This window comes from Streptomyces sp. bgisy130, assembly GCF_057708345.1.
Genome location: NZ_JBYISA010000003.1, coordinates 56014 through 112188, shown reverse-complemented (window position 1 = coordinate 112188; position 56175 = coordinate 56014). Strand labels below are relative to the sequence as shown.

The following is a 56175-nucleotide window of genomic DNA, read 5'->3' as shown; positions in this document are numbered from 1 at the left end:
CCTTGCCCCACCGATCCGTGGGCCTCGCCGACCCGGTCCTTCTTTGTCACTCTCACTGGGAGAGTGCTAACGCCAATGATTAGCACTCGAGGGTGGAGAGTGCAAGCCGCTTGAAGGGGCGTCGGTGAGGTGTGGCGGTCGGGCGCGGAACGACTTCGAGGGCGCCTTCCGTTGGAGTGACGGCCGGGCGACAAGTTGGAGCGCGTACACCCCGCACCCGCGCAGCCTGCCCATCCGGCAGCATGCCGAAGGCCCGTACCCCCCTCAGGGGTACGGGCCTTCCTCACGCAGCAGTCGGTCGGCGCCTCAGCCGGCCACCCGGACCATGTCCGCCTGCGGCCCCTTCTGGCCCTGCGAGATCTCGAACTCGACCCGCTGACCCTCCTCAAGGGTGCGGTAGCCGTCCATCTGGATCGCGCTGTAGTGGACGAAAACATCCGCACCACCGTCGACCGCGATGAAGCCGTACCCCTTCTCCGCGTTGAACCACTTGACGGTGCCCTGAGCCATGCCTAACTCCCCTATTACTGGCCCTTGCGCAGGACCGCACTCCGCGGACCCGGGTCAGACCTCACCCCGCGAATGGCCCGTGGGGTGTGCGCCGGAACGCGTCGACCGCCGCTGAATGTATCTGCACAGATGCCCAGAGCAACAGGTCAATCGGACGAGAATTCCGGCGCCGAAGAAACGGCAATATGCGGCGAAATCCCAGTTCTCCAGGGCAAGTCGGGCCGGGCATAGGGCACCTAGGCGACAAATACCGCCCACACTTTGGCCACAACTGATCGCGAACACATATGCGTTCGGCATGCTCGCGGTGATATCCGGAGGGGGATCACCCCAATGGTATCTCCTTTCACAACATGGAATTGCCCCGTCCGCTTTCCGGCGGACGGGGCAATTCCGGTCATGAAGGAGAAGAGTTGGCGCAAATCAGCAGCCGCCGGCCACCGCCGGGATGATCGAGATACCCGCACCGTCCGGGGTGGGCGTCTCCAGGCCCTGCTCGAAGCGCACATCGTCGTCGTTGACGTACACATTCACGAAACGGCGCAGCTTGCCGGCGTCGTCCAGCACACGGGCCGCGATGCCCTGGTGGTTCTGCTCCAGGTCGGCGATCACCTCGGAGAGGGTCGCGCCCTCGGCGGGGACCTCGGCCTGGCCACCGGTGTACGTGCGGAGGATGGTGGGGATGCGGACCTTGACGCTCATGGTTCTGCCTTCCAGGGGTACGGAGTACGGGTTCGGGGGCCGGTCGCGGCCTCGTCCGCCGGATGCCGGACGGGCCGGCGGCCTCAGCGGGCCAGGCCGGCCGCGCGGAACGCGTCCAGATTCGGACGGATCGTGGCCGTGGGCCCGGAGGTGGGGGCGACCGCGTCGAGTGTCTTGAGACCGTCACCCGTGTTGAGGACGACGGTGGTCAGCGACGGGTCGAGCACGCCGTCCTCGATCAGCTTCTTGGTCACGCCGACGGTCACGCCGCCCGCGGTCTCCGCGAAGATGCCTTCCGTCCTGGCCAGCAGCTTGATCGCGTCCACGACCTGCTCGTCGTTGACATCCTCCACGGCACCGCCCGTACGGCGCGCGATGTCCAGTACGTACGGCCCGTCGGCCGGGTTGCCGATCGCCAGCGACTTGGCGATGGTGTTCGGTTTCTGGGGACGGACCACGTCGTGCCCGGCCTTGAAGGCCGCGGACACCGGCGAGCAGCCCTCCGCCTGGGCGCCGAAGATCTTGTACGGCTTGTCCTCGACCAGGCCGAGGGCGATCAGCTCCTTGAGCCCCTTGTCGATCTTGGTGAGCTGCGAGCCGGACGCGATCGGGATGACGATCTGGTCCGGGAGCTGCCAGCCCAGCTGCTCGCAGATCTCGTACGCGAGCGTCTTGGAGCCCTCGCCGTAGTACGGCCGCAGATTGACGTTGACGAAGCCCCAGCCCTCGCCCAGCGGGTCGCCGATGAGCTCGGAGCAGAAGCGGTTGACGTCGTCGTAGTTGCCCTCGATGCCGACCAGGTCGCCGCCGTAGACCGCGGCCATGACGACCTTGCCGGCCTCCAGGTCGTGCGGGATGAATACGCAGGACTCGAATCCGGCGCGGCGGGCCGCGGCGCCGACCGCACCGGCGAGGTTGCCGGTGGAGGAGCAGGAGAGGGTGGTGAAGCCGAAGGCGCGGGCGGCCTCGACGGCGATCGCCACGACGCGGTCCTTGAAGGAGTGCGTCGGGTTGCCGGAGTCGTCCTTGACGTACAGACCGCCGGTGACGCCCAGCTCACGGGCGAGGTTGTCGGCCTTGACGAGCTTGGTGAAGCCCGGGTTGAGATTGGGCTTGTCGGCCACGTCGGTGGGGACGGGCAGCAGCGGGGCGTAGCGCCAGATGTTGTCCGGGCCGGCCTCGATCTGCTTCCGCAGGCCCTCGGGGTCGCCGCTCGGCAGGTCGTAGGCGACTTCGAGCGGCCCGAAACATTCCTGGCACGCGAAGATCGGGCCGAGCGGGAAGCGCTGTCCGCACTCGCGGCAGGACAGGGCTGCGGCGGGGCCCAGAGCGACGGCGGGGGTGTTTTCGGTGACTTGCACAGCCATGGAGGCGAGGCCCTTTCTCCTCATCTTCCTCGCGGCGAATCTCGCCACGAGACGGATTTGGCACCTTCCCTAGCCGGGAGCCTCACGCGCGCGGGACGTCAGCGTCCTGGCGGCAAGACCGGCTGGAGGGTTGCCGGGGCTTCAACGGGCCGTATCCCTCTGCCCCTCTGGATGAGCGGTATGGCGCTGGGACTGAACCCAGGCGTTTGTGGCGCGGGGACCCCGACATGCGACGGTCATCCGCGTTGTTCAAGACTGTAACCGAAGGCACTGACAGTTGAGATAGTCGTCCGAACCGCGAGATGGATCACACAGGCCGCCGATCGGGCGGTGACCGAGGAGTCGTAGACGTGCTGGAAGAGGTCGAGAGCTGGCTGACCAGCCACTCCTGGTCCGCCGCTGACCGCCCGCTGGGGCAGCTGCTGGAGGCGAAGCGCCAGACGGGTCGTACGGTCAGTGTCGTACTGCCCGCGCTCGACGAGGAGGCCACGGTCGGGGCGATCGTGGCGGTGATCCGTGCCGAGCTGATGGCCGAGGCCGTGCCCCTCGTCGACGAGCTGGTGGTGCTGGACTCCGGCTCCACCGACCGCACCGCCGAGGTCGCGGCGGCGGCCGGCGCGCGGGTCGTGCCCCGCGACAGCATCCTGCCCCGGCTGCCCGCGCTGCCCGGCAAGGGCGAGGTGCTCTGGCGCTCCCTCCTGGCCACCACCGGCGACATCATCTGCTTCATCGACGCCGACCTGCGCGAATTCTCCGCCACCTTCGTCTCCGGGATCGTCGGCCCGCTGCTGACGGACCCGGACATCCAGTTCGTGAAGGCGATGTACGACCGTCCGCTGGAGACCGGCGCCGAGGGTGCCGGGGCCGGCCAGGGCGGCCGGGTCACCGAGCTGGTCGCCCGCCCGCTCCTCAACCTCCACTGGCCACAGCTGGCCGGCTTCGTCCAGCCCCTGGGCGGCGAGTACGCGGCCCGCCGCTGCCTCCTGGAGCGGCTGCCGTTCCCGGTCGGCTACGGCGTGGAGCTCGGCCTGCTCGTCGACTCCCTGCACACCGTCGGCCTCGACGCCCTCGCCCAGGTGGACGTCGGCGTACGCAAACACCGCCACCAGGACGGCCAGGCCCTCGGCCGGATGGCCGCCGCGATCTACCGCACCGCCCAACTACGCCTGACCCGCGGCCACATGGTCCGCCCCCGCCTCACCCAGTTCGACCGCGGCGACGCGGGCTTCGTCCCCCGCACCACGGACGTGGACACCGAGGAACGCCCCCCGATGGCCGAAATCCCGGAGTACGCGGAGCGCCGGGCGGCGTGAGCGCTCCCGCCCGGCCGGACGTTCAGGCGTCGAAGCCGTACTCCAGCACGTAGGCGGACGAGTCGAGGATCATCTCGTTGACCTCGACGGTGCGGCCGTCCGCGGTCACGGCCGTGCGGCTGATGAGGATGACGGGCGTGCCCGCCGGGAGGCGCAGCCGCTCGGTCTCCTCCGGCGCCGGCATACGGGAGCGCACCTCTTCCCGGAAACGCGCGGGAGCCGCGCCCAGCTCGGCGAGCCGGGCGTACGTGCCGCCCGCCCCGGTGTCCGGCCGCGTGATCGCCGAGCCCGCGACCAGCGCGGCGGGGAGGTAGGAGGCGGACAGCAGCACCGGCTTGCCGTCGAGCACGAAGCGGCGGCGCCGCACGATCACGGCGTCTCCAGGAGCTATATCCAGTCGCGCCGCGACGGTTTCAGCGGCCGACTCCTCGTCCACCGTGACCTCGTCCACCACCAGGTCACGGTCCGGGACATCGGCCGACCAGACCGACCGCCCTTCACCCCACTGTTCCCGCGCCAGTCGCGGCACACCCCGGCGCCGGATCGGCTGGAAGTCCCGCACGAAAACTCCGGCGCCCTTGCGGGCCTCGGCGAGCCCCTCGGAGGTGAGCACGCCAAGAGCCTGACGTGCCGTCATCCGGGCCACTCCATGCCGGTCCATCAGGTCGTTCTCTCCGGGCAGCCGGTCACCGGGCCGGAACTCCCCCGCTGCGATCGCCCGCTTCAGCCCGTCGGCGATCCGGCGGTACGTGGGCGACGAGCTCTCCTGTGCGGCCATGCGACGCATCCCTCCTGGCGATCTCCGGACATCCTCTGGCACCCGCTCTCGTCGGGCGAAATCCCGGCCATCCAGCAGGCGGCCGACGCTGCGCGCACCCGGCTCGCCGTCGGCGGGACACTGGACGACTCCCCTCCCCCGCCCCTTGACCGCTTCCGTACGTTTGCGCGGATCTGTGGCGGGTTACTTTCGCGACATGGTCTCCGAGCGCAGTGCGGTGCAAGCAGGTGCTGAGGTTCTTGTCGCGTCCAATCGTGGGCCGGTGTCCTATGGCCTGGGGGAGGACGGGACGCTGAGCGCCAAGCGGGGTGGTGGCGGGCTGGTGTCCGGGCTTTCCGCTATTGGGCCCGAGACCGATGCGGTGTGGGTGTGTGCCGCGCTCGGGGACGGGGACCGGGAGGCCGTGCGGCGGACGGGTGGTGTGCTGGAGTCGGGGGACACGGGTGGACAGCGTGTCCGGATGCTGGACATTCCGGCCGGGGTGTACGCCGCCGCCTACAACGGCGTCGCGAACTCCGTGCTGTGGTTCGTGCACCACATGCTCTACCAGACGCCGCTGGAACCGGTCTTCGGCGCGGAGTTCCGGGCGCAATGGGCGGCCTACGAGTCGTACAACGCGGCCTTCGCCGACGCGCTGGCCGAGGGCGCGGCGCCCGGCGCGGCCGTTCTCGTGCAGGACTACCACCTGGCGCTGGTGCCCGGCATGCTCCGCGAGCGCCGCCCCGACCTGCGGATCGCGCACTTCTCCCACACCCCGTGGGCCCCGGCCGAGTACTTCGCGATGCTGCCCGACGACATCCAGCGGAAGCTGGCGCTGGGCATTCTCGGTGCCGACCGGGCGAACTTCCTCACCCGGAGGTGGGCCGAGAACTTCGTGGCCTGCGCGGAGACCGGGCTCGGCGGGCAGTGCGAGCGGGTCCGGCCGGAGGACGGGGCGCCCGGCATCGTCGCGCTCGTCCCGGAGCGCAAGGCGCGCACGACCTGGATCGGTGTGCACGGCCTCGGTGCCGACGCCGCTTTCCTGCGCGAGCGCGCGCACCGTCCCGACGTCGAGGAGCGGATGGCGGCGCTGCGCACCGAGATCGGCGGGCCGGGGCGGCGGACCATCGTCCGGGTGGACCGCACCGAGCTCTCCAAGAACATCGTGCGGGGCCTGCTCGCCTACCGGCAGCTGCTCGCCGACCGCCCCGAGTGGCGCGAGCGGGTGGTGCACCTCGCCTTCGCCTACCCCTCGCGCCAGGACCTCGCCGTCTACCGCGACTACACCGCGGAGGTCCAGCGGGTGGCCGAGGCCATCAACGCCGAATACGGGACGGCGGGTTGGCAGCCGGTCCTGCTGCACGTCAAGGACGACTTCGCCCGCTCGCTGGCCGCCTACCGGCTCGCGGACGTGGCACTCGTCAACCCGATCAGGGACGGGATGAACCTGGTCGCCAAGGAGATCCCGGTGGTGTCGGACGCCGGCTGCGCGCTGGTGCTCTCGCGCGAGGCGGGCGCGCACGAGGAACTCGGCGCGCATGCCCTCACCGTCAATCCGTACGACATCGTCGGCACCGCCGAGGCGCTGCACGAGGCGCTGTCGATGGACGACGGCGAGCGCGCGGCACGCACCGAGCGGCTGGCCACGGCGGCCACCGCGCTGCCGCCCGCCCGCTGGTTCCTGGACCAGCTGCGGGAACTGCGCGGGGAGGACACCCAGGAGGTTTCGCGGCCCGCCTGAGCCACCTCCCCGGCTACGCCCCGTGCGCCCCGTTCTCGTCCAGCCGGGCCGCCAGGGCGCCGAGCAGGCCGACGACGCCGGACGGGCCGTCGACGACCAGGTCGGCGCGGTCGGCCAGTTCGGCGACCTCGGCGCTGCCGCTGCACACCAGGAGGCCGGTCAGGCCGTCGGAGCGGAGTTTTTCGACGGCGGCGAAGGCGGCCAGGTCGCCGAGGTCGTCGCCGGCGTAGAGGACGGTGGCGGCGCCGGTCTCGCGGACCCATTCGGCGAGGGCGACGCCCTTGTCCATGCCGGGCGGGCGGAGTTCCAGGACGAGGCGGCCCGGTTCGACGATCAGGCCGTGGCGTTCGGCGAGTGCGGTGAGCGGGCCGCGCAGCTGGTCGAAGGCGTCCTGGGGGTCGGTGGCGCGGCGGGTGTGCACGGCGATGGCGCGGCCGCCCTTGCGCTCGATGGCGGTCTCGACCCAGGTGCCGTGCCACACCCCGGAGGCGTCCAGGACGCCGGGGAGTTCGGCCTGTATGGCGGCGACACCGGGGTGCGGGGCGGGCGCGTGGACGGTGCCGGTGGCGGCCTCCCAGCGTTCGGCGCCGTAGTGGCCGAGGACGGTGAGGTGGTCCAGGCCGGGTACGTCCGCGAAGCCGCCGAGGCGGACCGCGACGGTGGCCGGGCGGCCGGTGATCACCGCGGCGGCGCGCAGCCGGGGCACCAGGCGACCGAGGGCGGCGACGGCGCCCTCATGGGCGCGGGCCTTCTCCGGGTCGGGGACGATCTCGGCGAGGGTGCCGTCGAAGTCGAGGGCGACGACGGTGCGTTCGGGGTGTGCCAGCAGTGCGGCGAGGCCGTCGCGGCCGGCGGGGGTGTGCGGGGTCGGCACGGATCCGGGGGCCGGCTGGGACGGCGACGCGGCGTTCGGGGGGCTGCCCATGGCGCCGACCCTACCGGCGCGGGGCGGGCGCCGGGGGAAGCTCCGGCGACAACCACGGGCGCACGGGGGCGGCGGCCCGGGCGCCCGGGTCAGCGGCGGGCGCGGCGGGCGTCCCGTATGCGGCGCAGGCGGTTGACGGTGACGGGGTCGTGGGCGAGCGCGCGGGGGTCGTCCAGCAGGGCGTTGAGGAGTTGGTAGTAGCGGGTCGGGGAGATACCGAGCTGTTCGCGGATGGCGCGCTCCTTGGGGCCGGGGCCCGGCCAGGAGCGGCGCTCGACGGCGAGCACCGCCTCGTCCCGGGCGGAGAGCTCCGCGGCGCGCCCGACGGCCCCGGGCTCGCCGCCCGGACCGCCCGCATCCGCCGTCCCGTCCGTCATCACGCTTCCACGATAAGCGCACGGTCGGACAACGCCCGGCCCGTCACCCCGGCGGCCGCCCCGCGCCGGGGCGCCCGCCCGTACTCCCGCCCGCTCCGCGTCATTCGGCGGCGCTGTCCGTCGCGTCCGCGATGTTCTGGATGTCGGTGAGCACTCCGGACGGGTTGCCCCGCGGGCCGACCGCGGCGCCCACCTTGGCCTTGACGGTCTTGGAGATCAGCGGCCAGGAGGTCTTGTTCGCCGGGTAGAACTCGGCGGCGGCGAGCTGCTTGAGGAAGCCGTGGAACTTGGCGTACTTGTCGTCGGCCAGCATCGCCTGGGAGGCGGCGGTGGTGACCGGCAGCAGGCCGTACTCACCGGAGAACTTCTCGACGTTCTTCTTGCTGTAGACGAAGTCGAGGAACTTGCCGACCTGGGCGCGGTGGCCCCCCTGCTTGAAGGCCATCATCCAGTCGGCGACGCCCATGGTGGCCTTGGCCTTGCCATGGGTACCGGGCAGCTCGACGGTGCCGTAGTCGATGCCCTTGGCCGCCGCCTGCTTCATCAGGGCGGGGTGGCCGTTGAGCATGCCGACCTCGCCGTCGGCGAAGCCTTCGAAGGCGTCCTCGCGGTTGAGCTTGGCGGGATCGACCCCGGTCAGGCCCTTGCCGACGAGGTCCTCCTTCAGCCACTGGAAGGTCTTGACGTTCTCCGGCGAATCGATCGTGTACTTGCCGATGCCGTCGGTGTAGCCGCCGCCACCGCTGAGCATCCACTGCATCGTCTCGGCCTGGGTCTCCTCCGGGCCGAGCGGCAGCGCGAACGGCATCTTGACGCCCCGTGCCTTCAGCAGCTGGGCATCGTGGGCGATGTCGTCCCAGCTCTCCGGCGGGCTGGTGATGCCGGCCTGGCTGAACAGCTTCTTGTTGTAGAAGAGCCGCCGGGTGCTGGCGCCGAACGGCATGCCGTACTGGACCCGCTTGTATTCGCCGGCCTCCGCGAGGGAGGTAGTGAAGTCGGCCTGGGTGGGGATGGAGAGCAGCTGGTCGGCGCTGTAGAGCTGCCCCTTGGCCGCGTAGTCGGCATAGGCGCCGATCTGGGCGAGGTCCGGGGCGTGGCCGTCCTTGACCAGGTCCGCGACCTTCTTGTCGACGTCGGTCCAGCTGTAGACCTCGACATCGACCTTGATGCCGGGGTTCTTCTCCTCGAAGGCGCGGGCGAGCTCGTCCCAGTAGTGCTGGGAGCCGTTGGCACGGCTGTCGCCGTAGTCCGCCGCGATGAGTTTGAGGGTGACGTCGTCGCTACCGGAGCCGCTGCCGCAGCCGGTAAGAGTCAGTGTCATGGTGGTGGCGATTGCCGCCGCCAGGCTCAAGTACCGCCGCTGCACTGCTGTTCCCGCCCTTTGTTCTGAAATCCGTGCTTGTCGGGCCTCGGCCCGGCCGCCTCAGGGATCGCCCTCGAACGGCATGAACAGCAAGTCTCCCCCGCGTTCTTTACAAGGTCTACACCACCCCCCTCTCGCTGAGCTGCGGGCCTTCCGGTTTCGGCCCCACCCGATCACCTCGGTGAGTGGACTAGACCTTTCCGGCCGGATCGCGCGAAACTGTTCCTGTGAGACACGTCATCGCCCTGGATGTGGGCGGCACCGGGATGAAAGCCGCCCTCGTGGGGGTGGACACCGCGTCCTCCGGGGGCACGCCCCCCGCGCTGCTGTACGAGGCACGGCGCCCCACCGGCCGTGAGCGCGGCCCCGAGGCGGTGGTCGAGGCCGTCCTCGACTTCGCCGCGGAGCTCCGGGAGCTCGGCGCGGCCCGTTACGGCGCTCCCGCCGCGGCGGCCGGTGTCGCGGTCCCCGGCATCGTCGACGAGCGGTCCGGCACCGCCGTCTACGCCGCGAACCTCGGCTGGCGGGACGTACCGATGCGGGCGCTGCTGTCCGAGCGGCTGGGCGGGGTGCCGGTCGCCCTCGGCCACGACGTCCGCACCGGCGGCCTGGCCGAGGGCCGGATCGGCGCGGGCCGGGACGCCGACCGGTTCCTGTTCGTCCCCCTGGGCACCGGGATCGCGGGCGCCATCGGCATCGGCGGCCGGATCGAGTCCGGTGCGCACGGCAGCGCGGGCGAGATCGGCCACATCGTCGTACGGCCCGGCGGGCGGGAGTGCGGCTGCGGGCAGCGGGGCTGTCTGGAGACGGTGGCCTCGGCGGCGGCGGTCGGCCGTGACTGGGCGGCGGCCTGCGGCGATCCGCGGGCCGGTGCGGCGGACGCGGCCAGGGCCGTGGCGTCCGGCGATACGCGGGCGCACACCGTGTGGCAGCGCGCCGTGGACGCCCTCGCCGACGGTCTGGTCACCGGCCTCACCCTGCTCGATCCGCAGACGCTGATCATCGGCGGCGGACTCGCAGAGGCGGGCGACACGCTCTTCACACCTCTGCGGGAAGCGGTCCGCCGGCGCGTTACGTTCCAGCGGCTCCCCTCGATCGTTCCGGCGGCCCTCGGGGACGCCGCCGGGTGCCTGGGCGCAGGACTGCTCGCCCGGGATCTTCTCTCCACGGAGGTAACCGCCTGATGGCACAGCAACAGTCCGCGCAGCGGCCCTCGGACCCTCCGCGCACCATCCTGGCCGGCGCCCGGATCGCCCGGCCGTCCGGCGTGGTCGAGCGCGGCCGGATCACCGTCGAGGGCGGCCTGATCGGCGATGTCCACAGCCGGGATCCCGATCTGGCCGAAGGGGTGGCCGGCAGCGTCGTGGACCTCTCGGGGCACCTCATCGTCCCCGGCTTCGTCGATATGCATGTCCATGGCGGAGGCGGTGGCTCGTTCTCGTCCGCCGACCCCGAGGAGTGCATGACGGTGGTCGACACCCACCGCCGGCACGGCACCACCTCGATGGTCGCCTCCACCGTCACCGGCGAGCTGGCCGATCTCGCCCGGCAGGCCGCGGTGCTCGCCGAGTTGGTGCAGCAGGGCGAGCTGGCCGGCATCCACTTCGAGGGCCCGTTCATCTCCCCGCACCGCTGCGGCGCCCACCAGCCGGAGCTGCTGCGCGACCCGGACCCGGCCGATGTCCGCAAGCTCCTCGACGCCGCGCACGGCACCGCGTCGATGATGACCGTCGCGCCCGAACTGCCCGGCGGCCTGGCGTCCGTACGGCTGCTCGCCGACGCCGGGGTGGTCGCCGCCATCGGCCACACCGACTCCTCCTACGACGCCACCCGCGAGGCCATCGACGCGGGCGCCACCGTCGCCACCCATCTCTTCAACGCGATGCCCGCACTGGGCCACCGGGCGCCCGGTCCGGTCGCCGCGCTCCTGGAGGACGAGCGGATCATCGTCGAGCTCATCAACGACGGCACCCATCTGCACCCCGCGGTCCTCCAACTGGCGGTCCGCGAGGCCGGGGACGGGCGGGTCGCGTTCATCACCGACGCGATGGGCGCGGCCGGTATGAACGACGGGAGGTATCCGCTCGGCCCGATGCAGGTCGAGGTCAGGGACGGGGTCGCGCGCATCAGCGAAGGCCCCACGGCCGGTTCAATCGCCGGCTCCACCCTCACCCTGGACCGCGCCTTCCAACGCGCCGTCACCGTCGACGGCCTGACGGTCGACCAGGCCGTACAGGCACTTTCGGCCACTCCGGCCCGCCTCCTGGGCATCGACGACCGGGCCGGCGCCCTGAAGACCGGCAACGACGCCGACCTGGTGGTGCTGGACGCGGCCTACGCCGTGGTGGGGGTCATGCGCCGGGGCGAGTGGCTGGTGCGCCCGCCGGGCGCCTGAGGCGCCGCCCGCGCACCGGGCACCGGGCCGTGGCCCCCCCACGGCGGCCGGACCGGGTCTGGGCCAACCACCACCGACGATGGCATGATCGCTCGCGCACTTGTCCGCATGCCACCGCCGTACACGGTTGCCCGACGCCCGGCCGCCCGGCCCTGACTGCCCGGAGGGGCGCCCATGATCCTTACGGTCACGCTGAACGCCGCCCTGGACATCACCTACCGCGTCCCGCGGCTCCAGCCGCACACCACGAACCGGATCACCGAGGTGTCCGAACGCCCCGGCGGCAAGGGCCTGAACGTCGCCCGGGTGCTGGCCGCGCTCGGCCACCGTACGGTCGCCACCGGCTTCGCGGGCGGCGGCACCGGCGAGGCCCTGCGCGCGCTGCTCGCGGACACCGCGGTCACCGACGCGCTGGTCCCGGTCGGCGGCGCCACCCGCCGCACCGTCGCCGTCGCCGACGCGGCCACCGGAGACACCACCCAGCTCAACGAGCCGGGCCCGGTCGTCTCCCCCGCCGAGTGGGACACCTTCCTCGGCACCTACCGCGAACTCCTCGGCGAGGCACGGGCGGTGGCGCTCTGCGGCAGCCTCCCGCCGGGCGTCCCGGTCGATGTCTACGCCCGCCTGACCCGCGCCGCGCGCAGCGCCGGCGTCCCGGTCCTCCTCGACACCAGCGGCGAACCGCTGCGCCGCGGGCTGGCCGCCCGCCCCGACCTCGCCAAGCCCAACGCCGATGAACTGGCCGCCCTCACCGGCAGCACCGAACCGCTGCGCGCCGCCCGCGAGGCCCGCCGCCGCGGCGCCCACGCGGTGGCCGCTTCCCTGGGCCCGGACGGCATGCTGGCGGTCACCGCCGACGGCATCTGGCAGGCCGCCCCGCCCCGCCGGATCGCCGGCAACCCGACCGGCGCGGGCGATTCGGCGGTGGCCGGCCTGCTGTCCGGCCTGGTCGAGGAGTTGCCCTGGCCGGACCGCCTGACCCGCGCGGTGGCCCTCTCCGCGGCGACCGTACGGGCCCCGGCGGCGGGCGAGTTCGATGCGGCGACGTATGAGGAACTGCTGCGGACGGTGCGGGTGGTGGCGCCTTCGCCGGAGGCACGCAGTCTGTAAGGCGACGCCCTCAGCTGGTCAGCTCCTGGCCAGCCAGACCTTGTCGAGGTTCACGTCGCACTGATTCCCGCTCTCGCAGGACAGCTTGATGGTGTTGGTGCCCTTGTTGAGCTGCACATACTGCCAGCTCCTGGTCCAGCCCTTGTCCCAGGCGCCCTCCGGGGCGTGGGCGAAGTTCTTCAGCCGGATCGGCCGGCCGTCCGCCGTGCCGTTCACATTCAGGGTGAGGTTGGCGTCCTTGCCGGGCACGCCGTAACCGACCCAGAGCTTGTACTTGCCGGAAGCCTCGACATCGAGCGACCAAGTGGCCGCCGCACCCTGGGTGTTCATGCCTGCCACATAGGCGCCGCCGGGCGAGCGCGCGCCCGGCACGTCCTTGGCCGTGGTCGCCCCGCCCTCCAGTCGCAGGCTGCCCGCGTCCTGCTTGGGCAGTTCGCCGGGGGCGGGCTTGGAGGTGGGCTTGTCGCTGGGCTCGACCTTGCTCCCGGCCGTCGGCCCCGACTTGCCCGCGGCGTCGCCCTTGGAGTCGTTGCCGTTGGTGAGCATCGCGACGCCGATGCCTATGCAGACCACCGCGACCACGGCGACGGCGCCGATCAGCAGGCCGTTGCGGCCGCGGCGCGGCTCCTGGCCACCGTTGGCCGGGACGGAGCGGGTGCGGTCGCCGCCGGGCAGGGTCTCGGGGGCGGCGTAGTGGGCGTTCTGCTGCCCGTACGTCACCTGCTGCGGGGCCTGCTGGCCGTACTGGCGCTGGCCGACCGCGCGGACCTGGTTGTAGGACGTCCGCGGAACCCCCGGCTGCCGCGCCGCCGCGCCGTCGCCCGCCGAGCCCTGGGCGCCGCCCTCGCCGCCTTCCGAGCGGTAGAGGTAAGCGAACGGGTCGTCGTTCTCCGGCGTGTCCGCGCCGTTGTTGCCGGCCGTCATTCCGTGTCACTCCCAAGCGATCTGTGCGCGTCTGTACGCGTCTCTACGCGTCCGCAGGCTTCATTGCGCGAACTGTCTTTCGGGCCCCCGGCGGCGCCGCGCCGCATCGGCGCAGCCTACCCCGTCGCGGCCTGCGCACACCGTGCCCGGAGGGCCACAAGATCGCTACGGATCGGTGAACTGCTGGTGTGCGGGCCGATGCGGGGCCGGTGTGAGATACGCGGCATCGCGCCCGGCCGTCGCGGCGGGCCCGCCGCCCGCTCAGCCCGCCGCCCGCCGGTTCGCCTTCGAGCGGGAGCGCTTCTCGACGTACATCCGCTGATCGGCCGACTCCAGCACCTCCTCGGCGGACATGCCGCAGCTCGCCCAGCCGATGCCGAAGCTGGCACCCACCCGGACCGCGCGGCCCTCCACCCGGATCGGCGGGATGATCGCGTTCCGCAGCCGGACGGCCAGGTCCTGGGCGTCGGCGGTGCCGAGGCCGTCGGCGAGCACCACGAACTCGTCACCGCCGAGCCGGGCGACCGTGTCGCCGTCCCGGACGCCGCTGGTCAGCCGGCGGGCGACCTCTATCAGCACGGCGTCGCCGGTGTTGTGCCCGAAGCGGTCGTTGATCGACTTGAAGCCGTCGAGGTCGCAGAAGAGGACCGCGAGCCCCTTGGAGCCGTCGTCGGCCGGCCCGTCCGCGGGGGCGACGAGATGCACATGGTGGTCGAACGGGGGCGGGGGTCCGCCCTCGAAGCCGTCGAGCCCGTCGAAGGGCTCCTTCGCGTCCGCCCGGAAGCCGTGCGGTCCGCGGGGGTCGGTGCTGATCGTGGCCGAGGAGGCGTAGGCGTCGGCCATCGAGCCGGGCCGGCGGGAGCACAGCCGGGCGCCGAGCCGGGCCCGCAGCTCGGCGCTGTTGGGCAGCCCGGTCAGCGAGTCGTGGCTGGCGCGGTGGGCGAGCTGGAGCTCGTGCCGCTTGCGCTCCTCGATGTCCTCGACGTGGGTGAGCAGGAAGCGGGGGCCGTCGGCGGTGTCGGCGACGACGGAGTTGCGCAGCGAGACCCACACGTAGGTGCCGTCCCGGCGGGCCAGCCGCAGCTCGGCACGGCCACCTTCGGCGGAGGTGCGCAGCAGCGTGCCGATGTCCTCGGGGTGGACGAGGTCGGAGAAGGAGTAGCGGCGCATCCCGGAGGCCGGGCGGCCCAGCAGCCGGCACAGCGCATCGTTGGTGCGGAGCAGCCGTCCGTGCTGGTCACCGCCCATTTCGGCGACGGCCATCCCGCTCGGCGCGTACTCGAACGCCTGCCGGAAGCTCTCCTCGCTGGCGCGCAGCGCCTGCTGCTCACGCTCCAGCCGGACCAGGGCGCGCTGCATGTTGGCCCGCAGCCGGGCGTTGCTGATCGCGATGGCGGACTGGAAGGCGTACATCTGGAGCGCTTCCTGGCCCCAGGGGCCGGGCCGCCGGCCGTTGCGCGGCCGGTCGACGGAGATCACTCCGAGCAGCTCGCCGCCCCCGTTGGCCGCGGTGTACATGGGCGCGAAGAGGCGGTCCATGGGGTGCCACTCGTCGGGGAACCGGGGCGTGGGTCCGGCCGTGTGCCACTGCGGTACGTCGTCGTCATCGAGCACCCAGCCCTCGGTGTGCGAGATGAAGTGCAGATCGCCCCAGCGCTCGCCCATGGACAGCCGGCGCTCCCAGGAGGCGCGGGAGCCGACCCGTCCGGCCATGAGCGCCTCGGCGCCCGCGCTGCCCGCCACCGCGGCGACGACGAGATCGCCGTCGGGCCGCACGAGATTGACCGCGGACAGCTCATAGCCGAGCCCGGTGATCACGCCGTCGGCGACGGTCTGCAAGGTGTCCGCAAGGCTACGTGCGGTATTCAGCTCGGCGACCACTTGGTGCAGCTGCCGCAGGGTCGCAAGACGGACGTATGGCTCCGACTCGGTCTCCATCGCTCGCTCTCCCTGAGACCTCGACAGCAAACTCCACGATTTCTTGTCGTCCGATTCCCCGCTCACTGAATCACAGTGAGCTGTTCACTCGGTACACAGGGTCAACAATTAGCGCCTGCTGTGACTCAAGTCACAAACAGTGAAGGACGGTTGGCGATCTTCCATAAAACCGCCACGGGAGCGCGCCTTCACTCTTTCTACACTTACTGAACGCAAATTCCGAGCGATTCGGGAACTCCGCCGTCAGACCTAGGACGCGAGTGGTCCGGAGGCCCGATGCGCACCGCGGCCGGCCGAAGTTAGCGTTTATGGCGTGTTCACGAAGACTCCTGCCGACGCGGCGGCCGCCGGACCCGTCGACCGCCCCGCACCCGCCGTCGCCCTCGCCTCCGTGCCGGGTGGCACGCCGATCCCGCATTCTGTTGGGGTGAGTGACGACGAGTTCCGTGCCGCCCTGTCCCGCCTAGCCGCCGGCGTGGTGCTGATCACCGCCCACGACCCGGACGGCGGGCCGCACGGCGAGGACGTCGGCATGACCGCCACGGCGTTCCTCTCCGTGTCCCTCGACCCGCCGCTCGTGATGGTGAGCGTTCGCAACGACTCCCGTATGGACGACCTGCTGGAGGTACAGCCCTACTGGGCCGTCTCGGTGCTGTCGGGACATCAGCGGCAGATCGCCGGACGATTCGCCATGAAGGGCCGCATCAGCGACCGGCTGCTCTTCGAGGACATTGCGCATGTACGGGGCGAAGCGTCCGGTGCACCGCTCATCGGGGGCGCCCTGGCGACGCTGGAGTGCCGTACCGAGCAGCGGGTGGTGGCCGGCGATCACACGCTGGTCATCGCGCGTGTCCTGGCCACGACACTCCCGAACCAGGAGGACGGGCCGCTGACGTACTTCCGGGGGAAGTACCGGCAGTTGGGGTGAGCCCGGGGACGGGCGGGGCAGGCGGGACGGCTGGGGCGGCCGGAGGGCTGGGGCGGCCGGAGGGCTGGAGCGGTCGGAGGGCTGGGTGGTCAGCCCCAGTCGCGGCCCGAGCGGCCGCGCTTGGTCTCGCCACGCTGCTTCTTCTCGCGCAGCCGCCGCTCATTGATGCCCCGTGGGATCCGCGATTTACGGCGCGGCTTGGGCGGCGGGGCGGTGGCCTCGGCGAGCAGCGAGGCCAGCCGGACGGCCGCGGTCTCGCGGTTGCGCCACTGCGAGCGGTGCTCGGAGGCCCGTACGGACAGCACGCCGTCGACCAGCCGGCCCGCCAGCCGCTCCAGGGCGCGCGCTTTCCACACCGGCGGCAGTGCCTGCGTTTTGTCGAGGTCGAAACGCAGCTCGACCTGACTGTCGCTGGTGTTGACGTGCTGGCCGCCCGGACCTGAGGAACGCGAGAAACGCCAGACGAGCTCGGCCTCTGGAAGGACGACCGCACCGCGGATGACATAGGGCCCGGACATGAGTCCTATGATCCCGCGCCGAGCACGGGCCCGTCACCCGCTTTTCGGGGTCCGCGCAGAGCGTTCACATCGGAATTCGGCAAAGAGAGTAAAGACTCCTGGAACCTGGCGGTCCCCTCATGGCGTTGTGGTGGGTAACGGTAGCTTCGTGCGCAGTGCGGAGCCCGACGCTTCGACGAGTCGACAAGGAAAGGGACTTCCCATGGCTGTAAGCCTGTCCAAGGGCGGCAACGTCTCCCTCACCAAGGAGGCACCGGGCCTGACCGCCGTCACGGTGGGCCTCGGCTGGGACGTCCGCACCACCACCGGCACAGACTTCGACCTCGACGCCAGCGCGATCGCGGTCAACCCGAGCGGCAAGGTCTTCTCCGACCAGCACTTCGTCTTCTTCAACAACAAGGCGACGCCCGACCAGTCGATCGTGCACACCGGTGACAACGTGACCGGCCAGGGCGAGGGCGACGACGAGCAGATCAACGTCAACCTCGCGGCGCTGCCGGCCGACATCGAGAAGATCGTCTTCCCGGTCTCGATCTACGACGCCGAGAACCGCAGCCAGAACTTCGGCCAGGTGCGGAACGCCTTCATCCGCATCATCAACCAGGCCGGCGGCACCGAGATCGCCCGCTACGACCTCAGCGAGGACGCCGCCACCGAGACCGCCATGGTCTTCGGCGAGCTGTACCGCAACGGCGCCGAGTGGAAGTTCCGCGCGGTCGGCCAGGGCTACGCCTCGGGCCTCGTCGGCATCGCGCAGGACTTCGGCGTCAACGTCTGACGTCTGATGCAGGTCTGAGCCTGGCGCAGGTGTGAGCCTGGCGCGGGCAGCGTTATGGAGGGCCGGTTCCCCAGTGGGGGAGCCGGCCCTTGGCGTGTTTTGGGGGGCGGGTGGGGGCGGTCAGGCGACCGCGTCCGTGACCGTTTCGGGGGGTGTGGACAGCTGCGCCACCTCGTCCAGCGAGAGGCCGAGGGCGCCGGAGAGCGCGGCGATCGTGAAGAACGCCGGGGTCGGCGCCCGGCCGGTCTCGATCTTCCGCAGCGTCTCGGCGGACAGCCCGGCCGCCGCCGCGACCTCGACCATGCTCCGCTCGCCGCGCGCCGCCCGCAGCAGCGCACCGAGCCGCTCGCCGCGTGCACGTTCCTGAGGGGTCAGAGGAGTTCGCACCATGCCCGTGATACTAATACCGGTAAACAAATACCGGTAAATAAATACCGCCCGCGCCCGTTGTTGTGGAGCGGCACGGGCGGCGGTGAGCAGGAGGTCGGGCAGATGGTGGAGATCAAGACGGACGCGGCCATGGACGCGATGCGGGTGGCCGGCCGGGTCGTCGGCCAGGCGCTGGAGGCGGTGCGGGCGGCGGCCGCCCCGGGCATGCGGCTGCGGGAGCTGGACGAGGTCGCCCGTACGGTGCTGCGCGAGGCCGGTGCCGACTCGCCGTTCCTCGGCTACCGCCCGAGCTTCGCCCCCACCCCGTTCCCCGCCGTCCTCTGCGTCTCGGTCAATGACGCGATCGTGCACGGCGTCCCGGACGGGTCCCGGCTGCGCGACGGCGACCTGGTGAGCATCGACTGCGGCGCCCTGGTGGACGGCTGGGCCGGCGACGCGGCCCTCAGCTTCACGGTCGGCACCGCCCGCCCCGAGGACCAGCGGCTCATGGACACCACCCGGCGGGCCCTGGAGGCGGGCATCGCGGCGGCCGTGGTGGGCGCCCGGATCGGCGATATCTCCCATGCGATCGGCAGCATCGGGCGCGCCGCCGGCTACGGCATCCCCGAGGACTTCGGCGGACACGGCATCGGCCGGCAGATGCACGAGGACCCGGCGGTCCCCAACGACGGCCGCCCGCGCCGCGGCATGATCCTCCGCCACGGCCTGGTCCTCGCCATCGAGCCGATGTTCCTGGCCGGCGGCAGGAACGACTACTACGCGGCCGCCGACGGCTGGACCCTGCGCACCACGGACGCCTCCCGCGCCGCCCACTTCGAGCACACGGTGGCGGTGACGGACGAGGGACCGCGGGTGCTGACCACGGCGTAGGCGTGGGCGTAGGCGTAGGCGTAGGGAGCATGGGGGGCCAGGCTCGGTGGCCGTAGGGGCGCCGGTCTGCGGGAATGGCTGGGTGAGGGCACCATGGAAGCGGCGCCGGGCGAGGGCACCGTCCCGTCCGTCGCTGTCCTCCTGGAGCGCAGCCCATGAGCCGATCCGCCGCCGAATCCGCGCAGCCGCCCGTGAGCGTGCTGCTCTGCGACGACCATGACGTCGTACGCGCCGGGCTGCTCGCGCTGCTCAGCAGTGCCCCGGGCATCGAGGTCATCGGTGAGGCCGGGAACGGTGTGGAGGCCGTGGCCCTGGCCGCCGCGCTGCGCCCCGATGTCGTGCTGATGGACCTCCGGCTCGGCTCCGGTATCGACGGTGTCGAGGCCACCCGGCGTATCGCCCGCGCCGATGCCCCCGGCTCTCCCCGGGTCCTCGTGCTGACCGACTACGACACCGACGCCGACATCGCCCGGGCCTTCGCGGCCGGGGCCGCCGGACATCTGCTCAAGGCCGAGCCGCCGGAGGAGCTGTTCGCCGCGATCCGGGCCGCGGCCGCGGGCCGGAGCACGCTCGCCGCGCCGGTCGCCCATCACGTACTGGCCCAGATGCGCAGCCCGCGCCCCGCACTCACCGACCGGGAGCTCAGCATCCTCGGCCGGCTGGCCCGTGGGCTGAGCATCCGCGAGATCGCCCGTGCGCTGTCGACCAGCGAGGTCACCATCAAGACGGACCTGGCCCGGATCTACGACAAGCTCGGGGTGTCCGGCCGGACCGCCGCGGTCTCCGTGGCCAGGGACCAGCGGCTGCTGCCCTGAACGGACGGCACCGGAGGGCGGCCGCGCACCGCGTGACACCATCAGGCTGTGATCGACCTCGGCTACTCCCTCTCCCGCCGCTTCCCGGATCCGCCGCAGACGGACTACCGGACCGCGGACGTGCGCACGCTGCGCCATGACCTCTTCTGCGGTGACGTCTACCTCGCCGACACGAAGACGGACCGCGAGCTGTCCACGGCCTGGGGCTGGGTGCCGGTCCTCGACTTCGCCTGGGCGCTGTGCGACATCGTCGAGCAGCTCGACACCGACCCCCGGGGCAACCGCTCCGCCCGCCCGGTGCACGCCGAGCTGGACTTCACCGAGTCCGCCGACCGGATCTTCTTCGAGCGCCGCTTCGGGTGGGTGGACGTCGACGCGGACTGGATGGCGGCCGACGAGGCCCCGCTCACCTTCAACCACTCCGCGCTGCGCCGCGAGGCCCGCGACTTTCTGCACGATCTGATCGCCGACCTCACCGATATGCACGACGGCCTCGGCGACAACCCCGCCATCTGGGACCTCCAGGCCCGTTTCCCCCGCGTCTGAACCTCGGGGCCTCAGGGCCGACGCCCGCGCCGCGCGCCGGCGGTGCGCCGTCCGGCCCCGGCGCCCCCTCACTCCACCCGCACGCCTATCTGCGCCGCGAACACCGGGGCCAGATCCAGCAGTTGGGCCGGACTGATCACGGCGCCCGACAGGCGGTCGATGCCGCGGGCGATGTCGAGCGCGGCGGCGCCCCGCAGATCGACGTCCGTCATCCGTGCCTCGGAGAAATCCACCCGGGTCAGGGTGCAGTCGTCGAAGGTCACCCGCTCCAGGACCGCGCCCGCGAAGTCCGCCTCCACCAGCACGCACCCCTCGAAGGCGACATCCTTCAGCTTCGCCTGCCGCAGATTCGGGAAGTCGATCTTTCCGCCGCGCACCACGACCCGCTCCAGCACGGCCCCGTGCAGCTGCGTCCCACCGAGCCGGGCGTCGGTCACCTCCACATCGCGCAGCGACGCCCGGGACAGATCCGTGCCGACCCCGCGGACCCCGCTCAGCACGCTGTCGATGATCCGGGCCCGGCCGAGCACGGTCTCGTCCAGCGCGCAGCCTCGTACGGCGCAGTCCATGAAACGGGCGCCGCGCGCCGACTGACCGGCAAAGCCGGCGTCCGCGAACTCCAGCCTGTCGTAGTCCCCTTCGGGCTCCAGCTCGCCGCCGTCGTACGCCGTCAGCTCCGGAAGCCGCACCTGCGGCCGCCGCACCGCCCGCACCGACTCCTTGCCGCGCCCTGCCACGCGATCACCGCCTCCCTGCCGTCCGCATCCGCTCGCACCTGCCCAACCATCGTGAACCACACCACTGACAATGGGCTCTGACCTGCGGAAACACCGGGATGTCGGTCGTCGTGCGGCGGCTCCCGCCCCGCCGTCGCAGGACGCCCCGCCATCGCGCTCGTCCCCGCGGCCGCCGGCGGCATCGGCTCGCTGCTCGTCCAGCACGCCAGGAACACCGGCGCCGCGGTCATCGGCCTGGCCGGCGGCGCCGCCAAGGTGGCCCGCGTCCGCGAACTGGGGGCCGATCTCGCCGTCGACTACACCCGTGACGGCTGGCCGTCCCTGGTACGGGCCTTCCTCGACGGCCGGGGCGCGGCCGGTGCCACCGTCGTCTTCGACTCGGTCGGCGGGGCCCCCGGGCGCGCGGCCGTGGATCTGCTCGCCAAGGGGGGCCGTCATCTGGTCTTCGGCTGGTCCTCCGGCGGCCTCCTCACCGGCGGGCCGCTGGAGTTCACGGCGGGCGAGACGGCGGCCCGCGGGATCACGTCGGAGCAGGTCCTCGGCCCGCCGATGCTGGCCAGGGCCGGTGGCGACGACCCGCTCCGCACCCTGGAGACCGCGGCCCTGGCGGAGGCCGCGGCCGGCCGGCTGGTGCCGGCGGTCCAGCGCTTCCCGCTGGCGGAGGCGGCGGCCGCCCACCGGGCGCTGGAGTCCCGCGCCACGATGGGCAAGGTCGTCCTGGTGCCGTAGGGCTCAACCCCTCCGGGGCGGGGCGGGGTTGGCCGGGACCCGGCTCGCCCCGTCCCCGTTCGCCCGGCCGCCCCACTCACCCAAACTCCCCCGCCATCCCGCCTACCGCACCACCGCCATCTCCCGCGCCGTCTGGTTCAGCCGGCGCCCGCCGGACTCCGTGCACGTCACGATGTCCTCGATCCGCACCCCGAAGCGGCCCGGCAGATAGATTCCCGGCTCGATCGAGAAGCACATCCCGGGGACCAGCGGCAGATGCTCGCCCTCGACCATGTACGGCGGCTCATGGGTGGTCACCCCGATGCCGTGCCCGGTCCGGTGGATGAAGTACTCGCCGTAGCCCGCGGCCTTGATCACCTTCCTGGCCACCCGGTCGACGTCCTGGCACGCGATGCCGGGGCGCACCGCCTCGAAGGCCGCCTGCTGCGCCTCCCGCACGATGTCGTGCACCTTGCGCTCCTCGGCACCCGGCTCCCCGACGTGCACGGTCCGCGTGGTGTCCGACCCGTAGCCGTCCTTGAGGCCGCCGAAGTCGAGCACGACCATGTCGCCGTCCTCGATGACCCGCTCCCCGGCCTCATGGTGCGGATTGGCGCCGTTGGGGCCCGACCCCACGATCGTGAAGTCGACCTGGCTGTGCCCGTGCTCGGTCAGCAGCCGCGCCAGGTCCGCCGCCACCTCGGACTCCCGCCGCCCGCCGAAGCGGACGGTCAGGATCTCCTCGTAGGTCGCATCGGCGGCGGCCCCGGCCGCGGCCAGCAGCTCCACCTCGTGGGCGTCCTTGACGGCGCGCAGCATCGGCAGCACTTCGGTCAGCGCGGCGTACGCACTCCCCGGCACCGAGCGCTGGAGTCCCAGCAGATGCATCGCCCAGGTCGAGTCGGACATCCCGTAACGCCCCTGTGGGGCCATCCACTTGGCGACCTCGGCATACGGGTCCGAACCATCGGTCCAGCCCGACACGTCCATCGCCCAGGCCCCCGGGGAGTACTCCGCATCCGGGTACTCCAATACGGGCACCAGCAGCCGCGGGCGCCGCTCCGGCTCGATCACCAGGGCGGTCAGCCGTTCGGTGACCGCGGTCGGCCGGTAGCCGCACAGCCACGTCAGATCCGGTCCCGGCGTCACGATCAGCCCGGCCAGCCCGGCATCGGCGGCGGCCCGGCCCGCCCGCGCCATCCGGCGCCCGTAGTCCACCTGTGTCATCGAAGTCACCATGGCGGCGAACTTACGCCGGTCCGGCCTCTTCGGCCCGCCGAATTCGCGCCCTCATAGGGCTCTTCACTCCTCCAGTTCACGTCTGTCCCGGTGCACGCCTCCCGTTCTTGTCGCGGGGACGCGGCGCCGAGTGCGCGCTCCGGGACTCCCTCTCGTCCCCGCGGGGGCCGGCTCGGCCGACAGTCACCCCCGCGGGCCCGTATACGAGTCAGGCCGGGCCGACGCCCTGACCGGCCGTCACCGCACCCGTCGTGCCGATGTGGGCGCGGTATTGGCGCAGGGCGCGGGCGCTGTTCCAGCCGAGCGCGCCCACCACCCGGCCGCCGAGGTGGTAGAGCGCGACGAAGCGGCGGTCCCGTGGGTCGCCGTCGACACACTCCACCCGGGCGTCGGCGGGGCACCGGCCATGGAACTGGATCTTGGCGTCGTACTGATCGGTCCAGCCGAACGGGACCGGCGTGTAGGGCGCGGAGCCTCCGGGGCCGGCGAGGAGGTTCCGGACGGCGGCGCGGGACTGCTCGGTGGCGTTCATGCGCTGTTCGAGCCGGATCCGGCCGCCGGTGTCAGGGTCCGGCCAGTTGGCGACGTCTCCGGCCGCGTACACCCCGGGCGCGGCCCGGCAGTGGCTGTCGCAGCGCACCCCGTCGCCCAGGGGGAGGCCGGAGCCGGCCAGCCAGTCGACGGCCGGCACCGAACCGATCGCGACCACCACCACCTCGGCGGGGAGCCGGGTGCCGTCGTCGAGGTCCACGGCGGTGACCCGGCCGTGCGCACCGGTGACGCCGGTGACACCGCGCCCCAGGTACAGCCGGACCCCGTGGTCCCGGTGCAGGTCCGCCACCAGCCCGCCCACCCAGGTGCCGACCTGCCGGGCCAGCGGAGTGGGCTCGGGGTCGACGAGGGCGACGTCCAGGCCGAGGCCCCGCGCGGTGGCGGCGATCTCGCTGCCGAGGAAGCCCGCGCCGATCACCACGACCCGGGGGCCGGCGCACAGTTGTGTCCGCAGCGTCAGGGCGTCGTCGAGCGTGCGCAGCACATGCACCCCGGCCAGGTCATGGCCGAAGGGCAGCCGGCGGGGCCGCAGCCCGGTGGCGAGGAGCAGGCCGTCGTAGCGCAGCCGGTCGCCGTCGGCCAGGGTGACGGTGCGCGCCGCCGGGTCCAGCCCGGTGGCCCGGCAGCCCAGCCGGAGGTCCAGGTTCAGCCGCCGGATGTCGGCCTCCTGGCGCAGCACGGCCCGTTCCGGTTCCCAGGCCCCGGCCAGCACCTGTTTGGACAGCGGGGGCCGGTCATACGGGGCCCACAGTTCCTCCCCGACCAGCGTCAGCGATCCGTTGAAGCCCTCGCGCCGGAGGGCGTCGGCCGCGGTGAGCCCCGCGGCCGACGCGCCCACCAGGACGATCCGGTCCATGGTGGGCACTACGGCAGCACCTCGATGGCCAGCGCGGGGCAGCGGGCGGCGGCTTCCTCGACGGGGGCGCGCCGGGCGTCCGGCGGGGTGGCGTCGAGCAGGACGACGATGCCGTCCTCGTCGCGCTGGTCGAAGACCTCGGCGGCGGACAGGACGCACTGCCCCGCGCCGACGCACTTGTCCTCGTCGATGATGACCTTCATCGGAATTCCCTTTCTCCGGTGGCTTGGTGGACGTACGGCAGCCGGGCCGGCTACCAAGTCACGGGCAGCTTGTGGACGCCGTAGATGAGCATGTCGTCGCGCATCGGCACCTGGTCCGCCGGTACCGCCAGCCGCAGGGTGGGGAACCGCCCGATCAGGGCGGACAGCGCCGCCTTCATCTCCACCCGGGCCAGCTGCTGCCCGATGCACTGGTGGACGCCGTGCCCGAAGGCGAGGTGCGGGCTGTAGGGCCGGCGGACGTCCAGCGCGTCGGGGTCGCCGGAGAACTGCGTCGCGTCCCGGTTCCCCGAGGTCAGGGAGGCGACCACGGTCGCGCCGGCCTCAATACGGTGGCCGCCCAGCTCCACGTCTTCCAGGGCGACCCGGCGCAGCCCGTACTGAACGATCGTCAGGTAGCGCAGCAGCTCCTCGATGGCACCGTCCATGAGGGCGGGCTCGGCGCGCAGTGCCGCCAGCTGGCCGGGGTTGCCCAGCAGGCACATGGTCCCCAGCGCGATCATGTTCGCGGTGGTCTCGTGCCCGGCGAGCAGCAGCAACGCGCCGACGCCGGCCACCTCTTCGTCGGTGAGCTGTTCGGACTGCACCAGGCCGCTGAGGATGTCGTCGGTGGGGTGGGCGCGCTTGGCGACGGCCAGTTGGTGGATGTGCTCGTTCATCGCCGTTTGGGCCTGGAGGGCTTCCTCCCGGCTCGCGTCGATCCGGAGCATCCGGCCGGAGTTCTCCTGGAATTGCTCGCGGTCCGCGTACGGCACCCCGAGGAGCTCACAGATCACCAGCGAGGGAATGGGCAGCGCGAAGGCCTGGAGGAGGTCGACGGGCCCCTCGGCGCCCGCCATCGCGTCGAGATGCTCGGCGACGATCCGCTCCACCGCCGGAGCCAGCTTCTGCATCCGGCGCACCGTGAACTGGCCGGTGAGCAGCCGCCGGAACCGGGTGTGCTCCGGGGGGTCCATCATGATGAACATGCCCGGACGGGGCGGCGGCAGCGGCGCGTCGTCCTGCGCGGGGTCGCCGGTCCGGAGCGGTCGGCGGTTGGCGCCGAACCGCGGGTCGGTGAGCACCGCCCGTACATCCGCGTACCGGCTGACCAGCCAGCCCTTCCCACCGTCCGGGAAGGTCACGGGCGCGACCGGGGCCTCCTCCCGCAGCGTCTTGAACTCCTCCGGGGCGCTGAAGGGACAGGCCCGTTTCATGGGCATGGGCCGGGCGGCGGGCTGCGTACCGGCGAGGGGCTCGGTGCTGGTAGCGGGCTCGGTGCCGGTGGTGGGCTGCGTACGGGTCATCGAACGGTCCTTTCCAAAGGGGGCGACAGATCAGGGCTCGGGTCAACGGGGGCGTCGCAGCGGTGCGTACCGATGGAGCGCTGAGATACGCGCCACCCCAGGAGTGCGCAGACCGCGAGGACGAGCGGGCCGAAGACATCGACCGTGCCGAGGGCGACGGCCTGGCCGGACAGGAACAACGGGAGCTGGACCGACAGCGTCAGGAGGGAGCCGGCGTAGACCACCAGATGGCCTTTGACGAAGGCCCGGCGGCGCACCGCACAGCGGCGCCAGCGGGTCCGCTCCCCCGTCACCAGCCCCACCACCACGCCCAGCGGCGGCCAGCCCAGCACCAGCAGCACCGGCGTCACCACCACCATCACCGCGTGCAGCACGAGGTGCGGAAGGAAGAAGTTGACGGCGTCCCCGGTGCGCCCGGCCAACAGGCCCTGGACACAGACGATGCCGAGGAAGACGAGCGCCTGCCGCGCGGGCTCCCTGCGCACCAGCCGGAGCAGGAAGACCCCGGCGCCGGTGGCCAGGGCGAGCGTCAGCGCGACGCCGAGCCGGTGGGTGAGGGCGAAGGTCAGGGTGAAGCCGAAGACGGGCGTGACATCGATCAGGGTGCTGCGCAGCCGGTTCCGGACAGCGGTACGGACGGCGTCCGCACCGCCGGGTGCAAGGTCTGCGGCAGGGTCCACGGGGTCTCCAGATGTCGCGGCGGCGGTGGTCGGTCCGTTGTCGTGACTCCAGAGAAACGGGCCCCGTTGACCGGTCCCGGTCGGCAACCTGACCATTGCCTGACAGCCGGAGCCGGCGGGCGCCCGTGCCGTTCGGACCGCCGGGGAACCAGCGGACGAGTGCGCGCGTTGTCCTCGCAGACTCCATGACGTGATGGGTGACCGCCATGCTTTCCGCCTCGCCGACGAGCGACGCACCGCTGCCCCGGGGAAGCGGGCAGCGGCTGCTCGTCGTGGATGACGACCCGCGGATGACGGAGCTGCTCCAGACCACACTGGGCCTCGCGGGGTACGAGGTCGCGACCGCCGGCTGCGGCGGGGAGGCCCTGCGCGCCTACGCGGAGCTGCCCCCGGATCTGCTGGTGCTGGATGTCCTGCTGCCCGACCTGGACGGGTTCACGGTCTGCCGGCGGCTGGTGGCGAACGGGGCGCGGCTGCCGGTGCTGTTCCTGACCGCGCGGGACTCCGTCGAGGACCGGGTGACGGGCTTCGCGATGGGCGCGGACGACTACCTCACCAAGCCGTTCAGCCTGCCCGAACTCCTCGCCCGGGTCCATGCGTTGTTACGGCGGGCCGGGCGGTCCGCGGAGACCGGCCCGCTGCTGTGCTTCGCCGATCTGACCGTGGACGAGCGCAGCCGCCGGGTCCGGCGCGGGGACCGGCTGATCGCGCTGTCGCCGACCGAGTACAAGCTGCTGCGCTACTTGCTGCTCAACGCCGACCAGGTGATGTCGAAGGAACAGATCATGGATCACGTCTGGCAGCACCACTTCGGCGACGGCGTCGTCGAGAAGCTGGTCTCCCGGCTCCGCGCGAAGGTGGACACCGATACGCCCGCCCTGATCCACACGATGCGCGGCTTCGGCTACAGCCTGCGGCTCCCCGAAGGCGGGTGAGATGGCGGGCGCCTGGCACGGCTCGCTGCGGGCCCGGCTGATGGTGGGTGTCGTCCTGCTGGCGGCCGTGGGCATGGTGGCCGTCAACGTGGTCTCGCTGATCGGACTGCGGCTCAACCTCGTCGACGTCGCCGATGCCACCCTCACCAAGACCCGGGAGACCGTGCGGCACCGGGTGCTCACCCGGCACACCCCGATCAACGAGGACAACCTCAACTCCCTGGTACCCGACGGCCTCTACGTCGCGCTGCTCGACGACCGGGGCCGGGTGGTCGCCCAGACCCCGGCCCGGGACCCCGACGGGAAGGCCGGCTCCCGTCCCGAGCTGCCCGACCCGGTCCCCGACGGCTTCGCCGAGCACATCGTCACCCTCTCCGCCGAGGAGACGCCCGTCCCCCGCTTCCGCGCCCTGAGCTTCCCCTACGGCCGCTCCGCCACGGTCCGGCTCACCCCCGGCGCACCGCCGCAGCGGTTCAGCAGGGTGGTCGTCGCCAAGAGCCTCCAGCCGGCCGAGGACGTCGTGTACTGGCTGGTCGGCGCGGACTCCGCCGCCACGCTGGCCGTGCTCGGGGGCATCGTGCTGCTCAGCCGCGGGGTGCTGAACGTCGGCCTGCGGCCGCTGCGGGACATGGCCGCCACCGCGACCGCGATCGCCGACGGCGACCTCGACCAGCGCATCGACGTCGCCGGGCGGCACTCCGAGGTGGGAGAGGTGGGCACCGCCCTCAACCGGGCCTTCGACGAACGGCAGCGGTCCGAGGAGCAGCTCCGGCAGTTCGTGGCCAACGCCTCCCATGAGCTGCGCACCCCGCTGACCACGATCCGGGGCTGGGCCCAGCTGCATCTGCACGGCCTGGCCCAGGACCCCGCGCTCATCGAGCGCGCGATGCTGCGCATCGAGGGCGAGGCCGCCCGGATGCACACCATGGTCGAGGAGTTGCTGCTGCTCGCCCGGCTCGACCAGGGCCGCCCGGTCGCCCGCGCAGCGGTGGATCTCGGCGCCCTCGCCGACGAGGCCGTCATCGATGCCCGGGTCGTCGAACCCGGCCGGCCGCTGACCGCCGAGGTGCCCGGCGAGGTGTTCGCCCGCGGCGACGAGGACCGGCTGCGCCAGGTGCTCCAGAACCTCCTGAGCAACGCGCTGCGCCACACCCCGCCGGACACCCCGGTGTCCGTGACGGCGCGCGCCCTGCCCGACGGCACCGTGCAGCTGACGGTCACCGATCAGGGCCCCGGGATGCCCCCCGCGACGGCCGAGCGGATCTTCGAGCGCTTCTACCGCGGCGACGAGTCCCGCAACCCCACCAGCGGCGGCACCGGCCTCGGCCTGAGCATCGTCCGCTCCATCGCCGAGGCCCACGGCGGCACCGCCACCGTCCGCACCGCCCCCGGCAAGGGCAGCAGCTTCACGATCACACTGCCTGCCGCACGCTGAGCGCGCGCCGGATCCGGGGGCGGCAGGGAGGACGGGGCTTCCCGCGGACGGGCAACTACGGCGCGTCCGGAGAACTACGGCGCGTCCGCTCAACTACGGTGCCTGCGGACAAGTACGGGGCGCCCGGTCAACTACGGTGCATCCGCTCAACTACGGCGCGTCCGGCCCCTCCTGACGGTATTCCTCCGGTATCTGCTGCTCGAACCAGACCACCTTGCCGGTGCTCAGCATGGTCGCTCCCCAGCGCAGCGCGAGCTGATCGACCAGGAACAGGCCACGTCCGCCCTCGTCACCCGCCTGAGCGCGCCGCATCCGGGGCACCTGCGGCGAATCGTCGCCCACCTCGCACCGGAGCACATCGGTACGGAGCAGCCGCAGGGCGATCGGCCGGGAGGCGTAGCGCACCGCGTTCGTCACCACCTCGCTGACCATGAGCTCGGTCGCATCGAGCATCGGGCCCAGGCCCCAGCGGTGCAGCGCCCGGCGGGTCAACTGCCGTGCCCGCCCGGCCGTTTGCGGCTGTGGGCTGAGGAACCAGTACGCGACATTGAGCGGCGCGAAACCGTCGAACCGGGCGGCCAGCAGCGCCACGTCGTCATCCCGGGCGGCCGGCTCCAGCAGGGTCAGCACCGCGTCGCAGAGCAGGTCCAGCGGCGGCGGGGCGACCCGCGCGGCCACCGCCTCCAGGCGGCCACGCAGCAGCTCCATGCCCGTCCAGACGTCCCTGTTACGCGACTCGACGAGGCCGTCGGTGTACAGGAGCAGCGTCCCTCCGGTGGGCGCGGGCAGCTCCCAGGTTTCGAAGGGGACACCGCCCACCCCTATCGGCGCACCGGGCGGGACCTGAAGCACTTCCGCCGAGCCGTCCGGGTGCAGCAGTACCGGAGGCGGATGCCCCGCGTCGGCCACCAGCAGCCGCTGCGAAATCGGGTCGTAGATGGCGTACAGGCAGGTCGCCATGTGCTCGCTGCCGAGGCGCCGGGCCTGCTCGTCGAGGTGGTACAGGACCTCTTCCGGCGGCAGGTCGAGCCGGGCGAGGGTCTGCACCGTGGTGCGCAGCTGGCCCATCATCGCGGCGGAGGTCATGGAGTGGCCCATGACGTCGCCCACCACCAGCGCGACCCGGTTGCCGGGCAGCGGGATCGCGTCGTACCAGTCACCGCCCCCCTGGGAGGTCTCGGCGGCCGGCAGGTAGCGGCTGGCCAGCCGTACGCCGGTGGTCTCGGGGAGCGACGACGGCAGCATCCTGAGCTGGAGGGCGTCGGCGGCCGAGGTCTCGGGTCCATGGGGCATCGACGCGTCGGCGCCGAAGGCGGTGTGCGTGGCGAGCTGGGCGGCGACCAGCAGGTCATCCGACGTGAAGGCGGGCCGGCCGGCCGCGCGCAACAGGGCGACGCTGCCCAGCAGATGGCGACGGCCGTACAGGGGGGCGATGATCAGCCGCCGCCCCGGTGCCGACGCAGTCGGCAGGCTCGCGACGGGCTCCAGCAGTCCGGCGACCACGGACTCGATCTCCGGGACGTCACCGAACACGGGCCGCCGGGCCAGCAGCAGCTCGGCGAACGGGCCGGTGACCGTCGGACGCACGACCCCGGCGGCCCCCGGAGGCGCCGCGGCGACCGCGCCCTCCGGCCCCTGAGCGAGGCTGTGCAGCCGCAGCACAAGAGGCTCGGCCGGCGGCCCCTCCCCGGTCGGCAGCGGCTCCCGCAGATGCACGAGAATCGCGTCGGCGAACGCGGGGACCGCGGCCTCGTACAGCCCCCGCAGCGTGTCGTCCAGGCCCGCGCCCCGGGCGATCCGCCGCGCCGCGAGGTCGAGAAACCGGAGCCGGTCCGACTGCGCCTCGGGGACACGCTCCGCCGCATCCCGGCCACCCTCCGCAGCAGCTCCGCCGGCCGGCGGGGCCGGCGGGGCGGTGTTCATGTCGGCTCGGGGGTGCGGCTCCATCACTTGTCTCATCCGTCCGGAGGTGCCCGGGACCGTGCGGGGCGGTCTCAGCCGCGCCGCACGCAGTTGAGAAAGATCTGCTCCTCGGGCGGCACGTCCGAGATCTCCGGCGCGTAGCTGTACGAGGTCTCCTCGACGACCGCGAAGCCCGCCTGCTCGACGACCTCGCGCAGGTCGTCCCGCAGGTAGCCGGACACCCGGATGGCGTTGCCGAGGAACGGGATCGTGAAGTAGTCCACGTCGGCCTCCACCATCGAGAGGGCGAAAAGACCACCGGGTACCAGCAGGTCGTGGACCATCCGCAGCACGACGGGGATCTCCCCGCGCGGCAGCATCAGCAGCGAGAAGAAGGCCGCGACGGCATCGAACCGGCCCAGGTCATGAGGGCCGCCGGGCCCGAGGTCGGCGAGGTCCAGCCGGTGAAACGTCGCCCCGGGCACATACTCCCGGGCGAGCTCCACCATCACCCGGGACAGGTCGACCCCGACCACCTCGAACCCCGCGCCCACCAGCTGCCGGGCGGTCGGCAGCCCGGTGCCGCAGCCCAGGTCCAGCACCCGCGATCCGCCGGGCAGCGACCCGATCAGCCACTCAGCCGCGGCCAGCTGCCCCTTCTTGTAGGGAAACGCCTCGTCATAGCGGTCACCGATCGCGTCGAACGCCTCGGCCTGCCCCTCACGGTCGAGCCGAGCACCCTCAGCACCGGCCTCGCCGCTCTCGTCTCCCGCCGCAACGAATCCCTTGCTCACCAATTGCACCTCTTTACGTGCATTGACTCGATTATATCCGCCGTGCCCACCTTCACGGCCGAGCCCGACCGCCGCTCCCCACGTCGTCCCGATGGCCATGGAGCGTCGGCCGAGGGGAAGAAAACGTCCGGCGAGCCGGCGGCGCAGGCTCGCAAATACTCGCCCTTCCGCAGTTTTTGGCTCCCGGAATTCCATGCGCCATTTGACGCCGAGGCCGCGAAGGAATGCCATGGATGTAGGGCACTTTCCTGCGTTGAGGTGCAGCCCGCTCAGCCCCCTTCCCTCGCGGCCCGTGGTTCTGTCGGACACATGGAGTGAGAAGGTCACTGATCATGACAGCAGCACAAGCTCCCGAACGAGCCCTGGGCGCCCTGGCGCAAGGCGAGCACCCGGTATTCGAGCAGCTGGCCCGGATGACCATCGAGACGCTGCCCAATTCCGGCCTCGATGAGCGCACCTACCACCTCGTGCGTTTGGCGGCGCTCATTGCGATGGACGCCGCGCCCGCCTCGTACCTGGCCAATCTCAGCGTGGCGAAAGAGGCCGGGCTGACTGCCGAGGACGCCAAGGCCGTGTGTGTGGCGATCGCGCCGATCGTTGGCAGCGCGCGAGTGGTCGATGCGGCAGGCAGCGTTCTGCGCGCGCTCGGCTTCGCCGAACTCGTCACCGAGCTGGAGACGACGACGTAAGAGCGTTTGGAAACGACCACATGATGAGGCTGCCGGTCCGGCAACGGTGACTCGCGCATCGCCCTCGGTGACCGCATGTCCCCACCCTCGGCGGTGCGCCCGTTGCCCGGCCCGGCTCAGTCGAGCCGGGCCCGGATCATGCTCGGCACCATCCGCCGTGCAGGTGCCTCCCCCAGATCAACATGCGGCAGTTCGGCCGGTCGCTGCTGCCCGCCGTCGTACTTCTGCTCCTGTGGTACCTGGGCAAGCTCCTGACCCGCCCGGTCGAGGCGCCGCGGGTGACTTCGGCGTTCCCTCGTCCGTGACCCTGCCGGCGCGGACCTACCCGAAGGGCACCCATGGCGAAGCACCCCGGCACCCCCGGCGGAGCGTGGCGTCGCGCTGTACCGGGGGTGCCGGGCCTCGCGGTCTTCGGGGCGTACCGACGGAGCTGGCTGCGCGGCGACCTCCTGGCCGGGGCCACCGTCGCCGCCTACCTCGTGCCGCAGGTCATGGCGTACGCCCGCGTCGCGGGCCTGCCGCCGGTCGTGGGGCTGTGGGCCATCCTGCCCGCGCTCGGGCTGTACGCCTTCCTGGGCTCGTCCCGGCTGCTGTCGGTGGGGCCGGAGTCGACGACAGCGCTGATGACCGCGACCGTCGTGGGGCCGCTCGCCGGGGGCGATCCCGCGCGGTACGCGGTCCTGGCCTCCGCGCTCGCCATCGCGGTCGGCCTGATGTGCCTGGTGGCGTGGGCGGCGAGGCTGGGCTTCGTGGCCGATCTGCTCTCCCGGCCCGTGCTGATCGGGTATCTGGCGGGCGTGGCCCTGATCATGATGGTGGATCAGCTCACCACGCTCACCGGTGTCCCCACAAAAGGTTCGGGGTTCTTCCCGAAACTGCTCTCCTTCGCGCAGAACCTGACCCAGATCCATCCCGCCACACTGATCTTCAGCGCCGGGACCCTGATCTTCCTCTACCTGGTCACGCGAATTCGCCGGGCCATTCCCGGCCCCCTGCTGGCCCTCGTACTCGGTACGGCGGTGGTGGCGGCGTTCGACCTGCAAGCCCGCGGTCTCGCGGTGGTCGGGGAGATCCCGGCCGGGCTGCCCCGCCTGGACCTGCCCGATCTCAGCAGCCTGCCTCAGTTACTGCTGCCCGCCGTCGGAGTCCTGCTCGTGGGCTACACCGACTTCATCCTCACCGCCCGCGCCTTCGCCTCCGACGACGAGGGGCCGCGCCTGAACGCGAGCCAGGAACTGTTCGCCCTGGGCACCGCGAACCTGGGCGCCGGTACGCTCCAGGGATTCCCGGTGAGCAGCAGCGCCAGCCGTACCGCACTCGCTCGGTCCGCGGGCGCGCACACCCAGGCGTACGGGCTCACCGCCGGGGCTGCCGTCCTGGCCGTGCTGCTCTTCCTGAGTCCGCTGCTCACCCACACCCCCACGGCCGTACTGGGTGCGCTGGTCGTCTACGCCGCGATCCGGATGATCGACCTGGCCGGCTTCCGGCGGCTGGCGTCCTTCCGGCGCCGCGAACTTCTGCTGGCCCTCGGCTGCCTCGCCGGAGTCCTCGTCCTGAACATCCTGTACGGGGTGCTGGTGGCCGTGGGCCTGTCGGTCGCCGAGCTCCTGACCAGGGTGGCGCGGCCGCACGATGCCGTCGAGGGGCTGGTGCCCGGTGTGCCGGGCATGCACGACGTCGACGACTACCCGCAGGCCCGCTTGATCCCCGGGCTCCTGGTCTACCGCTACGACTCCCCTCTCTTCTTCGCCAATGCGGAGGACTTCAGACGCAGCGCGCTGGACGCGGTGGCCACCCAGGAGATCCCGGTCAGGTGGTTCGTCCTCAACGCCGAGGCGAACGTGGAGGTGGACATCACCGCACTGGACTCACTGGACCAACTACGGCGAGAACTGACCGCGCGCGGCATCGAGTTCGCCATGGCCCGCGTCAAACAGGATCTGCGGGTCGAACTGGACGCCTACGGCCTCAGCGCATCCATCGGCGAGGACCGGATCTTCCCCACACTCCCCGTCGCGGTCGCCGCGTACCACTCCTGGCGCCGAAACCGCGACAGCGACGACGGCTAGCCAGGACCGACGGCATACAGAAAGCCCAGATCAGGGTCCAGCCGACCTGGGCTTCTCAGAGCCCCCTGTCGGATTCGAAGCGACGACTAGAACCCGTTAGCAGGGCTCTCGATCCGCTCGTGGTGACACCGTGTACGCCTCGTACCTACGACTGCGCCCCGCCGAATGATCACCCGGCGGGGCGCAGGCATCGGCGGGGCGGTTACTCGGCCGCGTTCTTACGGCGACGCATCCACCACACCAGGGCCGCGCCGGTCAGCGCAAGTGCCGCGGCGATGCTTGCGATCAGGCCCACAGGGGCGTCGGTTCCGGTGTCGGCGAGGTCGCCGTCCGGGTCCTTGGTCGCTGGCGGCTGGGTGTGGTCGCTCCCGCTGCCCGGAGTGGACGGGTCCGGGGCCGGGGTCGACGGGTGCCCGGTGGGCTTGTCCGTCGGGGTGGGGGTCGGCGTGGGGGCGTCCCCACCGCCCCCACCGCTGCCTCCGTCGTTGGTGGCGGTGCTGCCGCCCAACAGCAGGAGGTTGCCGTCGTCCTTGGCGTTGTCCGTCAGCGTCTTGACGGACGTATGGGTCTGCTTGGGCAGGTTCCGGTGCTCGATCCGGAACCTGACCGGGTTCATGTTCCGCTTGGGCTGCTTGGAGAAGTCCACACCACCGACGCTGAACGTGTAGGGGCCGCCTCCGGCGTCATGCTCCCAGGACTCCTCACCCTTCTTCAGCGACTCCAGGTACGCCCGGTAGACCTTCTCCCGCGTCCAGTCCTGATTCGGGGCGCGCAGCGGCATCGCCGATACGTCGTTGCTGTTGATGAGCTTGTGGTAGTCGGTGGGGGTCTTGGCGTCCTGCTGGCGGATGAACTCGGCCGCGACGCGTGCGGTGTAGACACGGCGCAGGTCGGCGTAGCGGGGGCTTGTGTTCACCCGCTTTTCGACCTCGGGCATGATCAGCCGGTTCATGCGACGCTCGGTGGCCTTCTTCTGGGCTTCGTTGAAGTCGCAGAGGTAGGGCTTGCCGGGCATGTTGTCGATCTTGAGGTACTGGGCTTTGACGGCCAGGGGCGTGTCGAGTATGTGGATGCCGCCCTTTTCTTCACGGACGACGGCTTCCTTCGGCTCGATCCACTGGCGGACCTGGAACCAGCAGGGCTGGCCCTTGTCGTTGCGGGGGAGCGACTTCCAGTAGGTGTCTGCACCCGGGTACTTGGTGGGGTTGGCGGCCTGGGCGAAGTCCTTCTTGAGCTCCAGGTCGGATTCCAGCAGGACGCGGCCGGCGTCGGTCTTGCTGAACGTGGCGTCCATGATCTTGTCGGGCTGGTCCGGGTTGAGGTTGACCCAGAACTTCTCCGGGCTCAGGGAGAGCCAGGTCAGGAAGGAGTCGGAGATAAGCTGCGACTTGGCTTTGCCGCCCCATCCGGACTGCTCGGAGGGGTCTTCCTTGGCGGAGTAGGAGTAGTCCAGGCCTTTGCCCTTGACGGGCTTGCCGACGTAGCGCAGCTCCAGGGTGGTGAAGTCCACGCCGCCCGGTCCCCGTGGCGAGAGACCGGGGTTGGCCATGTTCTTGCGCTTGAGGAACTCCTGCATGCCCTTCGGCGTGGGCCGCGACTCGCGGATCGAGTCGTTGGCTCCGCCGCCGGTCGTGCCGGGCCGCCCGGGAGCCTGCATGTTCGTCGACTTGTACCGCACACCGCACGGCGCCTTGGCCGCGGACGTGGAGGCCAGGGCGGTAGGCGCACACCCAGCGGGGGCCTTTTCGATCTTGTCAGAGGTGTAGTCGTACGACGTGGCCTTCCGGCCGTTGGCCTCCGCGATCTTGCGCTGCTCGTCGAGCCACTCGCGGGTCGCCGGCTTCTGGGGCTCAGCGAAAACGTTCTGCCACGAAGTCCCCTTCCACTTCGGGTCCTTCGCCCATGCGCGGTCCTTGGGCTTTTGCTTCTCGGTCAGCTCACCATTGGACTTGATCTCGATGATCCGGCCGGATTTCTCGTGGTACGCGTCCAGCTGGCGGCGGTGGGGGAGACCGGTGTCGGGATCCGTGAAGATCACTTCCTTCTGACATATCCAGTCCTTACTGGTCAGCCCGTGATCCTTGATGAACTTTCTCTCGAACGCCTTACCGCGCGGGTCGTTCCCGGCATTGCGGATCAGCCGCGCATCACGCCAGTGCGACCAGTCGTCCCACACTCTGGTGTTGGGACTCTTCTTCGCGTTGATCCACGTCCAGTAGATCCGGTCGATGGGCTTGGACTTCGGAGGCTTCCTCTTCAGCTTCCCCAGCCGCGCCTCCTCCTCAGGGGAGGGAGGGCCGAGACCGTCCCACTTCTTCGCGGGATTCTCGTACTCGTACGTGTCCCGCTCGGAAGCCGGGCGCGAGTGGTCATCCTCGGGGAGGTCGACGACGCCGGCCATGTCTTCGAGGAGACCGAAGTACTCAAAGCACGGCATGCCCGGGTCGAGAGGCTTGGGCGGCCTCGGCGCGGCCTGCGCGAGAGGTGTCACGGCGCCGAGCGACATGACCGAGGCGCAGGCCACGGCGACGGCCGTGCGCAGCAGTGCGGCCATGCGCCGCGGGCGTAAGGAAGGTTGATTCACGGTGTTCCCCCGTCAGGGGCCCATGGGTGAGTACGTGCGCGGCGGCAGGGGCCCCCGTGGTCTGTGTGACGCCGCGAAACGTTCTCACCATAGCCAGTCAACTGGCCTTCATGGAGCGGCAAAATCGGCCGCGGCGCATCTCAACTCATGCTGTATGCACGATCGTTACTCATCCAGCCAGGTCTCTTCGAGGTCATCGATGGCCTCTTGGGTGCGAGTGACGCGGAACGACGACAGCATCAGCTCGCGCCGCTCGCGGGGCATCAGCGCAGACAGGCACGCTTCCTGGACGGCGTCATACTGCATGTGGCCGGGTTCGGCATCGTAGGCGAAACCGGAGTCCAGGTCGGCCGCCGCGTCGAACGCAGCGATGACGTCACTGACACTGTCGTCCCGCACATCCCAGTCCCCCTCCCCCGAGTAGCCATCCGCCCACAGCCGGGGCCCGGAGGGATGGATAAAGACGTACGCCGAATAGGCGATGGAGAAGTCGATCCAGGCAGACCCGAGGATGGCGGCGTTCGGATACGCCTTGGCCAGTTCCTCGGCATGGTCGCGGAGGGAGAAAAAGCCGGTGCGATCGGCCAGGGCCGCATCGGTGATCTCGGTGACCGGGCCCCAGCATCCAATGTGGACCTGTTCGAGATCGGAACGGGTGTGATGCGGGGCGACGTCAATGTCGGTGGCGGGCAACGGGTCGAGCTCGGCGCCGACGCTCTCGACGGTCAGCAGCGACTCGGCTACCTGGCGGGCGCGGGTGCGATCGTTGGGCGGCAGTGGACTGAAGGCGTGGGGGGTGGGGTTGTCGATGACAGTGAGGGTGTAGCCGCCGTGGCGGAGTATCAGGGCGTTCGCCGGGTGTTCCCACATGCTGTTGTCGGTCATAGCCGAACACCGTAGTAGCAGGCGCTGACGGTAGGCGGCGTTCGCGCCCGCCCCCGAAGCGCGCATGAAAATGGGGCCGTCTGGACGGAAGCGAACCGGCGACGGCCAAGGAAGCGCACCGAGTGCTCCGCACGGCCCTGACAGCAGCCACCCGGGAGGAGTTGGTCACGCGCAACGTCGCCTCGCTCGTGGAGGCCCCCAAGGTCGTCAGCCGCGAGACCACGCCCTGGTCGCTGGACGAGACGCTCACGTTCCTCGAAGAGGCCCGCCGCGACCCGCTCTACGCGGCCTTCGTCCTCGCCATCGCCATGGGCCTCCGCCGCGGTGAGGTTCTCGGCCTGCGCTGGTCGGACGTGGACCTCGACGGCCGGGTGATCCGCATCAGCAACCAGGTACAGCGCATCGGCGGCGAGCTGTACCAGGACACCACCCTCGGCCACAGCCAGATCAGCATGACCATGGACGTCTACACCCACGTCGCCCAGGACACCCAACGGGAAGCGATCAGCCACATGGACCGGCTCCTGAAACGGCGGCTCGACCGAGACTGATCACGGCTGACGGGCGACCGACCGTCCCCGTTGATGTCACCCATAGATGTCAGAAGCCCCAGGCCATCCACCGGCCCGGGGCTTCTTACCTGATCAAGCTAAGAGCCCCCTGTCGGATTCGAACCGACGACCTTCGCTTTACAAGTGGGGTCGAACCCGTGATCAGGGGTGTTGGACCAGGCTGGGTGGTGCTGTTCTTGCAGGTCAGCGCCACCCGGCCTGATGCTGGGTCCTGCTTTCGGGGCCTCATGTTTCGCCGTCCGCTCACGCATCGCTCACGCGCGGAGAACTCCAAGTGCGTTCCAAATGGCTTCCAGGACCCTGCCTTGCCGGCTCCCCCCGGCAGCTGCCGGGGTGACAGCCTCAGCGCCTGCGTCGTTCGGAGCCGATACGGGGACGCAGCCCGTACGCGACCTTGGCCGCGCCTCCGTGTTCGCTCCACAGCCGCGTTCCCGACCGCATGAGTGCCCAGCCGATCTTCTCGTAGGGCATGAGTTCACCGACGCTGAGCTGTCCCAGGAGGTGGGTCAGCTCCTCGGCCGTTCGCAGATCATGCTCGCGTTCTCGCTCGTCGGCGCTGGCGTACCCATCGGCACGAGCGGTGAACTCCTCATATGTCAGCTCACCGAGGCGGCGCCGGTGCGCCAGCAGCGCCTCCCTGTCGACGTACGCGTCGGAGTACTCCTTGCCGAAGCGGCGCCCATACTCCCGGACCCGTTGACGTTCCTTCTCCAGCACCCCAGGGCTGATCTGCCGCTGACGGGCCGTGGCGATTTCGTCGGCGCGGGACAGGAGCCAGGTCAGAGGGGACGGGCACAGGAAGATCCCCAGCCTGCCGTAACCCTTCCATTGGCAGTGCGTGTATCCGACAGCCTGCGCAACCCAGCCGTAGCGGTCGCCGGTGCTGGTGTTCGGAGCGAGGCTCTTGAACTCGACGCCGAAGGCAGGGCCCTCATCGTGCCAGCCTCCCGGATCCCGGGGCCTCAGCACTGCGTCTATTCGTGTCTCTTCTCCGGTCCAGTAGCGTCCTGGTACCTGCTCCTCAATGTGGAACCACTGGTCCAGCTTGCCGAGGACGAACGCGGCAAGAGTCTTCTCGTCAGGGAACGTTCCGGGATCTGGCAGCAACGCCTTCTGTCCGTAGCGCACTTGGCCGACTGTACGGCGCCGCCGGGCCTATGCGACAGGCGGTGGCTCCGGATATCCCCGACGCGATCGCGGTGCGATCTCGGTGACCTCCCCCTCGACGAGGGCCTTGATCTCATCGCGGATGGGTGCCGACGGCATCAAGGCCCTGTCCAGCAGATTTCGCTGCCAGTCGAGCCGGCGGATGCAACCACAGCTGCAACCATGAGCAGTGCGTCGTGCTTGGTCATGAGGGAGCCGCAGTTCTGCGGCTCCTGGTTGCGGCTTATTACCCTGGCGACGTCCCGGGATGCTCGTCCCACGCGGGCCAGCACGAGATGGGGCATACAGAGGGCATGCCGACCCCGAGATGCCTGGAGAAGGAACAAACCCCGTGCCGCTGAACTGGGGCTTCTACATGGAGCGGGTAACGGGACTCGAAACTGCGCTCTGAGCTTGGGAATCAATGGAGCTAGAAGTGGCTTCGGGGGGCCTGACCTGGCAAACGTGCGCTAGAGGGCAACGTGCGGACAGCGCCAGGGCGCCCGTATTGACCGGGACTAACCGCTCGCTAGGGCACGCGGAGGGCACAGCCACTCGGAGATCAGCAGACAATGCCGTCGGTGGTCCCCACGGGCGCGAGTGTGTGGATACTCGGTGGCAGTGATTGCCGGCGCAAGCGGGCAGGTCGGCAGGCTTCCGCGCGTTTGTCTGGCAGGAGTGACCGCCTGGAGGGGTTGCGAGGTGAGGCTAAGCGCCGTTCCTTCGAAGCAACCCTGGTTGACGCGACGAAAGGGGGCTCTCAAGAGGGGGTTGCCATCAAGGCTTCGAGCGAGCGGGCGGCTTCGTCGGGTCGGCCAGCTCGGAGTTGGTCGTAGATCAGAAAGATGGTGCCAAGAGCGACGGGGTAGGTGCAGGCTGCCCACACGACACTCCTGTGACGAGATTCCCCAGTCCATCTTGCAACGAAGTAGGCGCTCAGGCTGGCGAACAGGGCTAAGAACAGCGCGAGGGTCACACTAAGAATGGTGACGACAGATGGCACCGGGATGCTCCTGAGGCGGGGGGCTATCTGGGCAGGAAGTATGTCCGTTACGTACACATGAGAGTGTTTCACGCAAGCGAGACAAAGCGAGAATAGGGGTGCTGGGGCACCTCTGTCGAGCTAGGAGGGGAACATGGGGCGGCGATCTGGAAACCCCGTCAACACGCCGGGACCTCTGGGTGAGTTCGCGAGTGACCTTCAGGCCCTGCGTCAGGCTGCAGGTCTCACAGCGGCGCAGACGCATGAGTACACCAAGGTCCCGTTGTCAACGATCTATGCCGCCCTCAGCGGAAACCGTCTCCCCTCGCCTTCAGTTTTGTCGGCTCTCATTGGGGCCTGGGGCGGCAGTAGGCAGGAGTGGCATGAACGTCGCCACGAGGTGGAGGCTCAGCTTGCGACAGATGTTGCTTTGCCTACAGGTGAGTCACCCAGCAGAGGAAGCTGCGTGCGGTGCGGGAAGCCGCTCGGTGCGGCGGCGAGGGGGCGCAACCGCGTCTACTGCGGCCCTGACTGTCGACGCGCAGCGGCACGTGCCCGTCATCGCAACAACCCTCCAGAGGCTCAGGCACGTGGAGGTGCTTCCACTTCTGCACTCACGTTCGCCTCTCGCATTGGCGAAATTCACAAAAGGGCCGGCGGTCCTCCCCTTCGTGAACTTTCCCGGCGCACTGGTGTCAGCGCTTCGACCTTGAGTCGTGCGCTATCCGGCGAAAAGATCCCGTCCTGGCGAGTCGTCGAAATGATTATGAGTGCCTTTGCTGTGGATGATGACGACCGCGAAGCCCTTCGGGGGGCATGGGTGCAGGCTGCCTGTTCGCTTGACCGGCGACAGTCCACTACTCTCCGCAGTGGCAATGCGACTCCAGTCATCACTGCCGCAGCGCCCGCCGATTTTCACCCCAAAACGATGAATTCTCGAAAGCTGCCTGCTGCTTACGAGGCCAATCGGAGGGCTATTGAGGGAAAAGCCCCCTTATTTACTGCCCAGGAGGATGAGGCGGACCGAGCGGCCAGGGAACGGGAAGTCAATCCAGTGGCAGCCTCGATTATTTTGGGGGCGGTGCTTCGTGATCTGCGCACTAAAAGCGGCATGACCATGTTGGATGCCGCTCGGGCCCTCGGCTGCTCTGCGTCTCGCGTGAGTCGAATCGAAGGGGCCCAATCGGCACCCAATCTCCGAGACATTCGAGCCTTTGTGCAATTCTATGGAGTCGCCGACGAAGATGCCGACACGCTAGAAGCGCTCGCAACGAGGGCATTGGCCCCAGCGTGGTGGAGAAGCTTCGGGGAGGCTGTGCCTGCATGGATTACGCGACTAGTCGCTCTGGAGTCTACGGCAGCCAGCGTATGGACTTACCAGTTGGCGACGGTTCCTGCGCTCCTGCAAACCGCAGAATACGCTTCGGCTTTGCAAGACATGGCCGAGCTCGCCCCGCAGGCTGGAAAGGCTAGTCATCGCCTTGCATTTCAGGCAGCCCGCCAGGAGCGCTATTTTAGGAGTTCAGTGCAATCGATCTTCATCTTGGATGAAGGTGTATTGCATCGAACTTTTGGCAGTGCGCTCGTAATGGCAGAGCAGATGGAGCGACTGATCCAGGTTGCTGGGTCCCCTGGCCAGGAGATCCGAATCCTCTCCTATGGCGCCGGCATTCCTCCTCTACCTTTCCCGGTCGTTCACCTTCTATTCGATGGAGAAATCCCGGATGCGACTTTCGCTGGCGAGGGTGATGGGTTTAGGTACGTATCTGATTCTGGATCGCATTGGGGTACTTCCGATTTCAGGAATGCACTAATCAGGATGACTGAAAGATCCGAAAGCAGTGAGGGCAGCTTGGAGATGATTCGGGGTGCACGAGACCGTTTCACTGCAGAATTGAAGTAGAAGGTGCCATCGCGCTGTGGCGTTCCTCATTTCGGAATGCCTTGTCGCGACTCCGCCTCCGCCACTGCGCCCCACTGCCCTGGCTGGCTTGCTGCGACCTTTCCTGAAAGCCTCCGTGGAATCGATGTGAACGCCATGAGGTGCCTCATCCGGCGGCGTACAGCATCGGGTCGGGGTTCAACTAGGAAGCGGTTAGAGGAGCCGAGCTGAGCTCGCCTCTGAGCTTGAAAGTCCATGGCGCGTATGCGCATCGCTTGGGGCTGGGCCTGGGTAGAGCCCCTTGTGGGGCCTTTCGAGGTATATCTCTTAAGGTCCCCAGTACCCTCGCGGCGCCAGAAGCGAGATCATGCGCCTCTGCGTTCGCGCCTGGGTGGGACGGTCTGCTCTGTTCGCCACAGGCCCTGCCGCTCAGGGCGCTCCGCCGGCTGGCTCCCTCCCCCTTCGGGGCGTGAGGCGCTTGAACGCGGCGTGTTGAAGAGATCTCGCCGCATGCATGGCTGAATCCTGCTTCCGGGCGTCTTCGGCGACGATTGGCAACTACCGTTTGCGTTCGTCGTGTTGTTGGGGTCGCTGCAGCTCAGCTAGTGAAGCTGACGGCGTGATCACGAATCAACGGGGAAGCTCTTGCAAGCCGCCTATCCGATCCTCGCTGCTGTTGGCGTGGGCTCATTGACCATGCTTGCCGGCGTCGTCGGCGGAGCGTTCTTGGTCATGGCGGCCCAGCGAAGCCCTCGTCCCGGACAGGGCGAAGGGGATTCCAGCGTCCTGCCCGGTGATGCAGTGGCGGACGTACCGGCGAGCCGTAGGCAGACCTCTGCGCCGCACCTGCCCCCAGTGGTTCACCCCCTACGGACAGAGAGGTTAGGGACGATGGAAGCCGTTTCTCAGGACACGACAGACAGGGTAAATGCCCTCATTGGGCACAAGAAGGGCATAGCTGAACTTCGGGTCGCATTACGGATCAGGACCATTCAGACAGTAACCCGTTGGTTATCCGGAGCCCTCGCCGTTGTCCTGCTCTTTGCTGCAGTCGTCGCGAACGTTGCCGTCGGTTGGTCGGCTATCGCCCTCGCCAACAAGATCGCCATCCCCGTCTTGATCCTCAGTGCCGGGACTTTCTTGGCGGTTCGCTCCTTGGAAAAGAAGGCGAAGGGGTCCTACGGCAAGACGGCGCGCGAGCTGCAGATTGAACTGGAAGCGGCAGAAGAGCTTCGCCTCTTAGACGCCGCCCGCTTGGAGCTTCCAGTCCCGGACCGTCAATACTCTTACAAGGACTCAATTCCGGCGGAGCTTGACGGGCTACGCAGGGACGGAAGGAAGTACAGAAGGAAGCACAACGTCTCCCAGTCCGTCATCATTGTCGGGTCGCTGGCTGGAACTGCCGTCTCCGCCCTTGCCGACACGCCTGCTCCCCTCAAGTACTGGGCTATGGGCATCACGTTCGCCGTAGGTGTAGCGGCAGGCTTCACGGGCTACTACAAGTGGCGCGAGCGAGCCTTCTACCTCCAGCAGACGGCAGACGACATCGAACGCCATGCTACGGCTTTCGACTTGGGTATTTACCCCTATGACGAGGGTGAGGAGCACCTCAGGCTGGCCAAGCTCGCCAAGGAGATCGAACTCCTTCGAGTCGAGCAGCGCAAGCGCGAGCAGCAGCTTGACCAGCCACACGAAGGGAGCGCAGAAGTTGTCTAGGTCATCGGGCGCCTTAGCCGGATTCACCGTCAGTCGTTGGATACTTGCCCCTGTCACGACCTGGCACGCACTCCGACTCACCAAGAAGCAGCCAGGCTTAGCCCCGCAGGCAGCGTGGATGGTCGCGCGCCTTGCCGCTCATCCAGAAGAGAAGGGCTTGGCTCGGGCGCATTGGCTGAAGGTTCGAGCTGATCGAACCGCCGATAGCCCGAAAGGTCGTACGACTTCGTGACAGTACTCGAGCTTCCTGTCAGGAAGGTGAGCCACTATATTCCAGCGTTCACACTGGGTTCGCCGCTCTTCGCTAACGACGGAATATCCTCACATTCGGGCGCAAGCTGGTGTGCTTCGTTCGTGCCATCTCGCTGACTGGGAAACACCCGAGGACTCTGACTGGTGGGCTGGGTGGGGAGATTTGAACACAAGGATCGTAGCCGCTCCGCGCGGGTGTCCACACCAACCGACACTGTAAGGGTGTTGAGAGCGGGGTAGATGTGGTGGCCCTCCTGCGAACTATCAGTTTCACTCTCGTCGGTTCTTCCGTGGCCTCGACACCGGAGTGTTGCGACCACTACCTGAGATAGCCGGCGACGATGACGAGGAGTGCGCCGAGGCCCGCCAGACCGAAAGAGAGCTGGACGAAGCGGTGCTTCTTCCAGGCGATTTCACTCATGCGGATGAGCTGACCGCTGAGCACAGGAAGCATGTCCGCCTGTTCCAGCTTCTGTGCCAGATCTGCTTGTTTCCAGAATTGCAGGTGCCCGAAGTAGACGAAGTGATTCGTGGCCTCCTCCCTCAAGGTCTTCTTCTTCCGCAATCGGGGAACGACAACGAGGACGGCGAAGATGGCCCCGGTCATGATCAATGCTATGCCCAGCCACAGTACGGCTCGGGCACGGACCCCCGCTAGGTTATCGAAAATGTGGCCGTTGTCGGAAAGCGCGACGATGCCAGCGAGCGCTGCGGACTCCAACGTCAGCGCGAAGGATGCCTTCGCGTCGACGCGCGAAGTCCATTCTCCGAGCGCCTGGTGGATCCGCCATGCGCTCTCCCGGGATTCCTGAGAGCTCACGGCTTTGACCACCAGGAGGATTTGTAGACGCTCAGAGTCTCGCCACCAACCTCGCGGGTGTATGGGCCGTCCCACATCAGCTGACGGTTTTCACCGCTGCTAAACTTCGTATCCTCACGTATCTGGTTGAAGACGGCCTGCGTCACGTAGGTGCGGTACCCCCCGTTCCTGATGTCGCTGAGTTTGGCTGCAACATTGGGAGCCCGGCCGATGGAGACCAGGTCGTTGTGGCCGCGCACACCGCCTCGAACCACCAGAGCTGTACCGGTGTCGATACCGACGCAGTGCTTGATTTGGAAGCCCTGATTCTTGATTGAGGACAGGTTCGCTTCCACCTTGGGTGTCACGATCTGGCGCACAACGTAGTGGATCTGCAGAGCACATCGTGCGGCATTCGTGTTTTTGCTGCTGCCCATGAAGATGGCCATAACGCGGTCGCCGTCGAAGCTGCGAATCTCTCCTCCGCGCGCTCTGATCACCCGACACGTGGCGTCGAGGTACGCACGTATGACCTTGGCGGCTGTCGTGCGAGTGAAGTCCCTGGCAAGGCCGGTGGAGTCGGCCAGGTCGGCATAGAGGTAGACCGCGTCCACCTCCTTGGCTCCGTTGCTCAGCTTCACGTCGTCCGTGGTTGGCACCACGGTGCCTTTCTGGATGTCCCAGTCCGAGCACACAATCCGGGTGACGGCAGAGTCGATGTCGTCCGCAAGTCCCATAGCGGCCCCAATCTGCGTACGAGCAAGGGGCGCAACGTAACAGCAGCTGCTGACAACGGAGCAGCATCAGCGGAGCGTTGGGCTAAGGCTGACCCGTCAGACGGGTCACTCGGGAAGACTCCGGCGGCATGTTGATGTGCGTGCGCAATGGTGGAGTCGCAGCCGACGACCCTGTGCGTGCGTCCCCGGCGTCGTCTTGTGAGGGAAGTAGTGACGGCTGGACCCCAGGCTCGGTCGATTGCTCGACCCAAGGCGGGTTTTGCATCCGTAACCCCGCAACGGCCCCGCCAAGCGTGATGCAAGTCACAGAGCGCCTGTCTCGTCACTTGAGGGGCGACCCACATCGCTGTGGATGGCGGAGCCAACCGAGAGCTGGCCTGCTCTAGCTGTTTCGCCCTCTACAGCCGCGCCTCTTCCGCCGGTACCGTTGCGTGCTCACTCGATGCGGATAACGGGACTTCGGGGGCGTGCCCAGTGGCGGGGAGCGGACTGACACTCGGTAAGACGATCGCCAAGGCGCGCAGGCGCAAGGGATGGCCGCAGCGGGACCTGGCTGCGATGATCGACCGGTCGGAGAGTTGGGTGTCTCAGGTCGAGCGGGACGTAATCCCGGTCAACAGCCTGGACGCCCTGCGTCAGATCTCTGATGCCTTGGACATTCCCCTGGCCGATCTTCTCGCTGCCGCGCCGTCAGGGCCAGCGCCGGCATCGACCCGGCGTCGGCCCACCTCGGCTAGGGTTGTTCGCAATCTTGGTCCAGAGGAGGGGGACGACCCCGTGCGACGCCGCGAACTTCTGGCCGCTGCGGCGGTGGTCTTCACTACCCCGCTGGCCGGTGCCTCTCCGGCCAGCGCCAGCACCCTCGCGCCCCTGGAAGACCACCTGCTCTATGGCACTGCCACCATGCCGAAGCGCAGTGAGGTGTCTCCGGCTGGCGTCGCTGCCGAAGTGAAGGCGTCCCGGCAGGAATTCCGAGCCGCCCGGTACGACACGCTGGCCCGCAACCTGCCTGGCCGGATCGCGCAAGCACAGGCCCTGGAACCGGTGGAGACGTCGGCCACCGCCGTCGCAGACCTCTACAACATCGCTACTCGACTGTGCATCAAGCTCGGCGAGGACGGTCTGGTGGCGATCACCGCGGACCGTGCGCTGACCTCTGCGCGGATCGGCGGCGATGCCCTGACGATCGCCGAGGCGCACCGGATGGTGTCCAGTGCGTGGCGCCGCCAAGGTCACCTCGCACGCGCCACTGATATCGCCGTCAGGGCCGCGCAGGGCGTGCGTGGGGATCGCAGCACCCCCGAGACCGCCCGGCTGGCCGCGAGTGTCTCGCTGCTGGCCACTGCCGCGTACACGGCGGCCAAAATGGGCGATCGGCCCACCGCGCACGGGCTGATCGGCGAGGCCGCCGAAGCCGCCGAAATCGGCCGGACGAGCCCCGAGGCCCGCACGGACACCGGTACCCAGCAAGTGCTGCTGCACCAGCTTTCCGTCCACTACCTGCTCGGTGACGCCGGGCAGGCGATCGACCTGGCCAAGACCATCAACCCCGCGGCCCTGCCGACCGCCGAACGGCAGGGGCGCTTCTTCACCGACGTGGCCCGTTGCTTCGACCAGTGGGGCAAGCCAGAGCAGTGCTACCGGGCTCTGCTGGCGGCCGAGCGGGCCGCACCGCAGGAGATCCGGCGCGGTTCGGTCAAGAGCCTTGCCGGCGGTCTGCTCCGGCATGACCGGACTCTGCCGGGCGTCCGGGCGTTCGCCGGCCGCGCGGGCGTGGCCGTCAACTGACTCACCCGCAAAGGGATTACTACCTCGCAACCCGGTTGCGGATCTGCCTGCTCCTCCGGCGGTTGACTCGTACTCAGCCGCCAGGGGCCGCGTACGGCCAGCCTCTCCTCGCCCCTGGCGGCGGTGACGACCACCACCGTCTTCGAGGAGTTGCACCATGGATGCCACCCATGCCGATCAGCAGCCGCTGCCGGGTCAGTTGTGCCCGGCGGGCACCGAGGGCAGCGACGAGATCCAGGGGGACATCGCCGCAGCTCTGCGCTCCACCATCGTCCTTCCCCCGTATGACGAAGTCCTCCGGCTGATCGACACCCTCAAGGGACATCTCGGCCCGTTGGTCGAACAGGCCAAGGAGCACGTCCAAGAACACCGGCCGGGCGAGGTCGCCTGGTACCGGGAACACGCCCAGATCGACAACGCCCAGATCCAGCTGCGATCCGGGCCTGGCGACGGACTGGTGTCGGCCGCCCGTCGCCTTCAGTCGCTGGCCCGCTCCGTCCAGCAGATGCTCCGCCAGATCCACCACGGCCAGGGGGCGTGAGGTGACGCGCTCCGAGCACGGAGCCAGGGGCCGCCACCGCAGCGGTGAGCCGCGGCTGGACATCTGGCTGGGGCGTCTGTGGCTGCTGGGTGCATCGGCCACCCTCACGCTCCTGGCCCTGACCGTGCAGCAGGACGCCGACCACACCCTGACAGCCCCGGCCTCCGCACCCGACACCGACCCGGCGCCGCCCGTCTAGGCGTCCACAGATTTCCCACCGGAACCCCGGTGGGAGAACCGAAGAGAAAGGAACATGCGATGAACGACCTGATCGTCTCGAAGCGTTCCGTGCAGGCCGCCCGCAGCCAGGACCGGCTGAGCGACGGCGGCGGCACTGGCAAGGGCGACGGCAACGACTGATCGGAGCCGTAGATGACCGCCATCTTCTCGGCGGTCCGGAGCCTCGGCGGGGACTTCCCCGCCGAGGCGTTCGGCCGCACTTATCGCCTCTGGCCGCGCGTCGGCGACTTCTCGGACCTGTTCACCTGGGACGACCTCAACCAGATCATCGCCCGGCACCGACTCGAACCCCCACGGCTGCGGCTCTTCAACGACGGCAGCCAGATCCCGCAACACAGCTACGCCCACCCTGTGGTGTCCAAACGCCACACGGTCTGGCACCGGATCGAGCCCGCCAACCTGCACCACCAGCTCAAGGACGGCGCCTCGCTCGTCCTGGACGCCGTCGACGCGCTGCACCCCGGCGTGGAAGACCTCGCGACTGCACTGGAGCGGCACTTCCGTACCGACGTGCAGGTCAACCTCTACGCCTCATGGACTCCGAAGGAAGGCTTCGGAGTGCACTGGGATGATCACGATGTGGTGGTCGTCCAACTCGAAGGCACCAAGCGGTGGAAGATCTACGGCGCCACCCGGATCGACCCCCTGCGCGTCGACACCGAGGCCCCCGAGCCACCAACCGGGGCCCCGGTCGCGGAGATCGTCCTCCAAGCCGGCGACATGCTCTATTTGCCCCGGGGTTGGTGGCACGCCGTCGCTGCCACTGAGGGCCGGTCCCTCCACCTGACCTGCGGGCTCAAGCCCACCACCGGAGCGGACCTCCTGTCGTGGCTCTCGGACCAGCTACGGGTCTCGACCACGATCCGTGCGAACCTGCCGTACTTCGCCCCTCCGGACGAGCGGGCCGCGTATCTCCAAGCCTTGCGCAAGGAGTTCGCCGACGCCCTGCACGAGGGGGTGATCGAGGAGTTCATTAACGCCCGGGGGAGCACGGATGCCGGTCGGCCGATGCCGTCACTGCCGTTCGTGGACGGCATCCCCGCGGACGGGAGCTTGTGCGTCCGGCTCACCGCCGCCGGAGCCTGGTACGGCGTGGACGAGGACGGGCACGTCGTGTTCAGCGCCGGCGGTCAGGAGTGGACGTTCAGCAGGCCGGTCCTCGCCGTGATCAAGTTTCTCCTTGACGGAAGCGCCGCAACCCTGGGCGAACTGTCGGTAAGCTCCAGGCTCCCCCTCGGCCACGTCGCAGCTCTCATCTCCGAGTTGGTTGAGGCCGGTGTCGCCGCCGTCAGCCGGAGAAGGTAGCCGACGATGTTCACTGCCCCTGAGCCTGCCGTCAGGGACCGCATGTTCTCCGCCCGCGGCCACGCCTGTGCCCTGATGGGCCTCGTCGACACCACGGGCGGAGAGGTGTGGGGATACGCGGGAAGGACGCTTTCCGGGGCCGTCCACACGCCCGCGGGGGCCTCATGGCTGAGGCTGGTGAGTGATCCCCAGGGGAAGAGCGGCGGGAAGCTGTGGGAAGGCCCGCGGGAGGCGGAACGGTCCCTCCCATCCGCAGTGCCCCGGCCCCGGCTGCTTGGTCTACGCGACTGGTCGACGGACGGCTGGGACTACCGGGCAGAGCACTACGACTTCGTCGCGGCACCGCCCGTGGCCAAGAGCCCGGTACTCCGCCACCACGCCGATCTCCCGGACATCTGGTGGCAGGACCTCCGCCTGGCCCTGACACACATCGCGCTCGTCGGCACAGACCGTCAGGCGGTGCGCGAGGAGTACATCCGGCGCCGCGTCCCGGAGTTCACCGGCGTCACCCCCGGCGAGATCACCTGGACCACGGCCCACGGCGACCTCCACTGGGCCAACCTCACCGGCCCAGCACTGACCCTCCTGGACTGGGAAGGCTGGGGCACGGCACCCATCGGCTACGACGCCGCAACCCTCTACCTGCACTCCCTACCCGTGCCGGACGTCGCCGAGCGCATCCGCAAGGAATTCGCCCACGTACTGGACACCCCGCCCGGCCGGATCGGCGAACTGAGCGCCTGCACGGAAATCCTCCAAGCCGCTCCCCGAGTGCCGTTCTACGCAGACCTGGCCGACGACGTACGGCAACACCTCAGTCGGCTGAAGGACCCACGATCCGGATCAGCGTCGTCGGGCCGGTGAGCGCTGCGAGGACGGGACGGCTGCTGCTGAGGCCGGCGCGGTGGGGTGTAGCGCGGTGCTGCGGGCCATGGCGGCCTGCGCCCGAGGGCCGGAGGCGTGGCGCTGGCCGAGGCGTTGGATGCGCCAGGTCAGTGCGCGGGCGGGGTGGCGGGCGTCGTCCAGGGAGCGCTGGCTGAGTGCCTGATTGAGGACCGTGGCCGCGTTGTGGCCCTGCGTCTCTGCTTCGGCAAGCACGGTGGCGAGTGCATCCCAGGCCCGGTCTTCCACAATGCGCTCGGCGTGTTCGGGGACGGCCCGCTGGAGGTGGTGGGCGTAGCGGTGCTTGGTCTGCTGGCCAGGAGCGCGGCGGGCGAGGTCGCCGAGTGCAGGTTCGATGACCGTTCCGTAGGCGGCCTGGAGGTGGACGAGGGCTTGCTCGGCTGCCGCCTCCTGCTGGGCGTGCTGGTGCGTGCGGTGCCAGTGGATCGCGAAGGCCACTGCGGTGAGCGCGGCGTCCAGCAGCATTGCCGGCCCCGACCCGTCGCCCGCCGCATCGGGATGACGCCAGATGGCTTGGACGCTGCGGCGCAGGACGCGTGCGCTGTCGCGGTCGGCGGTGATGCGAGAGGGGGTGGCGCGCTCGAAGGCAGCTGCGGCCAGCTGCAGTTCGGCCTTCGCTGCGGACGGTGCGGTGATCGGCAGAAGGTCCAGGGCCGCGCCGAGCGCGACCAGCTGTCCCTGGGCCGCGTGGTCATCGCCGAAGGTGAGGTGGCTGGGGATGCGTTCGGTGGCGGCTGTGGCCTGGTGCCACGGATCGCCCGGCCGCGGAGCGATCGGCTCGGGGGCGGTGTCGGAGAGGCGTTGGCGGACCTTGGGCAGGGAGAGGTCGCTGGCGAGGGTGGAGCCGGAGAACCACACCGGCTCGCCGACCTTGTTGACGTCGCCGGGCAGGGCGACGCTGTAGCCGAGGACATCGCCGGAAGGCCCGGCCTTCGGCCGCACGGTCACGCCCGTCGCCTCCAGCAACGCGAAGAACTCGGCCTCGCTGGACGCGGCTGCCACGGCGCGGCGTACCCGGAGGCGCAGGACCTCGCGTGCTGTCGCGTCCTGGCCCTGGCGCTTGGCCTTGAAGTGCTCCTTGCTGGTCGGGCGCTTAGCAGCGGTGCCGTCACCCGGCTTGAGCCGCCTGAGGCCGTAGTCCACTTCGATCCTGCGGGCCTCCTTCTGGACAGCGCGCTGGTCGTAGCCGCGGCTCGGACGCCGGCCGTCCTGGCGCACCAATGTGGCGGCGATGTGGATGTGGTCGTCCGCGTGGCGCACCGCCACCCACCGGCACGCCTCCTCATCCCCGTCGGGCGCGATGCCGGCGGCGGCCACGATCCGGCGCGCCACATCCGCCCACTGCTCGTCGGTCAGGATCGGGTCCTCGGGGGCGGCACGGACGGGGCAGTGCCACACGGTGTGCTTGGGTGCCTTGTCGCCCAGCATCTTCACGGGCTGGTCGAGCTGCGCGGCGAGCTGGTCCGCCACGTCCTTGGGGTTGCGGTGCGGGCTGCGGCCGGGGTCGGGGGCGAAGTCGTTCCAGGAGGCCACCAGGTGGGGGTCGATGTGCTCGTTGGCCCGGCCCTTGCCGAAGAGGTAGCCGATCGTGCGGCGCGTGGCGTGTGGGCCCTTGCCGAAGATGATCTTGGGTATCAACGGCTCACCGACCCGTGGTCACGTGAACGATGGCGTCGTCCACTTCAGCGATCGATGTCTCGACGTGGTCCAGGAGCCGTTGGACGGTGTCGTGGTGGGGCCAGGCGCCGTCCTCGTTGAGGTGCCGGGTGAGCTGGTTGAGGTTGTTGCCGACCATGGCGAGCTGGCGGTTGGCATCCATCAGCGTCTTGACCGCGGCGCGATAGTCGGCGACCGCAGCGGTGGGGGCATCGGAGCGGGCAGCGGCGAGCGAGCTTTCAGCCACGTAGCCGCCGAGCGCCATGTGACTCAGTTCAGCGGCCTTCTGGACGAGGCCGAACTCGTTGTCGCTGTAGCGGGGATACACACGCTTCTCACGCGGCTGCGGCTCTCGCAGACGACGATGAGGGGCAGGTGTCTGCGGTGCGCTCGGTGAGGACTGACTGGCCCCTCCTTCGGTCGGCTCCCCTGGGCCGGCCGACTCCGGCGCCCCCTCGGCGCCGGTTGCCTCCGCCCCCTCTGGGGCGGAGGCCGGGTAAGGACTCCTTACCCGACAACTTGCTGCGTCTGAAGCTGGGGTGGTGATCGTCTGCTGTGTTGAGGGGAGCTGGGGTTCGTCATCGACGTCGTGCATGTGGGCTCCTGCAAACGGTGGGAGTGAGGGCCCGCCCCTCTCGTGCTGATGCGCGGGAGAGGCGGGCGGGGACGACGAGGGCTACGGGGGCCAACCGGTTCATGCGGCGGCTTCGTCGAGTTCGGCCTGCAGCAGGTTCTTGACTTCATCCAGGCGGCTGCGGGAGATGCCGAATCCCTTGTCCCGGATCGCCTTCTCGATGCTGCGGCGCGAGACGCGCCCGGCCCGGCCGAGGGGGGCGGTGCGGCCGATGTCGATGGCCTGCTCCAGGGAAAGGCTTGGCTGGTTCCCTCCGCGCCTACCGTGCTGCTGCGCGGTCACCGCCACTTGCTTGATCGCCGGCCCATCCACGGCGTTGACGTTCGTAGCGGGAGGCGGTGCTGTGGCACTGGCCTTGTTTCCCCAGACTGGTGTGTGGCCCTTGTTGTCGCTGTGGCCCTCGCTGTCGTGGCCGTCGGCGGCGGTCGGGCGCCGGGCGACAAGGAGGTAAAGGTGAACGGCCCCGGCCAGGGCGAGTGGGGCGATGGCAGAGATCACGCCGACGGTGATGTCGTCGAGGGCAAGTCCTGTGTGGCGGGCCTGCTCGTTGAGGCGGATGGCATGCAGGACGTTGGCCCAGATGCTTGTGGCGGTCGCGATGCCGACCAGCGCCGAGACGTAGAGGCGGGCGGATAGAGGCGCTTGCCGCAGGGTGAGCAGGGCGCCGATCCCGATGGCGATGAAGCCGTCGATGACGAGCGGGAAGGCATAGGTGAGCGCCGGGTGGATGTGGCTGGCGGCGGCCATCTGGCGCAGGGCGTCGTAGGAGAGCGCGAAGGCCGCCACGGCCAGTAGCGCCACACCTGCACGGATCGCGACGGTCAGCGGCACCGGGGAAGCGGAGGGGGCGTTGAGCGGTGAAGGCAAGCGTGGTGCTCCAGGAAATGCAGGGCTGATGTGGCCGTGGTCTGAGGAGACTCGTCGCGACTCGTTACACGCCTGGTCAGGGCAGGTACGGGTGCGTCGGTGATGTCGAGTCGACTCGTTGCCGGTCTCCGACTCGTCCCCGCGCTGACCTGCGTGGAGACGAGTCGCGACGAGTCGTGCCGGGTCAGGCGCCGGTTGTGGCTTCCGGCGTGGACTCGGGGCAGTAGCGCGCCCAGGAGTCGGCGAACTGCAGGCGGGTGAAGCCCTTGGCTTGGACGTTGCCGTGGAAGCGACGGGTGGCCGAGCTGATGCCGTACTCCTTGAGCAGGATCTGCAGGCCGCGGGGAGTGAGCCCGTTGGCGGTGTGCTCCGGCCAAGGCGTCTCGTCGTCCTGGTTGAGGATGTCGAGGAGACGACCGGTGCGGAGCGCCGGTGGATTGCCCTCGGTGGCGAAGGCGCGGCGGATGTCGGCCAGGAGGCGGATGCCCAGGCTGCTGCTGTCCTGGTCCTGCTCGGCCTCGTGCTTGGCCATGACCCGGCAGGCGGTGCGGGCGAGGTCAGGCCACTGGCCTCCCGCGAGGTCGGCGACGGACACCAGAGGCTGCCAGGTATCAGCCGCGCGGTCTTCGACCGGCATGGTCGGCGTCAGCTCCATCGCGTCGGCGTGGAGCGGTGCCAGCCATGCGACGAACCTGTCGCGCAGCGCGTGGAGGGTCGGAGTGTCACGGAAGGTGCGAAACTCCGCAACCTTCTCGCCCGGCCTGCGGCGCCGCATCCGGATGACGATCGACCGGTCCATGATCGTGTCAGGCAGGTCGCCGATGCCGGCGAGGGCTGCCATCGCGAAGGTGGGGAACTTCGCGACCTCGTGGTTGGGGCCGGAGACCCGGAGGGTAGGGCGGTTGCGCTGGTGTCCCGCGTTGAGCAGGCCGCGCATCTCTTCGTTCTTCTCCGCGACCTTCACGGAGCCGAAGAGCGTGTCGGCCTCGTCGACCAACAGGGTCGGCGGGGTGTCGGTGATCGACCGGAAGACCGCGGCAGCCGAGGCGTTGACCGTGATCAGCGGGTCGTGGACGCTCTCGGTGATCACGTCCAGGAGCCGCGACTTGCCGCACCGCTTGGCCGGTCCGACGACGGCCAGCCTCGGAGCGTGCTGCCACGCGGTCTGCAGATGGGTCGCCGCCACCCACAGGGTGACCGCCGTGAAGGCTTCCTCGCTCGGCAGCACGACGTACCGACGGATCTGCTCCCGCAGTTCTGTCAGCACCTGCTCTCCCTCGGATACCGGGGCGGGGTCGGGTATGACGGTGGGCGGCTCTTCCGGTGACGGCAGAGAGGGGGCATCACTCGGCTGGCCGGGGACGGCAACAGGCGGCCATACGGGCTTGTCGGAGTCGGAATAGGGCTCGGCTCCCGCATGTTCCACAGGGCAGCTCCTCGTCTGGCGGTTGCGGGCTTGCACGCCCTTGCCGCCGGGTTGGTTCTTGACGGGCCGTTCGGGGTTGCTGGGGCCTCCGGCGTTGCACCGCCGGGGGCCCCTCCCCGTCTCGCGGACACCAGGCCATCGCGAGGGAACACGGACCGTACGTCCACCCCTGCCCACAGTCCAGCGATTCTGTGTCAGCTCAACGCAGAATCGCCTGCTACGCTGCCGCCCCTTCACGCCGCCAACCCGAGCAGATCCAGCAGATCTGCGGTGACGACGCGATAGGCGTTGCCGAGTCGCAGGACCTTGCACGGGTACGCACCCCGCTTCGCCAGCTCATAGCCCTTACTCCGGCCGAGCCCCAAGGCGCGATTGCTGGTCTCCAGGTCAACGGCTACTGGAAGCGCAAGCAGATCTTCCCGGCTCATCCCGTTCATTCGTCCGGCAGCGGCGTTTTCGCGCATGCGGCATCCCTTTCGGTACAGCCGTCGGCGAACGCGGTCATCACGTCCGTCTCCAGGCGTCCACCAACCAGAATCCTCAAGCTAATGTGTCTATGTGACACAACGCGGTAGCGATGATGATGAGGACGACTTCCCCGAGTGGCAGGACCGGATCAAGGCCAACGTGGCCGGCGAAGTCCGGCGGAGAAGGAAGGAGATGGGGTGGAGCGCTCAGGATCTGGCCGACCAGTGCGAGAGGCTCGGGCATCCCATCCCGCGCAACGTGATCGCCAACATGGAGTCCGGACGCCGGGCCAGCCTTCCGCTGGTGGACGTCATGGTCCTGGCCGCCGCCCTAGAGACCTACCCGGCATGCCTGATCTTCCCCGTCGGGTACGTCGAACAGACCCAGGAATTGCCTTTCCAGGACCTCGTGCCCACCTGGGA

At 69.8% G+C, this 56175-nt stretch carries 52 protein-coding genes, 2 pseudogenes and 1 riboswitch (1 of these 55 only partly in view); of the genes and pseudogenes, 25 read left to right on the top strand and 29 right to left on the bottom strand.

Translation table 11 applies throughout. The features are described from left to right. Nucleotides 1-306: 306 nt before the first annotated feature. The 3 genes from AC3EUV_RS05720 to thrC form a co-directional block, all read right to left on the bottom strand. Nucleotides 307-510, bottom strand: coding sequence for a cold-shock protein (locus AC3EUV_RS05720; protein WP_003986833.1), 204 nt, complete (start codon nt 508-510; stop codon nt 307-309). A 423-nt stretch (nt 511-933) separates the two neighbouring features. Further along, nucleotides 934-1212 carry a MoaD/ThiS family protein gene (locus tag AC3EUV_RS05715; RefSeq protein WP_018089727.1) on the bottom strand — a complete coding sequence of 93 codons (279 nt, stop codon included), beginning with the start codon at nt 1210-1212 and terminating at the stop codon, nt 934-936. 83 nt (nt 1213-1295) lie between these two features. Further along, nucleotides 1296-2579, bottom strand: a complete 1284-nt coding sequence (gene thrC, locus AC3EUV_RS05710) for a threonine synthase (RefSeq protein WP_432143584.1) — start codon at nt 2577-2579, stop codon at nt 1296-1298. A 17-nt stretch (nt 2580-2596) separates the two neighbouring features. Beyond that, nucleotides 2597-2757: riboswitch (SAM riboswitch) on the bottom strand. Nucleotides 2758-2929: 172 nt separating this feature from the next. Here thrC and AC3EUV_RS05705 point away from each other — a divergent pair. Next, a complete protein-coding gene (locus AC3EUV_RS05705) occupies nt 2930-3892 on the top strand; it encodes a glucosyl-3-phosphoglycerate synthase (protein WP_435602317.1) in 963 nt (320 codons plus the stop codon). A 22-nt stretch (nt 3893-3914) separates the two neighbouring features. Here the strand turns inward: AC3EUV_RS05705 and AC3EUV_RS05700 are convergent, their stop codons facing one another. Then, nucleotides 3915-4670 (bottom strand): GntR family transcriptional regulator, encoded by a 756-nt coding sequence (locus AC3EUV_RS05700; RefSeq protein WP_432143586.1) that lies wholly within the window; start codon nt 4668-4670, stop codon nt 3915-3917. A gap of 196 nt (nt 4671-4866) precedes the next feature. On the opposite strand from AC3EUV_RS05700, the gene AC3EUV_RS05695 reads away from it, so the two are divergent. Next, nucleotides 4867-6390 (top strand): alpha,alpha-trehalose-phosphate synthase (UDP-forming), encoded by a 1524-nt coding sequence (locus tag AC3EUV_RS05695; RefSeq protein WP_432143587.1) that lies wholly within the window; start codon nt 4867-4869, stop codon nt 6388-6390. A 13-nt stretch (nt 6391-6403) separates the two neighbouring features. Here AC3EUV_RS05695 and otsB read toward each other — a convergent pair whose 3' ends face one another. The 3 genes from otsB to AC3EUV_RS05680 form a co-directional block, all read right to left on the bottom strand. Then, nucleotides 6404-7315: a trehalose-phosphatase gene (gene otsB, locus AC3EUV_RS05690; RefSeq protein WP_432143588.1), complete on the bottom strand. Its 912-nt coding sequence runs from the start codon at nt 7313-7315 to the stop codon at nt 6404-6406. An 89-nt stretch (nt 7316-7404) separates the two neighbouring features. Continuing rightward, a complete protein-coding gene (locus AC3EUV_RS05685; RefSeq protein ID WP_432143589.1) occupies nt 7405-7692 on the bottom strand; it encodes a DUF3263 domain-containing protein in 288 nt (95 codons plus the stop codon). A gap of 100 nt (nt 7693-7792) precedes the next feature. Next, entirely contained in the window at nt 7793-9058 is a 1266-nt protein-coding gene (locus AC3EUV_RS05680) for an ABC transporter substrate-binding protein (protein WP_488187885.1), read from the bottom strand. Between the two features lie 224 nt (nt 9059-9282). Here AC3EUV_RS05680 and AC3EUV_RS05675 point away from each other — a divergent pair, with 224 nt between their 5' ends. From AC3EUV_RS05675 to AC3EUV_RS05665, 3 genes are all read left to right on the top strand, one after another. Further along, nucleotides 9283-10239 carry an ROK family protein gene (locus tag AC3EUV_RS05675; protein WP_432143591.1) on the top strand — a complete coding sequence of 319 codons (957 nt, stop codon included), beginning with the start codon at nt 9283-9285 and terminating at the stop codon, nt 10237-10239. Then, entirely contained in the window at nt 10239-11450 is a 1212-nt protein-coding gene (gene nagA, locus AC3EUV_RS05670) for an N-acetylglucosamine-6-phosphate deacetylase (protein ID WP_432143592.1), read from the top strand. Before AC3EUV_RS05675 ends, nagA begins: the two co-directional genes overlap by 1 nt. A gap of 174 nt (nt 11451-11624) precedes the next feature. Then, nucleotides 11625-12560, top strand: coding sequence for a 1-phosphofructokinase family hexose kinase (locus AC3EUV_RS05665; RefSeq protein WP_432143593.1), 936 nt, complete (start codon nt 11625-11627; stop codon nt 12558-12560). A gap of 18 nt (nt 12561-12578) precedes the next feature. Here the strand turns inward: AC3EUV_RS05665 and AC3EUV_RS05660 are convergent, their stop codons facing one another. Further along, a complete protein-coding gene (locus AC3EUV_RS05660; protein WP_432143594.1) occupies nt 12579-13484 on the bottom strand; it encodes a CBM35 domain-containing protein in 906 nt (301 codons plus the stop codon). A 261-nt stretch (nt 13485-13745) separates the two neighbouring features. Further along, nucleotides 13746-15422 carry a diguanylate cyclase CdgB gene (cdgB, locus tag AC3EUV_RS05655; protein WP_432143595.1) on the bottom strand — a complete coding sequence of 559 codons (1677 nt, stop codon included), beginning with the start codon at nt 15420-15422 and terminating at the stop codon, nt 13746-13748. A 313-nt stretch (nt 15423-15735) separates the two neighbouring features. Here cdgB and AC3EUV_RS05650 point away from each other — a divergent pair, with 313 nt between their 5' ends. Then, the gene (locus tag AC3EUV_RS05650; RefSeq protein WP_432143596.1) at nt 15736-16350 is read left to right on the top strand and encodes a flavin reductase family protein; all 615 of its coding nucleotides are present in this window, start codon (nt 15736-15738) and stop codon (nt 16348-16350) included. An 89-nt stretch (nt 16351-16439) separates the two neighbouring features. On the opposite strand, the gene arfB is transcribed toward AC3EUV_RS05650, so the two are convergent. Beyond that, nucleotides 16440-16868, bottom strand: a complete 429-nt coding sequence (arfB, locus tag AC3EUV_RS05645; RefSeq protein WP_432143597.1) for an alternative ribosome rescue aminoacyl-tRNA hydrolase ArfB — start codon at nt 16866-16868, stop codon at nt 16440-16442. 202 nt (nt 16869-17070) lie between these two features. Here arfB and AC3EUV_RS05640 point away from each other — a divergent pair, with 202 nt between their 5' ends. Then, on the top strand, nt 17071-17646 hold the full coding sequence (locus AC3EUV_RS05640; protein ID WP_085926971.1) for a TerD family protein: 576 nt from the start codon (nt 17071-17073) through the stop codon (nt 17644-17646). 120 nt (nt 17647-17766) lie between these two features. On the opposite strand, the gene AC3EUV_RS05635 is transcribed toward AC3EUV_RS05640, so the two are convergent. After that, nucleotides 17767-18036: a helix-turn-helix domain-containing protein gene (locus tag AC3EUV_RS05635; protein WP_432143598.1), complete on the bottom strand. Its 270-nt coding sequence runs from the start codon at nt 18034-18036 to the stop codon at nt 17767-17769. Nucleotides 18037-18138: 102 nt separating this feature from the next. Between AC3EUV_RS05635 and map the strand changes: the two genes are divergently transcribed. The 3 genes from map to AC3EUV_RS05620 all read left to right on the top strand — a co-directional run bounded on the left by map (nt 18139) and on the right by AC3EUV_RS05620 (nt 20267). Next, nucleotides 18139-18906 carry a type I methionyl aminopeptidase gene (map, locus tag AC3EUV_RS05630; protein ID WP_435602316.1) on the top strand — a complete coding sequence of 256 codons (768 nt, stop codon included), beginning with the start codon at nt 18139-18141 and terminating at the stop codon, nt 18904-18906. 155 nt (nt 18907-19061) lie between these two features. After that, nucleotides 19062-19721, top strand: coding sequence for a response regulator transcription factor (locus AC3EUV_RS05625; RefSeq protein ID WP_435602315.1), 660 nt, complete (start codon nt 19062-19064; stop codon nt 19719-19721). A 48-nt stretch (nt 19722-19769) separates the two neighbouring features. Continuing rightward, on the top strand, nt 19770-20267 hold the full coding sequence (locus AC3EUV_RS05620) for a hypothetical protein (RefSeq protein ID WP_042147111.1): 498 nt from the start codon (nt 19770-19772) through the stop codon (nt 20265-20267). Nucleotides 20268-20335: 68 nt separating this feature from the next. Here AC3EUV_RS05620 and AC3EUV_RS05615 read toward each other — a convergent pair whose 3' ends face one another. Next, a complete protein-coding gene (locus AC3EUV_RS05615) occupies nt 20336-20980 on the bottom strand; it encodes a pentapeptide repeat-containing protein (RefSeq protein WP_435602454.1) in 645 nt (214 codons plus the stop codon). A 174-nt stretch (nt 20981-21154) separates the two neighbouring features. Between AC3EUV_RS05615 and AC3EUV_RS05610 the strand changes: the two are divergent. Further along, nucleotides 21155-21733: pseudogene (locus AC3EUV_RS05610) on the top strand (zinc-binding dehydrogenase); the annotation flags it as partial. Nucleotides 21734-21835: 102 nt separating this feature from the next. Here the strand turns inward: AC3EUV_RS05610 and AC3EUV_RS05605 are convergent. From AC3EUV_RS05605 to AC3EUV_RS05585, 5 genes are all read right to left on the bottom strand, one after another. After that, complete coding sequence (locus AC3EUV_RS05605; RefSeq protein WP_432143634.1) at nt 21836-22939, bottom strand: aminopeptidase P family protein; 1104 nt, start codon at nt 22937-22939, stop codon at nt 21836-21838. Between the two features lie 220 nt (nt 22940-23159). After that, a complete protein-coding gene (locus AC3EUV_RS05600) occupies nt 23160-24359 on the bottom strand; it encodes an NAD(P)/FAD-dependent oxidoreductase (protein ID WP_432143635.1) in 1200 nt (399 codons plus the stop codon). Nucleotides 24360-24367: 8 nt separating this feature from the next. Further along, complete coding sequence (locus tag AC3EUV_RS05595; RefSeq protein ID WP_042147102.1) at nt 24368-24562, bottom strand: ferredoxin; 195 nt, start codon at nt 24560-24562, stop codon at nt 24368-24370. A gap of 50 nt (nt 24563-24612) precedes the next feature. Continuing rightward, entirely contained in the window at nt 24613-25866 is a 1254-nt protein-coding gene (locus AC3EUV_RS05590) for a cytochrome P450 (RefSeq protein ID WP_432143602.1), read from the bottom strand. Beyond that, a complete protein-coding gene (locus AC3EUV_RS05585; RefSeq protein ID WP_435602314.1) occupies nt 25863-26546 on the bottom strand; it encodes a DUF3159 domain-containing protein in 684 nt (227 codons plus the stop codon). Before AC3EUV_RS05585 ends, AC3EUV_RS05590 begins: the two co-directional genes overlap by 4 nt. 206 nt (nt 26547-26752) lie before the next feature. Between AC3EUV_RS05585 and AC3EUV_RS05580 the strand changes: the two genes are divergently transcribed. Together AC3EUV_RS05580 and AC3EUV_RS05575 are read left to right on the top strand one after the other, a co-directional pair. Further along, the gene (locus AC3EUV_RS05580; RefSeq protein WP_432143636.1) at nt 26753-27481 is read left to right on the top strand and encodes a response regulator transcription factor; all 729 of its coding nucleotides are present in this window, start codon (nt 26753-26755) and stop codon (nt 27479-27481) included. A gap of 1 nt (nt 27482) precedes the next feature. Further along, the gene (locus tag AC3EUV_RS05575; RefSeq protein WP_432143604.1) at nt 27483-28916 is read left to right on the top strand and encodes a sensor histidine kinase; all 1434 of its coding nucleotides are present in this window, start codon (nt 27483-27485) and stop codon (nt 28914-28916) included. Between the two features lie 150 nt (nt 28917-29066). Here the strand turns inward: AC3EUV_RS05575 and AC3EUV_RS05570 are convergent, their stop codons facing one another. After that, a complete protein-coding gene (locus tag AC3EUV_RS05570; protein WP_432143605.1) occupies nt 29067-30863 on the bottom strand; it encodes an ATP-binding SpoIIE family protein phosphatase in 1797 nt (598 codons plus the stop codon). A 47-nt stretch (nt 30864-30910) separates the two neighbouring features. After that, on the bottom strand, nt 30911-31612 hold the full coding sequence (locus AC3EUV_RS05565) for a class I SAM-dependent DNA methyltransferase (protein ID WP_432143606.1): 702 nt from the start codon (nt 31610-31612) through the stop codon (nt 30911-30913). 332 nt (nt 31613-31944) lie between these two features. Here AC3EUV_RS05565 and AC3EUV_RS05560 point away from each other — a divergent pair, with 332 nt between their 5' ends. The 3 genes from AC3EUV_RS05560 to AC3EUV_RS05550 all read left to right on the top strand — a co-directional run bounded on the left by AC3EUV_RS05560 (nt 31945) and on the right by AC3EUV_RS05550 (nt 34370). Continuing rightward, complete coding sequence (locus tag AC3EUV_RS05560; RefSeq protein ID WP_386687055.1) at nt 31945-32301, top strand: carboxymuconolactone decarboxylase family protein; 357 nt, start codon at nt 31945-31947, stop codon at nt 32299-32301. A 182-nt stretch (nt 32302-32483) separates the two neighbouring features. Beyond that, a complete protein-coding gene (locus AC3EUV_RS05555; RefSeq protein WP_488187956.1) occupies nt 32484-32606 on the top strand; it encodes a hypothetical protein in 123 nt (40 codons plus the stop codon). A gap of 33 nt (nt 32607-32639) precedes the next feature. Continuing rightward, the gene (locus AC3EUV_RS05550) at nt 32640-34370 is read left to right on the top strand and encodes a SulP family inorganic anion transporter (RefSeq protein ID WP_435602312.1); all 1731 of its coding nucleotides are present in this window, start codon (nt 32640-32642) and stop codon (nt 34368-34370) included. A 202-nt stretch (nt 34371-34572) separates the two neighbouring features. Here the strand turns inward: AC3EUV_RS05550 and AC3EUV_RS05545 are convergent, their stop codons facing one another. Both AC3EUV_RS05545 and AC3EUV_RS05540 read right to left on the bottom strand, forming a co-directional pair. Next, complete coding sequence (locus AC3EUV_RS05545) at nt 34573-36924, bottom strand: hypothetical protein (protein ID WP_435602311.1); 2352 nt, start codon at nt 36922-36924, stop codon at nt 34573-34575. 195 nt (nt 36925-37119) lie between these two features. Next, nucleotides 37120-37839 (bottom strand): DUF6333 family protein, encoded by a 720-nt coding sequence (locus AC3EUV_RS05540; RefSeq protein WP_435602310.1) that lies wholly within the window; start codon nt 37837-37839, stop codon nt 37120-37122. Between the two features lie 98 nt (nt 37840-37937). Between AC3EUV_RS05540 and AC3EUV_RS05535 the strand changes: the two are divergent. Further along, a pseudogene (locus AC3EUV_RS05535) lies at nt 37938-38390 on the top strand (tyrosine-type recombinase/integrase); the annotation flags it as partial. A gap of 363 nt (nt 38391-38753) precedes the next feature. On the opposite strand, the gene AC3EUV_RS05530 reads toward AC3EUV_RS05535, so the two are convergent. Beyond that, complete coding sequence (locus AC3EUV_RS05530) at nt 38754-39539, bottom strand: hypothetical protein (RefSeq protein ID WP_435602309.1); 786 nt, start codon at nt 39537-39539, stop codon at nt 38754-38756. A 1154-nt stretch (nt 39540-40693) separates the two neighbouring features. Between AC3EUV_RS05530 and AC3EUV_RS05525 the strand changes: the two genes are divergently transcribed. Together AC3EUV_RS05525 and AC3EUV_RS05520 are read left to right on the top strand one after the other, a co-directional pair. Continuing rightward, nucleotides 40694-42442, top strand: a complete 1749-nt coding sequence (locus tag AC3EUV_RS05525) for a Scr1 family TA system antitoxin-like transcriptional regulator (protein WP_435602308.1) — start codon at nt 40694-40696, stop codon at nt 42440-42442. 870 nt (nt 42443-43312) lie between these two features. Further along, nucleotides 43313-44137 carry an SLATT domain-containing protein gene (locus AC3EUV_RS05520; RefSeq protein WP_435602307.1) on the top strand — a complete coding sequence of 275 codons (825 nt, stop codon included), beginning with the start codon at nt 43313-43315 and terminating at the stop codon, nt 44135-44137. A 571-nt stretch (nt 44138-44708) separates the two neighbouring features. Here AC3EUV_RS05520 and AC3EUV_RS05515 read toward each other — a convergent pair. Continuing rightward, nucleotides 44709-45209 carry a Pycsar system effector family protein gene (locus tag AC3EUV_RS05515; RefSeq protein WP_435602306.1) on the bottom strand — a complete coding sequence of 167 codons (501 nt, stop codon included), beginning with the start codon at nt 45207-45209 and terminating at the stop codon, nt 44709-44711. Beyond that, nucleotides 45206-45925, bottom strand: coding sequence for an adenylate/guanylate cyclase domain-containing protein (locus AC3EUV_RS05510; protein WP_435602304.1), 720 nt, complete (start codon nt 45923-45925; stop codon nt 45206-45208). The genes AC3EUV_RS05515 and AC3EUV_RS05510 overlap by 4 nt, the downstream gene beginning before the upstream one ends. 348 nt (nt 45926-46273) lie before the next feature. On the opposite strand from AC3EUV_RS05510, the gene AC3EUV_RS05505 reads away from it, so the two are divergent. From AC3EUV_RS05505 to AC3EUV_RS05485, 5 genes are all read left to right on the top strand, one after another. After that, a complete protein-coding gene (locus tag AC3EUV_RS05505; RefSeq protein WP_435602303.1) occupies nt 46274-47713 on the top strand; it encodes a helix-turn-helix domain-containing protein in 1440 nt (479 codons plus the stop codon). Between the two features lie 157 nt (nt 47714-47870). Continuing rightward, nucleotides 47871-48254 carry a DUF6415 family natural product biosynthesis protein gene (locus tag AC3EUV_RS05500; protein WP_435602302.1) on the top strand — a complete coding sequence of 128 codons (384 nt, stop codon included), beginning with the start codon at nt 47871-47873 and terminating at the stop codon, nt 48252-48254. Between the two features lies 1 nt (nt 48255). Next, nucleotides 48256-48453: a hypothetical protein gene (locus AC3EUV_RS05495; RefSeq protein ID WP_109890842.1), complete on the top strand. Its 198-nt coding sequence runs from the start codon at nt 48256-48258 to the stop codon at nt 48451-48453. 173 nt (nt 48454-48626) lie between these two features. Continuing rightward, nucleotides 48627-49799, top strand: coding sequence for a cupin domain-containing protein (locus AC3EUV_RS05490; RefSeq protein WP_435602301.1), 1173 nt, complete (start codon nt 48627-48629; stop codon nt 49797-49799). Nucleotides 49800-49805: 6 nt separating this feature from the next. Next, nucleotides 49806-50663, top strand: coding sequence for a hypothetical protein (locus tag AC3EUV_RS05485; protein ID WP_435602300.1), 858 nt, complete (start codon nt 49806-49808; stop codon nt 50661-50663). Here AC3EUV_RS05485 and AC3EUV_RS05480 read toward each other — a convergent pair. The 5 genes from AC3EUV_RS05480 to AC3EUV_RS05460 form a co-directional block, all read right to left on the bottom strand. After that, a complete protein-coding gene (locus tag AC3EUV_RS05480) occupies nt 50643-52340 on the bottom strand; it encodes a mobilization protein (RefSeq protein ID WP_435602299.1) in 1698 nt (565 codons plus the stop codon). The genes AC3EUV_RS05485 and AC3EUV_RS05480 overlap by 21 nt on opposite strands. A 4-nt stretch (nt 52341-52344) precedes the next feature. Further along, nucleotides 52345-52716, bottom strand: a complete 372-nt coding sequence (gene mobC, locus AC3EUV_RS05475) for a plasmid mobilization relaxosome protein MobC (protein ID WP_254068764.1) — start codon at nt 52714-52716, stop codon at nt 52345-52347. A gap of 336 nt (nt 52717-53052) precedes the next feature. After that, nucleotides 53053-53859: a DUF2637 domain-containing protein gene (locus tag AC3EUV_RS05470; protein ID WP_393122706.1), complete on the bottom strand. Its 807-nt coding sequence runs from the start codon at nt 53857-53859 to the stop codon at nt 53053-53055. A gap of 184 nt (nt 53860-54043) precedes the next feature. Then, nucleotides 54044-55285, bottom strand: coding sequence for a DUF3631 domain-containing protein (locus AC3EUV_RS05465; protein WP_435602298.1), 1242 nt, complete (start codon nt 55283-55285; stop codon nt 54044-54046). A gap of 233 nt (nt 55286-55518) precedes the next feature. After that, nucleotides 55519-55749, bottom strand: coding sequence for a hypothetical protein (locus AC3EUV_RS05460; protein ID WP_129280715.1), 231 nt, complete (start codon nt 55747-55749; stop codon nt 55519-55521). Nucleotides 55750-55843: 94 nt separating this feature from the next. Here AC3EUV_RS05460 and AC3EUV_RS05455 point away from each other — a divergent pair, with 94 nt between their 5' ends. Further along, a protein-coding gene (locus AC3EUV_RS05455; protein WP_435602297.1) for a helix-turn-helix domain-containing protein crosses the window boundary here: on the top strand, nt 55844-56175 show its 5' portion. It continues 349 nt past the right edge of the window; 332 of the gene's 681 nt are visible here — the first part of the coding sequence; its start codon is at nt 55844-55846; its stop codon lies off the right edge, out of view.

Bases quoted from the DNA above. Each gene is read 5' to 3' on its own strand.
- AC3EUV_RS05720 (WP_003986833.1), bottom strand. From the start codon at position 510: ATGGCTCAGGGCACCGTCAAGTGGTTCAACGCGGAGAAGGGGTACGGC.
- AC3EUV_RS05715 (WP_018089727.1), bottom strand. From the start codon at position 1,212: ATGAGCGTCAAGGTCCGCATCCCCACCATCCTCCGCACGTACACCGGT.
- thrC (WP_432143584.1), bottom strand. From the start codon at position 2,579: ATGGCTGTGCAAGTCACCGAAAACACCCCCGCCGTCGCTCTGGGCCCC.
- AC3EUV_RS05700 (WP_432143586.1), bottom strand. From the start codon at position 4,670: ATGGCCGCACAGGAGAGCTCGTCGCCCACGTACCGCCGGATCGCCGAC.
- AC3EUV_RS05695 (WP_432143587.1), top strand. From the start codon at position 4,867: ATGGTCTCCGAGCGCAGTGCGGTGCAAGCAGGTGCTGAGGTTCTTGTC.
- otsB (WP_432143588.1), bottom strand. From the start codon at position 7,315: ATGGGCAGCCCCCCGAACGCCGCGTCGCCGTCCCAGCCGGCCCCCGGA.
- AC3EUV_RS05685 (WP_432143589.1), bottom strand. From the start codon at position 7,692: ATGACGGACGGGACGGCGGATGCGGGCGGTCCGGGCGGCGAGCCCGGG.
- nagA (WP_432143592.1), top strand. From the start codon at position 10,239: ATGGCACAGCAACAGTCCGCGCAGCGGCCCTCGGACCCTCCGCGCACC.
- AC3EUV_RS05665 (WP_432143593.1), top strand. From the start codon at position 11,625: ATGATCCTTACGGTCACGCTGAACGCCGCCCTGGACATCACCTACCGC.
- AC3EUV_RS05660 (WP_432143594.1), bottom strand. From the start codon at position 13,484: ATGACGGCCGGCAACAACGGCGCGGACACGCCGGAGAACGACGACCCG.
- cdgB (WP_432143595.1), bottom strand. From the start codon at position 15,422: ATGGAGACCGAGTCGGAGCCATACGTCCGTCTTGCGACCCTGCGGCAG.
- arfB (WP_432143597.1), bottom strand. From the start codon at position 16,868: ATGTCCGGGCCCTATGTCATCCGCGGTGCGGTCGTCCTTCCAGAGGCC.
- AC3EUV_RS05640 (WP_085926971.1), top strand. From the start codon at position 17,071: ATGGCTGTAAGCCTGTCCAAGGGCGGCAACGTCTCCCTCACCAAGGAG.
- AC3EUV_RS05635 (WP_432143598.1), bottom strand. From the start codon at position 18,036: ATGGTGCGAACTCCTCTGACCCCTCAGGAACGTGCACGCGGCGAGCGG.
- map (WP_435602316.1), top strand. From the start codon at position 18,139: ATGGTGGAGATCAAGACGGACGCGGCCATGGACGCGATGCGGGTGGCC.
- AC3EUV_RS05625 (WP_435602315.1), top strand. From the start codon at position 19,062: ATGAGCCGATCCGCCGCCGAATCCGCGCAGCCGCCCGTGAGCGTGCTG.
- AC3EUV_RS05605 (WP_432143634.1), bottom strand. From the start codon at position 22,939: ATGACACAGGTGGACTACGGGCGCCGGATGGCGCGGGCGGGCCGGGCC.
- AC3EUV_RS05600 (WP_432143635.1), bottom strand. From the start codon at position 24,359: ATGGACCGGATCGTCCTGGTGGGCGCGTCGGCCGCGGGGCTCACCGCG.
- AC3EUV_RS05595 (WP_042147102.1), bottom strand. From the start codon at position 24,562: ATGAAGGTCATCATCGACGAGGACAAGTGCGTCGGCGCGGGGCAGTGC.
- AC3EUV_RS05590 (WP_432143602.1), bottom strand. From the start codon at position 25,866: ATGACCCGTACGCAGCCCACCACCGGCACCGAGCCCGCTACCAGCACC.
- AC3EUV_RS05580 (WP_432143636.1), top strand. From the start codon at position 26,753: ATGCTTTCCGCCTCGCCGACGAGCGACGCACCGCTGCCCCGGGGAAGC.
- AC3EUV_RS05575 (WP_432143604.1), top strand. From the start codon at position 27,483: ATGGCGGGCGCCTGGCACGGCTCGCTGCGGGCCCGGCTGATGGTGGGT.
- AC3EUV_RS05570 (WP_432143605.1), bottom strand. From the start codon at position 30,863: ATGGAGCCGCACCCCCGAGCCGACATGAACACCGCCCCGCCGGCCCCG.
- AC3EUV_RS05560 (WP_386687055.1), top strand. From the start codon at position 31,945: ATGACAGCAGCACAAGCTCCCGAACGAGCCCTGGGCGCCCTGGCGCAA.
- AC3EUV_RS05555 (WP_488187956.1), top strand. From the start codon at position 32,484: ATGCGGCAGTTCGGCCGGTCGCTGCTGCCCGCCGTCGTACTTCTGCTC.
- AC3EUV_RS05550 (WP_435602312.1), top strand. From the start codon at position 32,640: ATGGCGAAGCACCCCGGCACCCCCGGCGGAGCGTGGCGTCGCGCTGTA.
- AC3EUV_RS05545 (WP_435602311.1), bottom strand. From the start codon at position 36,924: ATGGCCGCACTGCTGCGCACGGCCGTCGCCGTGGCCTGCGCCTCGGTC.
- AC3EUV_RS05540 (WP_435602310.1), bottom strand. From the start codon at position 37,839: ATGACCGACAACAGCATGTGGGAACACCCGGCGAACGCCCTGATACTC.
- AC3EUV_RS05525 (WP_435602308.1), top strand. From the start codon at position 40,694: ATGGGGCGGCGATCTGGAAACCCCGTCAACACGCCGGGACCTCTGGGT.
- AC3EUV_RS05520 (WP_435602307.1), top strand. From the start codon at position 43,313: ATGGAAGCCGTTTCTCAGGACACGACAGACAGGGTAAATGCCCTCATT.
- AC3EUV_RS05510 (WP_435602304.1), bottom strand. From the start codon at position 45,925: ATGGGACTTGCGGACGACATCGACTCTGCCGTCACCCGGATTGTGTGC.
- AC3EUV_RS05500 (WP_435602302.1), top strand. From the start codon at position 47,871: ATGGATGCCACCCATGCCGATCAGCAGCCGCTGCCGGGTCAGTTGTGC.
- AC3EUV_RS05490 (WP_435602301.1), top strand. From the start codon at position 48,627: ATGACCGCCATCTTCTCGGCGGTCCGGAGCCTCGGCGGGGACTTCCCC.
- AC3EUV_RS05485 (WP_435602300.1), top strand. From the start codon at position 49,806: ATGTTCACTGCCCCTGAGCCTGCCGTCAGGGACCGCATGTTCTCCGCC.
- AC3EUV_RS05460 (WP_129280715.1), bottom strand. From the start codon at position 55,749: ATGCGCGAAAACGCCGCTGCCGGACGAATGAACGGGATGAGCCGGGAA.